Origin of the sequence: Bradyrhizobium dasycarpum (assembly GCF_042019905.1) — a bacterium.
Classification (GTDB): Bacteria; Pseudomonadota; Alphaproteobacteria; order Rhizobiales; family Xanthobacteraceae; genus Bradyrhizobium; species Bradyrhizobium japonicum_B.
This window is the reverse complement of the sequence record NZ_CP169574.1, coordinates 6,863,887-6,918,253: the sequence shown is the minus strand read 5'-3', so window position 1 is coordinate 6,918,253 and position 54,367 is coordinate 6,863,887. Positions and strand designations below refer to the sequence as shown.

The following is a 54,367-nucleotide window of genomic DNA, read 5'->3' as shown; positions in this document are numbered from 1 at the left end:
CGATCGACAGCAGCGTGCCGCCCAGACAATAGCCGAGCGCATGCGTCTTCCGCCCCGGCACGATCAGGCCGATCATGTCCAGCGCCGCCATGACGCCCAGCTTGCGATAATCGTCAAAGGCAAGATCCCTATCCCTCGCATCCGGATTGCGCCAAGAGATCGCGAACACGGTGAACCCTTGGCCGGTCAAATATTTGACCAGCGAGTTCTGCGGCGAGAGATCGAGAATGTAGTACTTCATGATCCAGGCCGGCACGATCAGGATCGGCTCGGGCCTCACCTGCGCGGTGGTCGGGTGGTACTGAATGAGCTCGATCAGCTCGTTGCGGTACACGACCTTGCCGGGCGAAGCCGCCACGGTCTTGCCGACCACGAACTGATCCCCACCCGCCAACTTCGAGTTGGAGAGCAGGCGCATCAGATCGCTGCACCAGTTCTGCCAGCCAAAGACGAAATTCTCCCCGCCGCTCTGGAACGCCTTCTCCAGCACCTTCGGATTGGTCGCCGCGAAATTCGACGGGGCCAGCATGTCGAGCATCTGGCGCATCGAAAACTCGACGATGGCCTCATTGGCGTGCGACACGCCACGCACGCCCGTGGCGGCATCGCGCCACCAGCGTTCTGCGAGCAAGAACCCCTGCGCCAGCAGATTGAAGGGCGCAGTCTCCCATTGCGGTCCACTGAAACGGCGGTCCCGCCCCTGCGGCTGGATCACGGACCACGGCTTCTGCTCCGGCGACGCCGCGTGCGCGGCGGCTTCCGCCAGCCGGCCGATGTCGCGCAGGATAGTGCGGGAAATCTCCATCTGGCGCTGCGGCGCCGCAGCGAGATGCGAGCTCCAATCGAGCCAGGCCAGCGACAAGGCCAGCGGCGAAATTCCGCCGGTGAACCGTGCCAGCATGGCGTGAAAGGCGCGGTCGAGTGGATATGGCTCGGATTCAGGCAGAGGATCGGTGGCGACCGTCTTTTCGGCGGGCTTTTCGACGCTCGCCGTCGAAGCTCCGGGAGCAGCGGCGGGACTGAGCGGGAGGGCCTGCACCGCCGGCTCCTCGGCCCGTGGAAATATCTGCACGACGCTCATGGCTCAATGATCCCAAGGACTGCGGTTTAGGGCTGCGGTTTGACGTCGGCGGAAGGATATGGTCGGCGTCCGCATAGGCGTTGAGCTGCATCAAACCGGAGGGCGGATCACAATTGCTCCATCGACGGGGACGGGTTCTCCCCATTGACCTGGGTCAAGCCGCAAGCCGCGGTCCGGGCTAGTTTTCGCGCATCGAAATTTGACAAGCCAGCGGAGTTGTCCATGCGCGCCCACCAGATCATGACCCGGTCGGTCATCTCGGTTACCCCCGACACCAGCATCGTCGAGGCGGCGAATATCATGCTGAAGCGGCATGTCAGCGGCCTCACGGTGGTCGACGAGACCGGCAAGCTGGTCGGCGTCGTCTCCGAAGGCGATTTCATCCGCCGCAGCGAAATCGGCACCGGGCGCAAGCGCGGACGCTGGCTGCGGTTTATCCTGGGTCCGGGCAAATCCGCCAGCGATTTCGTCCACGAGCACGGCCGCAAGGTCTCGGAAGTGATGACCGACACGCCCATCACCATCACGGAGGATACGGCGCTCGCCGAGATCGTCGACCTCATGGAGCGCAACAACGTGAAGCGGCTGCCCGTGGTGCGCGGCGACAAGGTCGTCGGGATCGTATCGCGAGCCAACCTGCTGCAGGCGGTGGCGGGGCTCGCCCGCGAGGTGCCGGATCCGACGGCAGACGACGATCACATTCGCAGCCGTATCATCGAGACCATGGAGAAGAACGACTGGTGCCCGTTCGGGCTCAATGTCATCGTCCGTGACGGCATCGTTCACCTCAGCGGCGTCATCACCGAAGAGCGCACACGGCAGGCGGCGATCGTCGCCACCGAGAACGTCGAAGGCGTGAAGAAGGTGCATGACCATCTGTGCTGGGTCGACACCATGTCGGGCATCTATCTGAACTCGCCGGAGGACGACGAACTCGCCAAGGCGAGCTGACGAGGTAGGCTGACAAGGCGAGCCTGAGTCTGGGCGATCAGCGCGGAATGACGGCGGTGGCCTCGATCTCGACGCGAGCCGCCTTCTCCACCAAGCGGACCACCTGCACCAGCGCCATCGCGGGGTAATGTGTGCCGAAGATGGCACGGTAGACCTTGCCGAGCGCCTTCAGGTTGGACAGGTACTCGTCCATGTCGACGACGTACCAGGTCAACCGCACGAGGTGCTCGGGCCGCGCGCCCGCCTCGGCCAGGATCGCCGCGATGTTGCTTAGGGTCTGGCGCACCTGCGCAACAAAGCCGTCGGCGAGACGCTCCTCGGCGTCCCAGCCGATCACGCCGCCGGTGACCACGATGCGCCCTTCGGCGGCCATGCCGTTGGCATAGCCCTTCGGCATCGGCCAGCCCGACGGCTGGAGCACCTGCACCCGCGAACGGGTGCCATCCTCGGCGGCTGTCGGCAGCACCGCGAGCTGCGGGCCCTTCGGCGTCGTCACGGACAATTCGTCATCCTTTTCTCATTCCGCCGCGACGCCCGAGGACGTCACGGCGGCCTGCGCCAGTTGCCGCAGGGCAAAGCGCTTCAGTTTGCCGGTCTCGGTCTTCGGCAGCTGCGTCACGAACGCGATGGCCCGCGGATATTTGTATGGCGCGATCTCGCGTTTGACATGCTCCTGCAGCTCGGCCACGAGCTGAGCATCCGGCGTCACACCGGGTGCCGCGACGACATAGGCCTTCACGATCATGCCGCGTGCCTCGTCGGGGGCGCCGACCACACCGCACTCGGCGACCGCCGGATGGGTGAGCAGGGCCGCTTCGACGTCCGTGCCTGCGATGTTGTAGCCGGAGGACACGATCATGTCGTCGGAGCGGGACTGGTACCAGAAATAGCCGTCGCTATCCATCAGATAGGTGTCGCCGGTGATGTTCCAGCCGTTCTGGACGTACTTGCGCTGGCGCTCGTCGGCGAGATAGCGGCAACCGGTCGGCCCGCGCACCGCGAGCTTACCCATCGTGCCCGGCGGCACGTCATGGCCGTCATCATCGACGATCTTGGCCTCGTAGCCCGGCACGGGCTTTCCGGTGGCGCCGGGACGGATCTCATCCTCGGTCGCGCTGATGAAGATGTGCAGCAGCTCGGTGGAGCCGATGCCATCCATCAACTTGATGCCGGTGGCCTTGAGCCAGGCGTCGAAGGTCGGCTTGGGCAGAGTCTCGCCGGCGGAGACGCATTTGCGCAGCGAGGAAATGTCGCGCCCGGCGAGCTTGCCGATCATGGCGCGATACGCCGTGGGCGCGGTGAAACAGACCGTGATCCTGTACTGCTCGATCGCCGTCAGGATGTCGTCGGGCGTCGTCTTCTCCAGCACCACGAAGGAGGCGCCGATGTGCATCGGAAACAGCACCCCGCCGAAGCCGAAAGTGAACGCGAGCGGCGCCGAGCCGACGAATCGATCCGTCTGCTCGGCCCGCAAGATGTTGCGCGCATAGCCGTCGCAGACCGCGAGCATGTCGCGGTGGAAATGCATGGTGCCCTTGGGATCGCCTGTCGTGCCGGACGTAAAGGCGATCAGGCAGACGTCGGCGGCGGCGGTATCGACGGCCTCGAACTCCGGACTTGCGTCGGCGATGAGCGCTTCGAGCGAGTCCGGCGCGCCGTTGCCCCAATAGACGATACACTTCAGATGGGGTGCGGCAGCCCTCGCCTTTTCCATTTCCTCGGCGAGCTTGCCATCGCACAGCGCCAGCGCAATCTCCGCCTTCTGGATCGGATAGGACAACTCCTTGGCGCGCAGCAGAGGCATCGTGGCCACGACTATGCCGCCGGCCTTGATCACCGCGAGATAGGTCGCAACCATCATCGGGTTGTTGGCGGAGCGCAGCAGCACCCGCCCGCCGGGGACGAGACCGAGCTTGCCGACCAGCACATTGGCGATCCGGTTCACGAGCGCCTGCAGCTCGCGATAGGTGTAGCTGACGGCGGGGCTGATGACGCAGGGCGCATCCCCATGGCCCAGCCCGACCCAGCGGTCGAGGAAGTAGCTGACACAGTTCAATCGTGGCGGATAGGTCAGCTCCGGTCGCGTGAAGATGAAGTCGGGCCAGAGCTCGCGCGGCGGCAGATGCTGCTGCGCAAACGTGTCGACATGGGCCGTGGCGGCGTTGCCGTCATGCGAGCCCGTCACTTGAACCTTGGCGGCGTTGGCCATCGCACGCTCCTTTCAGCATGGATTGCACCCGGCAGCACGATCTGAAAACATTTTAGGCTTAAAACAATTCGACGCAATAGTGGATTTTGGGCATCCCGTGCTTTTTCATGCGGCAAAAGGGATGGGCGGCCCGCCGGCCCTGCGCTTACGGCCGGCGGCGCGCGGCCGATTTCTGCGCCGACGCCTTGGTCTTGGCGAGCAGCCGCATCAATTCGCGGACGTCCTTCGGCGAGAGATCGGCGAACAGATCGGCGATCCAGGTCTCGTGTTCCGCAGCCATCCGGCGGAACTCGGCGCGACCGAGCTTCGTGAGACGGATCACCTGGACACGGCGATCCGTTTCCGACGTGCGGCGGTCGAGATGACCGGACTCCACAAGGCGCTCGACCAGCCCGGTGACGTTCCCGTTCGACACCATCATGCGCTTGGAGACATCGGACAGCGTCATGCCGTCGGGCGCCTTGTCGAGCTGCGCCATCAGATCGAACCGGGGCAGCGTGACGTCGAACCGCTGCCGCAGCCGGCCACGGACCTCGCCCTCGATCAGCGTCGTGCAGGTCAAAAGGCGCAACCACAGCCGCAGCTCGTCGGCGTGGTCTTCCGGCGTTTCGGCGGCCTTGGTCTCGGAATCGAGCATCTCGATGCAGTCACTCTCGGCGGGCATTGGCGCCGGCACGGATTCCCCAACATTTTGAGCTTCAAGTAAATCGGAGCCGGCCGCAAGTCCAAAGCTGCAACAATCGACCGCAGCGGAATTTCTTTAGGCTTCAAATAATTGGCGCGCCGCTTGCATGCGCACTGCCCGCAAGATGGCGATCGTCTGCGCGCTGCTTGCCGCGGCAGCCGTCATCGGCATAAGCTTGGATTGAAGTACGCGGCTTGCAGCGCAAGCCTTGATGTCACGGGGACAGATCATGAAGACGCAATTGACCTTGGCCGCAGCCTTGCTGGTCGGCACCGCCCTCAATCCAGCCGTGGCGCAGGAGAAGATCAAGCTGGGCGTGGTGGTGACCCTGTCGGGACCCGCCGCGGCGCTGGGTCAGCAAGTCCGCGACGGCTTTGCACTCGCGGTGAAGGATCTCGGCGGCAAGATGGGCGGCCGCGATGTCGAGGTGATCGTTGCGGATGACGAACTCAAGCCGGATGCGGCGGTGACCAAGGTCAAGGGTCTGCTGGAGCGCGACAAGGTCGACTTCGTGGTTGGCCCGATCTTCTCCAACATCCTGCAGGCGATCCACCGGCCTATCACGGAATCGAAAACCTTCCTGATCAGCCCCAATGCCGGTCCGTCGACCTTCGCCGGCAAGGACTGCAATCCGTTCTTCTACGTGACCTCGTACCAGAACGACCAGGTGCACGCGATCCTCGGCAAGGTCGCGCAGGATCGCGGCTACAAGCGCATGTACCTGATGGTGCCGAACTATCAGGCCGGCAAGGATTCGGTGGCGGGCTTCAAGCTCGACTACAAGGGCGAGATCGTCGAGGAATCCTATATGCCGCTGAACACACTGGATTTCCAGCCGGAGCTTTCCAAGATCGCCTCGCAAAAGCCGGACGCTCTCTTCACGTTCATGCCGGGCGGTCTCGGCGTCAATCTCGTCAAGCAGTACCGGCAGGCCGGCCTCGCCGACAGCATTCCGGTGCTCTCGGCGTTCACGGTGGATGAATCGACCTTGCCGGCCCAGCAGGACGCAGCTGTCGGCATGTTTGGCGGTGCGAACTGGGCACCCAATCTCGACAATCCCCAGAACAAGAAGTTCGTGGCGTCCTACGAGGCCGCCTACAACGTCGTGCCCGGCACCTACGCCTTCCAGGCCTATGACGCCGCGATGCTGATCGACAGCGCGGTCAAGGCCATGAAGGGCGATTTGTCGAACAAGGCAGCGGTCCAGGCGGCGCTGAAGAAGGCCGATTTCACCTCGCTGCGCGGCGCCTTCAAGTTCAATACCAACGGCTATCCGATCCAGGACTTCTATCTGACCAAGGTCGCCAAGCGTCCCGACGGCAAGTTCCAGACCGAGATCGTGCAGAAGGTCTTCGAGAATTACGGCGACCGTTATGCCAAGGACTGCAAGGCGGCGAACTAAGCGGCGTACTGCGTTAAGGGAGGACTGCTGCAATGAAGAGCGAAATCACCGGCATCACGCGGGCCAATGAGGGCATCCAGGGCATCTCCTGGAATATTCTTGGCCAGACCTATGTGCCGAAGAGCTACGCCGAGAACAGTTTCTCCTGGCATGCGACGCTGCCGCCGGGCACGTTCGTTCCGCCGCACATCCATCCCGATCAGGATGAATATCTCTACATGCTTGAGGGCAAGCTCGATTTCGTGCTCGGCAATTCCGAGGCGCAGGCCACCGCCGGCGATCTGATCCGGCTCGGCATGGGCGTGCCGCACGGCATCTTCAACAAGTCGGAGCAGACCGCCAAGGTGCTGTTCTGGGTCTCCCCGAGCCGCAAGCTGTTCGACTTGTTCTGGGGCCTTCACAACATGAAGGAGCAGAAGCCGGAGGACGTGGTGGCGATGGCGGCCGAGTTCAACATCCACTTCCTGCCGCCGCCCGGCGGCTAGCGGCGCGGTTCAGGCGCGCACCGCCGCGAGTCCCGGCACGGCGGCGAAACCGGCCTTTGCGGCATAGCCGCGCACGATGGCCTCGCGCTGGGAATAGCTCAGCACGTTGTCGACATTGTCGAATCCATCAGGGGCGAGCTGCTCGACGGCGTCGATGACGCCCTCGGGGCCGCCGCGCCGGTTGGAGCGAACGATATCGGCCGTCATCGGCAGCCGCTTCTTCTCATATTCGAGCAACGCCTGGCGCGGATGCTCGGCGCGCACCAGCGTGTCCGCGAGGCAGCGCGCATCAAGGATCGCCTGCGAGGCGCCGTTGGAGCCGACGGGATACATGGGATGCGCGGCATCGCCGAGCAGCGTGACGCGTCCGGACGACCAGTAAGGCAGGGGATCGCGGTCGCAGGTCGGATATTCGTAGAACTCGGGTGTCGCCGCGATCAGGCTCTTCACGTCGATATAGGGCACCGAGAAGCGCGCGACGTGCGGCATCAGCTCCTCGCGGCGGCCCGGCCGCGACCAGTCCTCCTTGCGCGGCGGCGGAACGTTGCCTTCCCCGACCTTCACCAGCACGGCCCAATTGGTCAGGCGGCTCGCCGGACTTGATCCTTCCGCGATCGGATAGATCACCACCTTGGCATTGAGACCGCCGGCCACGATCATCGATTTGCCGGTCAGGAACAGCGGCCAGTCGCGCGCGCCGCGCCACAGCATCAAGCCGTTCCAGCACGGCGGTCCCTCGTTCGGGAACAACGTCTCGCGGACGCGGGAATGAATGCCGTCGGCGCCGATCAAGATGTCGCCGCGCGCGGTGTGGACATGCGCGCCGGCGCGATCGAAGAAATAGGCGGTGACGCCGCCCTCATCCTGCGTGAACGCGCCCAGCCGGCAGCCGGTGTGGATGGCATCAGCGCCAAGCCGTTCCTCGACGGCGCGGTGGATCACGCCCTGGAGGCGGCCGCGGTGGATCGAGAATTGCGGCACGTCGTGGCCGGCGTCAATGCCGCGGGCTTCGCGCCAGACCTCCTGACCATGGCGGTTGAGATAATAGAGCTGATCGGTGCGGATCGCGACGTCGTCGAGCTTCTGGAGTAGACCAAGACCGGCGAGTTCCCGCATGGCATGCGGCAACGTGTTGATGCCGACCCCAAGCTCGCGAATGGTGTCGGCCTGCTCGAAAATCTCACAGTCGAGGCCGCGCGAGCGGAACATCAATGCCGTGGTGAGACCACCGATACCGCCACCGACGATAATCGCCTTCATCGCCCTTACTCCACTCGAAACACAGGCAATGGGTTAACGTCGCACGGGCGGTCACTCCGCCGCAAGCGGCTTTGTCGCCTCCGCCTTGAGCTCGGCCCGGGTCTTGGGCTTAGCCTTAATTCTCAGCTCCTCGAGATCCTGCCGGTCGCGCACGCTGTTGCGGAAAATCTGATCTTTTCCCGGCAGATATTGCGGCGGGCAGAATGCGTCGTCGGCCCCGTACCAGGCCGCCGCCCTCATGGTGAAGAAGGGATCGACGAGATGGGGACGGCCGAGCGCGACGAGATCCGCGCGGCCAGCGGCCAAAATGGTATTGGCCTGGTCCGCCGTGGTGATGTTGCCGACGCACATGGTGGCCACCCGCGCCTCGTTGCGAACCTGATCCGAGAACGGCGTCTGGAACATGCGTCCGTAGACCGGCTGCGCATCGCGCACGGTCTGTCCGGTCGAGACGTCGACGAGATCAACGCTGGCCTCGGCGAAGGCGCGCGCGATGGCGACGGCGTCGTCACCAGTGATGCCCCCGTCGGCCCAATCGGTCGCGGAAATGCGCACCGACATCGGCTTGTGCGACGGCCAGACAGCGCGAAGCGCCTCGAAGATCTCGAGCGGGAACCGCAGGCGGTTCTCGAGCGGGCCGCCATATTCGTCCGTGCGGGTGTTCGTCAGCGGCGAGATGAAGCTCGCGAGCAGATAGCCGTGGGCGCAATGCAGCTCGAGCATGTCGAAGCCGCAGCGCTCGCCGCGCTCGGCCGCCGCAACGAAGGCCTCCTTCACCGCGTTCATGCCGGCGCGGTCGAGCTCGCGCGGCACCTGGCTGTCGGGAAAATAGGGCAGCGGCGATGCCGAGACCACGTCCCAGCCGCCCTCCTCGAGGGGACGGTCCATCCCGTCCCACATCAGCTTGGTCGCGCCCTTGCGGCCGGCGTGGCCGAGTTGCAGGCAGATCCTTGCAGCCGAGTTGCCGTGGACGAAATCCACGATGCGCCGCCAGGCCGCTTCCTGCTCGTCGTTCCACAATCCGGCGCAGCCGGGCGTGATGCGAGCATCGCGGCTGACGCAGGTCATCTCGGTGAAGATGAGGCCAGCGCCACCAATCGCACGCGAGCCGTAGTGCACGAGGTGGAAATCGGTCGGCACGCCCTCCTTCGCCGAGTACATGCACATCGGCGACATTACGGCGCGATTGGCGATCTCCATCTCGCGCAGCCGGAACGGCTGAAACAACGGCACCGCCGGCTTTTGGGTGTCGACGTCGAAGCCGCTGTCGCGAACCTGTCTGGCAAACGACTTCTCGACCTCAGCCACGAAGTCGGGGGCGCGAAGCTTGAGATTGTCGTAGGTGATCGCCTTCGACCGCGTCATCACGCCGAAGGCAAACTGTACGGGGTCGAAATCCCAGAAGCGGTCGACGTGCTCGAACCAGACCAGCGACACGTCGGCCGCGTGTTGCGTCTTCTCGACCTCCTCGCGGCGGCCGTGCTCGTAAATGTCGAGCGCGGCCTTGATGTCCGGGGCCATCTCCATCGCTTCGGCGAGCGCGATCGCGTCTTCCATCGCGAGCTTGGTGCCGGAGCCGATCGAGAAATGCGCGCTCGCCTTGGCATCGCCAAGCAGCACCATGTTGTCCTTGACCCAGCGCTTGCTGCGGATCATCGGGAAATTGCGCCACATCGAGCGATTGGTGAGCAGCTTATGCCCATCGAGGAACCAGCCGAAGATTGCGGCCATCCGCGCGGCGGACTGCGTCTCGTCCAGCCCTGTCAGGCCGGCCCGCTCGAACGTCTCGGGATCGGTCTCGAAGATCCAGGTCGAGTGTCCGGCCTCATACTGATAGGCGTGGGCGATGAATGGCCCCCACTCGGTTTCCTGGAAGATGAAGGTGAAGGCGTCGAGCGGCCTGGTCGAGCCCATCCACGCGAACTTGTTGGTACGCAGATCGACTTCCGGCTCGAAATGATCGACATACTTCTCGCGGAAGCGGCTGTTGATGCCGTCGGCGATCAGGACGAGATCGGCATCGGCGAAGCGGGCTTCGTCCTCGATGTCCACCTCGAAGTGCAGGACGACCCCGAGCTCGCGCGCCCGCTCCTGCAGGATCAAGAGCAGCTTGCGCCGGGAGCAGCCGCAGAAACCATTGCCGCCGACCCGGTGCACGGTGCCGCGAAAATGCACCGCGATATCGTCCCAGTACGCGAACTCCTGGGTGATGCGGCGATAGCTCGGCAGATCATGCTTTTCGAAATTGTCCAGCGTGGCATCCGAGAACACCACGCCGAAGCCGAAGGTGTCGTCGGCCCGATTGCGCTCGTACACGGTGATGTCGGCGCCGGGGCGCTGCTTCTTGAGCAGGATCGCAGCATAAAGACCCGCAGGTCCGCCACCGATGATCGCGACTTTCATGGGAGCCTCGCCAATTCACCCGGCCATGAAACTATTTTAAGCCTAAAATAATTTCGCGCAAGTCCCCGTTGCTGGCCTGGTCACAGGCTGACCCGGCCCTAGTCGCCTCGGAAGACCGGCTTGACCTTGTTGGCGAACGCCTCGAAGGCGCGCTCGAAATCGGCCGTGGTCATGCACAGCGCCTGGGCAACGGCTTCCGCCTCGATTGCTTCTTCCACCGACATGGCCCATTCCATCGCCAGCATCCGCTTGGTCATGGTATTGGCAAAGGTCGGCCCTTCCGCGATCTGCTTGGCCAGGACCTGCGCCTGGGGCAGCACCTGCTCCGGCGTGACGATGCGACTGAAGAAGCCCCAGCGCTCGCCCTCCTCCGCCGTCATGAAGCGGCCGGTGTAAAGCAGCTCGGAGGCGCGGGACTGTCCGATGATCCGCGGCAGGATCGCGCAGGCGCCCATGTCGCAGCCAGCCAGCCCCACCTTGTTGAAGAGAAAGGCCACCTTGGCCCCGCTTGCCGCGAGTCGCATGTCCGAGGCCATGGCGACGATCGCACCCGCGCCGGCACAGATGCCCTCGACGGCGGCGACGATCGGCTGCGGGCAGGCCCGCATTGCCTTGACGAGGTCGCCGGTCATCCGCGTGAAGGCGGTCAGCCCCTTGGTATCCATCTTCACCAGCGGGCCGATGATCTCGAACACGTCGCCGCCCGAGGAGAAATTGCCGCCAGCCCCGGTGACGACAATTGATTTGACCTCGTCGTCGAAGGCGCAGGCGCGGAAGAAGTCGGTCAGTTCCCGGTAGCTTTCGAACGTCAGCGGATTCTTCCGTTCGGGCCGATTGAGCGTGACCGTCGCAACGCCATCGACCACGGCCAGAAGAAAATGCTGCGGCGAATAGTCAGCGAGCGGCACGGTGACGGGATTGGCTGGTCTGCTCATGCGATCTCCTTGGTATGTCTGTTCCGCGCGCTAGATTTCGCCGCCTGCGACTGCGATGGCCTGCCCGGTGATCGCGCTCGCGCCCTGCCCGCACAGCCAAAGCACGGCGTCCGCCACCTCTTCAGGCGCGATCAGGCGCCCTTGGGGATTGTGCTTGGCAAGCTCGGCGATGGCCTGCTCGCGGCTTCGTCCGGTCTTTTTCATGATGTTGTCGATGCTGCCGGCGACGAGGTCCGTGTCGGTAAAACCCGGGCAAATCGCGTTCACGGTCACGCTGCTGCCGGCGAGCTCGAGCGCAAGCGAACGAACCAGACCGATCGCAGCGTGCTTGGCTGCTGCGTATGCGCTGACATAGGCATAGCCCTTGAGGCCCGCGGTCGACGCAATCACGACGATACGGCCATAGGGGCGGTCCTTCATGCCCGGCAGCACGCCGTGGATGGAATGAACCACGCCCATGAAGTTGATGTTGATCATGCGCGCGAACAGGGCACTGTCCGATTTCGCGAATGGCGCGGATTCGGCGCTGCCCGCATTGGCGACCAGGATATCGATCGGCCTTCGCGCATGGGCGTCGGCAATGGCGGCCTTCAAGGCCGTCTCGTTCGCAACGTCGGCGACCGCGGCGAAATGCGCGGCGCCATCATTGACCGCCTCATCGAGGACATCGGCATTCCGGCCGATGATCGTCACGGTCGCGCCGGCGCCGACAAGAGCCGCCGCGATCGCTCTACCGATGCCGCGGCCTCCGCCGGTCACCAGCGCGTGCGGCGAATGCGGCAATCCGGACATGCGCTGGCTCCCTCGGATCTGTGACCGTTGCATCGATATATTTTAACCTTCAAACTTTTGCAACGAAGGCGCAGAACTCATGCGACGGAGCCCGGCCCGGAAATTGCTTTAAGTGTAAAATTATAGCTTCCCATCCTCGAAAGGCCTGTTAGCATCGATGGGGCAAGCAAGAGGATGTCGCGTGCCGCAGCCTGGGCCAATGATAACAGAGGACGGACGCTTCGCCTATGAAGCCGCGGGCGATCCGAACGCGATCCCTCTGATCTTCCTGCATGGCATCGGCGGCGCGGCGCGAGCCTGGCGACGGCAGCTTGCTACGTTTGGCGACCGCTTTCGCGCTATCGCGTGGGACATGCCGGGCTATGGCGGCTCGGCACCGCTCGCGAGCGTCAGCATCGCTGCCCTGGCGGACACGCTCCAGCAATTCATCTCGCAGCTCGGTGCCACCAGACCCATCCTGGTCGGACACTCGATCGGCGGCATGATCGTCCAGAAATGGCTCGTGCAATCCCCCAAACTGGCGCGCGCCGTCGTGCTGGCGCAGACCAGCCCTGCCTTCGGCAAGGCCGACGGCGACTGGCAAAAATCGTTCATCGCGGCGCGGCTCGGCCCGCTCGATCGCGGCGAGACGATGCAGTCGCTAGCGCCCTCTCTGGTAAAAGAGCTGGTCGGCGACGATCCGGACCAAAAGGGGATGGAGCTTGCGCGCGAATGCATGGGGAGCGTACCCGAGGCAAGCTATCGCGCCATGATGCTCGCTCTCATCGGCTTCGATCAGCGCAGCACGCTCAAGGATATCTCGGTCCCCACCCTGCTGCTATCCGGTTCCAAGGACAACAACGCGCCGGCCCCGATGATGGCAAAGACGGCGACCTACATCCCGGGGGCCGAATACGTCGAGCTTCCCGGCGTCGGCCATCTCGCCAACCTCGAGCGGCCCGATGCCTTCGACGAAGCGCTGGGCAGGTTCCTGAACTCTCTCGCGACCAAAGCGTAAGGTGACTGCGCAATGACCATGCAAGTCAGCAAGACTCTCGGCACGACTGATAAGGTCGCGCTGGATGCGCCGATCTTCGATCCCGTCGCGTTCCGCCTGAGCGACGAGCAGGCCGGCATCATCGCCCGCGCCAGGGAGATCGGACAGACCGTGTTTGCCGATCGCGCCGCCACCTACGATCGCGAGGCAATCTTCCCGACTGAGAATTATCGCGATCTGCATCGCGTCGGCCTGCTCGGCATTGCCGTTCCCAAGAAACACGGCGGGCTTGGCGCGAACTACCAGACCTACGCCTTGGCCGCCGCCGAGATCGGCCGCTATTGCGGCGCGACGGCGCTGACCTGGAACATGCATGTCTGCTCGACCCTGTGGTCGGGGCCCCTCGCCGACGATCTCGACATGGACGCGGTGACCCGCGCCGAGCACGAACGGAGACGCGCGATCCACTACAAGCGGATCGTCGAGGACGGTGCGATCTATTCGCAGCCTTTCTCCGAGGGTGGCGCGGCGGCCGCGGGCGGCGTTGCCTTCGGCACGGAAGCAAGGCCGGTCGAGGGCGGCTGGATCGTCAACGGCAAGAAGATTTTTGCGTCGCTCTCCGGCCATGCCGACTATTACGGCGTGCTCTGCACCGAGATCGAGGAAGGCGAGAAAGCGTCTCGCCGCAACACGCTTTACCTCGCCATCTCGGCCAAGTCGGAAGGCGTCTCGGTTGTCGGCGACTGGGATCCGCTCGGCATGCGCGGAACGGTGTCGCGCACGCTGCTGTTCAAGGACGTGTTCGTTCCGGAGGATTCTGCGCTGATGCCGCGCGGGGTCTATTTCCAGGCCGCGATGCGCTGGCCGCACATGTTCCTGACCTTGTCGCCGACTTATATGGGCCTGGCTCAAGCCGCCTACGACTTCACCGTGCGTTATCTGCGCGGCGAAGTTCCGGGCATGCCGCCGGTGAAGCGCCGGATGTACCCGACCAAGCAGATCGCGGTCGCGCAGATGCAGATCAAGCTGGAGCAAATCAAGGGGATCTGGTTCCAGGCTGTCACCGAAGCCTGCGCCAATCCAAGCAAGGAGCAGGTGCTGCGGGCCTATGCTGCGCAATATTCGGTCATGGAAGGCGCCAATGAGCTGGCCGCGCTCGCGATCCGCACCTGCGGCGGCCAGGCGATGCTTCGCTCGCTGCCGCTGGAGCGGATCTACCGCGACAGCCGCTGCGGCTCGCTGATGCTGCCCTGGACGGCCGAGCTCTGCCTCGATCGCATCGGACGCGAGTCGCTATACGAGGCCGGCGAGACGGACGACTGACAGTGGACCTCTGCAGCCTGATCGATCGCAACGCGGCGTTTTCGCCGAACAAGACCGCCATTGCCTTCGAAGGCGAGCGGCTGAGCTATGCCGCGTTCGCGGCGCGCATCGAACGGACCGCAACGGCCTTGAAGCAGGAACTCGGCGTCGGCCGCGGCGATCGCGTCGCCATCCTCAGTCTGAACCGGCCGGACTATCTGGTCTTGCTGTATGCCTGCGCACGCCTAGGCGCGATGCTGGTGCCGCTGAACTGGCGGCTCGCCGTTGCGGAGCAGCTCTTCATTCTGGCCGATGCAGGAGCCAAGGTCCTGGTGCTCGAACGGGCGTTCGAGGGAGTTCTCCCCGAGCTTGCGGCGGGGACGTCAGTCGTCGGCCTCGACTTCGCACCGCCTCGCGGCACCACATTCGAAAGCCTGCTGGCCCGCAGTGACGGCACCAGCCGAAACCCGCACACCGACCTCTCTTCCCCGCTCCTGATCGTCTATACGTCAGGAACGACCGGACGGCCCAAAGGTGCGGTGCTGCGCCAGGAGGCGCTGTTCTGGAACGGCGTCATGAGCCAGCACATGCATAATATGACGTCCGACGACCACGTGCTGACCGTGCTGCCATTCTTCCACGTCGGCGGCCTCAACATCCAGACCACGCCGGCCCTGCAGCTAGGCGCGACCGTCACGGTTCACGCGCGCTTTGCGCCAGATACCGCGCTTGCAGCCATCGAACGGGAACGACCGACCCTCACGGTGATGGTGCCTGCGATCATCCAGGCCCTGAGCGAGCATCCCGCCTGGACGAGCACTGATCTTTCGTCACTCAGGGCCGTCGCCACCGGCTCGACTATCGTGCCTCCGCAGCTGATCGAGCGCTTCGTCGCTCGCGACGTTCCCGTGCTCCAGGTCTACGGCTCGACCGAGACCTGCCCCATCGCCATCTACACGCGGCTTGGCGGCGATCTGTCGCGCACGGGATCGACCGGCCTTGCCGGCCTGTGCTGCGAAGCCAAGGTGGTCGATCATGCCGGCAGCGAGGTGGCGGCGGGCACGCCGGGCGAGATCGCGGTGCGCGGACCCAACGTGTTCTTTGAATATTGGGGCAATGAAGCCGCAACGCGTGAGGCGTTGCACGACGGCTGGTATCGCACCGGCGATATCGGCCTATGCGACGCCGATGGCTATTTCTGGGTCCGCGACCGCAAGAAGAACATGATCATTTCAGGCGGCGAGAACGTTTATCCCGCCGAGGTCGAGCGCGTCCTGCTCGAACATCCCGATGTCAGCGAATGCGCTGTGATCGGCAGACCCGACCCACGCTGGGACGAGGTCCCCATCGCTTACGTGATCCGGAGATCCGGCTCTCCGCTCGAAGCGGATGAACTCAGAACACATATCCAGGCGCAACTCGCACGGTACAAGGTGCCGCGCGACATCGTCTTCGTCACCGATCTGCCGCGCACGGCGCTCGGCAAGGTCCAGCATTTCCTGCTGAAGCAGCTCGATGCGCAGTCTCGCGCGCAAGGAGAAGCATCTTGAAGGTTGCAGTTCTGGGTGGGGGAAACGGCTCGTTCGCAGCCGCAGGCGATCTTGCCCTATCGGGACACGAGGTGCGGCTTTGGCGCCGCGATGCCGATCAGGTCGCGGCGCATCGCGCCGCCGGCTCGCGCATTCTAGTGAAGGACCATAACGGCCGCCACGACGTGACGCTCGCGTTGGTCACGACCGACATCGCCGAGGCCGTCGGCGGAGCGGCGCTGATCCTGTGCCCCGCCCCTGCCTTCGCGCAAGCAGATATCGCTCGCCTGCTCGCCCCGCATCTGCGAGACGGCCAGGTCGTCTTCTTGCCGCCGGCGACCTTCGGCTCCATGATCTTCGCTCAGGCCATGCGAGATGCCGGCAACCGTGCCAAGACAAGCTTTGCCGAAACCGGCACGCTGCCGTGGCTGACGCGCAAGCACGGACCGTTTGAAGTCGCCATCACCATCCGCGCCAAGCGGCTACCGGTCGGTGTGTTCCCGCTCGACCAGGCGCCACACGCCCTCGACGTGATCGGGCGGGCATTCCCCGAGGCGGTCGAACCGTGCGGAGACGCATTGTCCGGCGCGCTGATGAATGCTGGCCCGATCATCCATCCGCCGCTGATCGTGATGAACGCAGGCCCGATCGAGCATTTCGAGAAATGGGATATCCACAAGGAAGGCACACAGGCCGCGATCCGGCGGGTTACGGATGCGCTCGACGCCGAGCGGATTGCCGTGCGCGAGGCGCTCGGCTATGGCGCGCCGCATTTCCCGCTGGCGCATCACTACGCCAGGGAAGGCGAGATCTGGATGTACGGCCGCGGCTCGCACGACCGCCTGACCGATTCCGGCGACTGGCGCGAACGGATCGTGCTGACCGAGCATCGCTATATGCGCGAAGATTTGCGGCTCGGACTGTCGCTGCTTGTCTCCATCGCCGGCCTGGCTGGCGTGGCCACTCCATTGGCAAAAGCGTTCCTGTCGATCGGCGGGGCGGTCTGCGGCGAGGATTTTTCGCAGGGTGGCCGGACGCTCAAGACATTGGGCCTCGACAATCTCAGCAAGGCTGAATTGCAGACGCTGCTTCGCAATGGATTCTGATCGATGACAAATCGCGCCAATATCGCCTGTCTCGGCGCTGGCCGCATGGGGCGCGGCATTGCCGTCGCGTTCGCCTATGCTGGACACAAGGTCACGATGATCGATGTCAAGGCGCGCTCCGCGGCGGAATTCGGCAAGCTGGAGGCGGACGCTCTGGGTGAAGTCGGCAAGACCTTCGTCAGCCTGTCGAAGCTGGGAATGCTGACCGAAGCGGACGTTGGCCCTCTGATCGCGCGGGTCTCGGTAGTGCCCGTCAGCCAGAGCAGCGCAGCGCTATCCGACGCCGGCATGGTCTTCGAAGGGGTTCCCGAGGTCGTCGAGCTCAAGCGGGAGGTGCTCGGGACGGCTTCAAGGCAGGTCGGACCTGACACGATCATCGCATCGACCACCTCGACGATCCTCGTCGACGATCTCTCGAGTGCGATCGTAAATCCCCGCCGCTTTCTCAACGTGCACTGGCTCAATCCGGCCTACCTCATTCCGCTCGTCGAGGTTTCACCTGGGAAGGCCACCGACCCCGCCATCATCGACGAGGTCAAGAGCCTGCTGGAAGGCATCGGTAAGATGCCGGTGGTCTGCGCGGCGACGCCCGGCTTCATCGTGCCGCGCATCCAGGCGCTGGCGATGAACGAGGCCGCGCGCATGGTCGAGGAAGGCGTCGCCAGCGCGGAAGAGATCGACAAGGCGATCCGCTACGGCTTCGGCTTCCGCTATGCCGTGCTCGGCCTGCTCGAATTCATCGATTGGGGCGGCGGCGACATCCTCTACTACGCGAGCCGCTATCTCGAGGGCGCGCTCGGCAGCGACCGCTATCGGGCGCCGGACGTCATTTCCCGCAACATGCATGAGGGCCGCATCGGCTTGCGCACAGGCGCAGGCTTCCTCGATTATTCGGGGATGGACGTCGACGCCTATCGCGCGAAGCGGCTCCAGGCCATGGTGGATTTGCTCCGCCACTTCGATCTGGCGCGTCCGCCAGTGCTCGATCCCGACTAGCCGAAGACGTCCTGAAGCACGCCTTCCCGGACCACCGCGACGCCATCGAGCTCAATCGTCGTTCCCATCATCGGCAGGTCGAAATGACCCGCCGTGTAGCGGCCGGCGAATTCGTTCGCGCCGGTCGAGAACAGGAAATTGCCGGAGACGGCCCGGATCTCCGTGCCATTGGTGTCGCGCTGGTCGTACATCGAGAGCGCCTCATAACGCGCTCCGGGATTCATGCCAAAGCCGACATGCGAGACCGCATAGGCCTCGCGATCACCCCAGGCCGCCAGATATGCGCGCATCATCGCGGCATCCGTGCCCTCGCCTTCCAGTTCGACCACATAGTCATCCTTCAGCATCATTCTGACAGCCGACGTCAGGTAACGCTTGAAGGTGAGATTGATGTCGCCCGGCGCCATCACCAGCGTGCCGTTGATCGTTCCGCTCTTCGGGAAGCTGACGACGATGCCGCCAGGCCAATGCGCCAGCGTACCGGGCTTGTCGGTCCAGCCCCACACACCGACCGTGGACGCGCCGACCATATCGACGTCGAGCGCCGTGCCGGCCTTCGAGGTCACGCGCATCCGCTTGGTTCCCCGCAGCATCTTCGCCGCGGCCCGAACGCGCTTCTCGAGCGCGGAATCCGGCACCATCCGCTCCAGCGCTTCGGGATGCTCGTTGGAGATCACCAGGATCCGTGCTCCGGCCTTGAGGATCTCGGGCGTCTCCACCGCGTGCATCAGGCCTTCGATGGTGCAATCCACCACGAAGCCGGCCTGCTGCAGCGCGGTGATGACCGGGCCAAGCTTCTGGATCGCCTCGCTCGCGCCGGTGGAGCGAACCGGAACGATGTTCCGGTTGCGCGGCGTCGGCATCACCACGTGAAACGGCCGCGCGCCCAGGCGCAGCAGCGCGAGCTCCGCCAGATGAACGTTCAGGGCGCGAGACTGGGTCTCCGACAGGATCGCCGCGGTGTCGCCGGCCTTGACGGCGCATCGCTCGAAAATCTCGCAAAATGCGTCGATCCATTTTGCCTCGATGCGGTCAGCCAGCATGGGTCACTCCCGGTCTTGTCTATTCTTCGTTCAGATCACGCGTCTGGAAAGCCGCGCAAGAGGTACGACCGCAGAGCACCCAGCAAGGCGTTCAGGATCAGCCCCAGCAGCGAGATCGTGATCAGCGGCACGAACATGTCGACGGCCTGAAAAGTCCGCGCCGCGGTGACGAGCGCGTGCCCCAATCCGTCCGTCGACGTGATCATCTCGGCCAGAAACACCACGATGCAGGAAATGACAAGTCCGATCCGGCATCCGGTCAGGATCGACGGCATCGCCGCCGGCAGCACCACCCTGAACAGAATCTGGATGCGCGGCGTTCCCGCCGCCATGGCCGACCAGATCAGCTTCTGCTCGACGGTCGACGCACCGTAATAGGTCGAGAGCAGAATGGGAAAGAGCGCATCCGCGGCCACCAAGGTGACCTTCGATCCGTGGCCAAACCCGAGCAAGAGCAGGAGCGCCGGATAGAGCGCAACCTTGGGCAGCGGGGCCAGGACGCGGACAATCGGCCGAACCACGGCGTTGATCGCCGGACTTGCGGCAGCAGCAATACCGATGCTGACGCCGAGCACGACTGCAATGGCGAACCCGGCAAACAGCCGGATCAGGGTCGCCGCGATCTCCTGCTGAAAGCCCCACGTCGCGAGCTGCTGGAGCAGCCGGCCGAAGACGAAGCCCGGGGGCGGCAGCAAGACCGCGGGCGCAAAGCCGAATGACACCAGCCCTTGCCACAGGGCGATGATCAGCGCGATCGGGGCGATGCCAAGAAGGACATTTGCGGGAAGAAGGCGCGGCATCAGGAGAAACTCAGCGGCAGGTCGAACTGAGGCTCGGACCAACGCACGAGCCTGGCTCGGACCCTTTCAAAAATGGCGTCGAGGCAGATTCCCATGGCGCCCACGATGATGATCATCGCAAAGACGGTGTCGTACTGACCCATGTCGAGGGCATTGAACAGGATGTTGCCGGCGCCGGACTGCCGCGCGATCATCTCGCTGGTGATCATCGTGATCAGCGCCAGTACCAGACCCGTGCGGCAGCCGGTCAGGATTTCCGGCAGCGCCGCGGGCAGCACGATCCGTACCACGCGCTGCGCGGGCGAAAGTCCCATCGCGGCACCCGACCATAGCATCTTCTCTTCGACAGCTTTGGCGCCCTCGAAGCTGTGATAGATCACGGGAAGGCTGACACCGAGGAAGATCACCAACGTCTTCGTGATGTCGCCGACGCCGAGCCACAGCATGATGATCGGCATCAAGGCGGCCTTCGGCACCGGATAAATCACCATCAGGAGCGGATTGAAAAAAGCCGCAACGCTCCGGCTTCGTCCCATCAACAAGCCCAGCGGAATCGAAATCAGGACCGCCACACAGAACCCGAGCGCCATGCGGCGAAGCGACGCCAGGATGTTGAGGAGGGATTCCTTGTCGCCGAGAATATCCGGAATCGCCCGGATCGCCTCGACCGCGGTCGGAAAGCTGTCGTTCTTGAGCACAAGCGACGCAACCTGCCACACCGCGAGCAACCCGATACAGGCCAGAACCGGAGCGGCTCGTCTGATCAGGGCAGCCGGCGACATCATAACGCAGTCCCGGCTTCGTCGCTTTCATCGAACATGCGCTCGATATCGACGACATACTTCTGATAGCGCGGGTCGAGCAACAGCTCGCTGCGACGGCGCGGCCGCGGTAGATCGATGTCGATGACCTCGCGGATGCGGCCGGGCGATTTCGACATCATGACGACTTTGTCAGAGAGGAAGACGGCCTCGTCAACCGAATGAGTGACGAACAGCACCGTCTTGCGATCGCGCTCCCAGATATTGAGAAGGTCGTTCTGCAAGCGCGTCCGCGTATGGGCATCGAGCGCGCCGAACGGTTCGTCCATCAGGAGAACTTCGGGATGGTAGGCGAGCGTCCGGGCCAACGCCACGCGCTGCTTCATGCCGCCCGATAGCTCCTTGGGATAGAAATTCTCGTAACCCTTGAGGCCGACCATCTCGATCAAGGCCAGGCTCTGCGCCTCCGCCTCGGTCGCGCGCACACCTTGTTGGCGTGGGCCATACATCACGTTACCGAGCACGGTCTTCCACGGAAACAGCGCAAATTCCTGAAACACCGGCCCGCGGTCTGGACCGGGGCCTGTGATCGCCTGTCCCTTCATCTTCGCCGCACCGCTGGTCGGAGTGACAAAGCCGCCGACGATGTAAAGCAGTGTCGACTTGCCGCAGCCGGACGGACCAAGGATGGAGACGAAGGCTCTCTCCTCGATCGTCAGCGAGATGTCCGAAAGCGCCACATGATCCCTGCGCGCGGAGGTCTGAAAGACCTGCGAGACGCGATCAATCTCGATGATTGCCGAAGCCGGCTCTCGTGATGTCACCGGTCTCACCCATTCGCTCGGTCTCGCAGGCACCACCGTCATCCCGTCGCTCGCCTTGCCGTAAGGCACGGACTTAGCAAGAAGCCTGCCAGACTGACGATCGTCTTCGCACCCGTGCGATACGTCATTCGAACCACGGCCATTCTGCGGGGCCTTCATGCGTCACGGCTCCGCCCGGCGCCTGCCCAACCAGTCGCGCATACTTCGCAAGCGCCCCTGCACGATGGCGCGGCGGACGTTGCTTCCAATCGCGTCGTCGCGCGCCGAGCTCACCCTCGTCGAGCAGGACGTCCATCCGCCGGTTTGCGGCATCGATCCGAATCCTGTCACCGTCGCGAACCAGCGCCAGCGGACCGCCGACAAATGCTTCCGGGGACACGTAACCGATGCACATGCCGCGGGTGGCGCCGGAGAACCGGCCGTCAGTGATCAGCGCCACCTTTTCGCCCATGCCCTGCCCATAGATCAGCGCGGTGACGCCGAGCATCTCGCGCATGCCGGGGCCGCCGACCGGCCCCTCATTGCGGATGACGAGAACCTCGCCCGCCGCGTAGGTGCGATCCCGAACCGCCTTGACGCAGGCTTCTTCATCCTCGAACACGCGCGCCACGCCTTCGAAGAACTGGCTCTTCAGTCCGGCAACCTTGATCACCGCGCCATCGGGACAGAGATTTCCCTTCAGCACCGCCACGCCGCCGTCAGGCATGATCGGCGCGCGAGCCGCATAAACCACCTCGCCATCCGGTGCGTTGGCCGCGCCGTATTCTTCAGCGAGCGTGCGGCCGGTGATGGTGATGCAGCTGCCATCGATGTGACCGCTCTGGATCAGCTCGCGGATCACCACGGCGGCGCCGCCGATGTCATAGACATCCTTTGCCGTGTATTTGCCGCCCGGCCGCAGGTTCCCAATCAGCGGCGTCCTGGCAAAGACCTCGCCGACGTCATCGATCGTGAATGCAATGCCGGCCTCGTTCGCAATCGCCGGCAGATGCAGCGCAGCGTTCGTCGAACCTCCCGTCGCCGCAACGATCGCCGCGCCGTTCTCCAGGGCTTTCCGCGTCACGATGTCGCGTGGCAGCGGCCCGCCGCGTTCCAGCATCTGCATGATCAGGCGTCCCGCCCGTCGCGAGATCTGCGCGCGTTCGGCATAGACGCCGGGCACCATCGAGACGTTGGGAATAGTCAGTCCCATCGCCTCCGAGACCATGCCCATGGTGTTCGCGGTGAATTGGCCGGCGCACGCGCCGATGGTCGGCAGGCAGGCACGCTCGATCCGCTCGAGCGTGGCGCCGTCGATCTCGCCGGTCATGAAGCTGCCGACGGCCTCATAGGAATCGAGCACCGTCAGCGTACGCCCACCGACGCGGCCCGGCAGCGAGCTGCCGCCATAGATGAAGATGGACGGCACGTTGCAGCGAACCATGCCCATCATGACGCCCGGGAGCGTCTTGTCGCATCCGCCGTATCCGATCAGCGCGTCGTAGGCCAGACCATGGACGACAGCTTCGATCGAGTCGGCGATCAGCTCGCGCGAGAACAGCGAGAACTTCATGCCCTCGTGGTTCATGCTGATGCCGTCGGATACCGACACGGTCGAGAACTCGCGCGGCGTGCCGCCGGCTTCCTCGATGCCAGTCTTGGCCGCAGCCACCTGGAAGTCGTGGGTCATGTTGCAGGGCGTCTGCTCGCCCTTCATGCTGACGACGCCCACCATCGGCTTCGCGATCGCTGCGTCGTCGAGCCCCATGGCGCGCATGAATGCGCGATGCGGGGCCCGGTCGAGGCCGTCTGTCGTTACTCGTGATCGCAGCTTCTTCATGCGTGCATCTTCATTGTGCGGCGTCCCGGATCCGGGACGCGGCTGGATCCCTGCCCGGATCGCTGGCCCGGCTATTCCAGCGGAGCGACGATGGTCGGATGCTTGAACTGCGTGACATCCAGCTTCGGCAGCATTCCGGTCTCGGCGTAGATATCCAGCATCTTCTGGATCGCGGGGAAGTTCGGTGCCGCGCCTGGATCACGGCCGAAATCATTGTCCTTGAGCAGGTAGGTCTCGAGCACCGGAACAGGCGCCTTCAGCACTTCATTGACGACCTTGAGAGTCTCCTCGCGGTTCGCCAGCGCCTTCTTCATGCCCGAGGTGATGTCGCGGACATAGGTCTTGACCAGTTCGGGGTTCTTGTCGACGAAATCCGCGCGGCAGGCTTCCAGGATATGCACGATGTTCGGCATGGCCTCCGACAGAGAGAACAGCTTCCTCGTGCCGCCCTTTGCCTCCGCGCGCGCGGCAAACGGCTGGTTCATGTTGACCGCATCGACACGGCCTTGGCGCAGCGCGTCCTCGGAGACCGCGAAACCGACCTCGACCAGCTTGATATCCTTGGCTGGATCGACGCCATTCTGCTTCAGGAGCAGATTGAACGGACCCTGGGTCCCGCCGCCGATCACGGAAATGCCGACCGTCTTGCCCTTGAGATCGGCGATGGTCTTGATCGGGGAGTCGTCCTTGACAGCCCAGTAGACCGAGAAACCGCCGGGCTTCTCGAACACGTGCTGCGCCACGATGTAGGCTTTGAGATTGCCGCCGACCACGCCATTGGCAAGCGACAGCGGTGCCTGCGTCGCGCAGTCCAGCGCGCCGGCTGCCAGGGCCTGCGTCATCGGCGCGGTGCCCTGGAATTGGGTCCATTCGATGTTGTAGGCCTTGCCGAGGTTGGGAAATTCAGCCGGGCGGCGCATCATCCAGTACTTGGATTCCTCGGCCGGGATCGTCCAGCCGACGCGGATCGTCTGTTGCGCCCATGACGGGCTTGCTCCCGCGCTCACGGCAGCTGCCGCCCCTAAAGCCAGGATCCACTTCGAAACGGTTCGCATCGTGCCCACTCCGCTGCTCCGGCGCCGACGGGCGCCACCCAACCCGACCGCCTCAAATGTTTCATGGTTCAAACATTCAGGCAAGCCATGCGGGCCGGAGGGTTCTGCCGTCCGACGCGAAATGTATGATAGGTCGGCGTCGCACTGCGACAGAAAGAGGCAACCTATGGCTGATGCGAGCAAGGCAAACCCGCACGGCGCCGAGAGGCTTGGCTATCTCGGCCTCGGGCTGATGGGAACGCCGATGACCCGGCGCTTGCTCAAGGCCGGTTATCAGGTCACGGTCTGGAACCGCTCGGAGGGCAAGGCGGCTCCGCTCATCGAGGCCGGTGCCAAGCGCGCAGTCACGCCTCGCGATCTCCTGGCGAACTCGGATATCGCCTTCATGTGCGTGACGGATGCAACGGCCGTCGAGGAGGTGATCTTCGGACCGGAGGGGCTCGCCGCGGCGCCTGGTGCCGGCAAGCTCGTCGTCGATTTCTCATCGATACATCCCGATGCCGCGCGCCACCTTGCGAAGCGATTGAAAGACGCCAATGGCGCCGGCTGGATCGATGCACCGGTGTCCGGCGGGACGAAGGGCGCCGAGGAAGGCACGCTTGCGATCATGGCCGGCGGGGAAGCAGACGATATCGAACGGGTCCGGCCCTACGTGCTGGCCATGGCGCGCCGGCTCACCCATATGGGCCCGACCGGCGCCGGCCAGACCACCAAGCTCTGCAATCAGGTGATCGTCGGGTGCGCGATGGCCGTGCTGGCAGAAGCCACGCGCCTTGCCGTCAACGCCGGGATTGATGCCAATCGCCTGCCCGAAGCGCTCGCCGGCGGTTTCGCGGATTCCATTCCGCTTCAGCTGTTCGTGCCGAGGATGGTGCAAGGCATTCACTCGCCGCCGCTTGGTCACATCGCCACGATGCTCAAGGATCTCGATACGGTAGCCGATGTCGCGCAGACGACGTCGACGCCGGTGCCGATGGCCTCGCTTGCCGGACAACTTTTTCGGCTGGCCAAGGCCGCGCACGGCGCGGAAGCGGACGCGCTGGAGATCTACAAGCTTTCAGCAACAAAGCGCCAAGCTGTCGAGCCCGACCCGTAGCCCACTAGGGTCACTTCTTGCGCTCGTCGTCGGCAAGGAATCGGCCGAATGCCCCCCGCGCGAAGAGCAGCGGCTCGGTCGTGTTGTAGGTATAGGCCTCGACCGCGCCGAGAAAGATCACGTGGTCGCCGCCATAATAGCGATTTACGGATCGGCATTGAAAGTTGGCGACGCTCTCGGCAAGCACCGGCGCCCCGCCGAGGCCCGGCGTCCAGTCCACGCCGGTGAACTTGTCGTCCGAGGATTTTGCGAATTTATTCGCAAGAGCCTGCTGCGAAGCGCCGAGCACGTTGACGGTGAAATGGCTGGCGTTCTGGAAGATAGTCAGGCTCGAGGAATAGACGACGAGGCTCCACAGCACCAGCGGGGGATTCAGCGAGACCGAGGCGAACGAGTTGCACGTAAGGCCGTAAGGTTTGCCATCGGGCGCCGCGGCCGTGATGATCGTTACGCCCGTTGCATAGGTTCCGAGCGCGTTGCGAAAGTCGCGAGGATCGATTGACGAGCTGTCGCTCGCGAACTCGTTGGCGGGATCGGGCACACGGGGCTGCTGCGGCTGATCATTCATCGGCCGGCCTCACAGCGTGAGATTTTCGGACGGCAGCCCTAGCGCCACACGTCCATAATTGGTTCCGGCCGCATCGAAGTTGAACGCGAGATGCGAGTTGATCGCGTGCGCATCGCGGAACTGGCGCTGCAACACGCCGCTCGTGAACAGGCCGCGCGCCCCGCTCGCGGCGAACAGCATCGAGACCGCGTCCGTGCACAAGTTCACGGAAAAGGATCCATCGCGCCGATATCGGGTCTTGGTCGCCATATCGGCGATGTGACCGCGCCGTGCGTCCTCCATGGCTTCGAGGCATGCCGACCGCATGATCAGGCGTGCGGCGTCGATCTTCGCCGAGGCCTCCGCGATCTTGATCTGGGTGCTCTGAAAATCGCTCAGCTTGGCGCGGTTGTAGGTCGAAATGCGGTGACGTGCGACCTCGACGTAATCGTCGAGGCACGCCTGCGCGTTCCCAAGCGCAACACCCGAGAGGACGTAGGGGAACAACGAGAACACAGGCAGCGCATACAGCGGATTCGGGTTGACCCTGCTCCCCGGCGTCGGGCCGCCGGCGAGATCGCCGACAGCGACGGTCATATAGTCGGCCACGAAGGCGTCCCTGACCTCCACGTCGCAAGACCCCGTCCCGCGCAACCCCGCGACATTCCAGGTGTCCAGCACGTTGTAGTCGCCCTTGGGCAGCAGAAAGATGCGATACTCGATGCCATCCGCCTCGTCGTCGGAGTACACCACGCTTGCCAGCATGTTCCATTCACACGAGGCAACGCCGGAGGAGAACGGCCAGCTGCCGCGAAGCTGGTATCCGCCCTGCACCCGCGTGGCGCGTCCGGCAGGAAAGATGAACGAGGATGCGATCAGCACGTCCGGATCACGGCTCCAGACCAGATCCTGCGCCTTCTGCTCGAACATGCCGAGCATCCAGTGATGGCTCGCCAGATTGGCGAGATTCCAGGCGACCGACGCATCCGCTTGTCCGAGCAGCTCGGCGCAATCGACGAGGGCGACATAGTCAAGCTCTCCGCCGCCAATCCGTGCCGGTTGAAGCATTCGGAACAGGCCGGCATCGTGGAGATCCCTTTCGGTTTCCGGCGGGAGATGCCGCAGCTCCTCTGTTCGCGCCGCCCGCTCGCGTAGTCGCGGCACGAGCGCCCCAGCCTTCGCGATCATTTCCGCGTGGGCGCGTCCGCCGGCTTCCGGGCCGGCGGGCTGATCCATGCTCGGCTTTCGACCAGGCGCCATTTGTGTCCCTCGCTTTCACACATTTATGCGGCCGCCCCATCGCCAAATCAAGCCATGCAGCCGGCACCGGCCCGCAAGCCGGAGCCCAGTGCCATGGGGACCGATCGCGCGGGGCTAGCCCGTCGAAGGTTTGCTCGTGCCAAAGATTCCCTTCTGGGCAAATTCGGTGATCCGACGCTCGTCGTAACCGAGAATATTGCGCATGACGTCCTCGGTATGCTCGCCCAACAGCGGGGCGGCAACGGGATCGACTGTGCCGGTCAGGCTCATGGTAATCGGCGGCTCGATGTTGGGCACCCATTCCGCCGTCGGGTGCCGAATCCGGTTCAAGCGCTGGCGCTCGCGTGCCTCGGGCGCATTGAACCCCTCCTCGACCGTCCGGAGATAGCCGACCGGGATATTGGCCTGCTTCATCTTCGCCATCCAGCTTTCGAGCGTATCGCTGGCAAAGACCTCGGCAATGGCTGCGCGCAAGAGCTCCTTGTTCTCGGAACGGGCCTTGCGCGTGGCAAACTTGGGATCGGTGATGAGATCCGGCCGGTTCAGGACCTCGACCACGAGCCGGCGATAGAGCCGGTCGTTGGCGCAGGCCATGTAAAGTGGCCCATCTGAGGCCTCATAGACACCGACGGTTGGCGACCCGCTGGGCGAATTGCCGAAGCGGCCGGGATTTTCGCCGTTGATGAGATAAGCCATACCGTAGAAGCCGGTCATTCCCATCGCGACGTCGAACAGAGCGACTTCGACACGTTGCCCTCGGCCGAGCCTGTCGCGAGCGAGCAGCGCCAGCAGGATGGCGTTACAGGCAGACATCCCCGTCGCCATGTCCACGATGGGCGGGCCGGTACGAACCGCGGGGCCGTCGGCAAACCCGTTGAGCGACATGAAGCCGCTCTCCGCCTGCGTGATGGGATCGAAACCGGGCCGCGAGGCGAACGGTCCGGAGCGGCCGTAGGCGGAGATCGAGCAATAGACCAGCCGTGGATTGAGCGGCGCGACCGACTCATAGTCGAGTCCGAACTTCTTCATGACCCCGCTCGAGGAAGTTTTCCACGACGACGTCCGCCTTGCGGATCAGATCCAGCGCGATCTCGCGGGCTTCCGGCACGGAAAGGTCGAGCGCAATGCCGCGCTTGTTGCGGTTCAGGCTGAGATAGGCGGCGCTCTCGCCGCCGATTTCGGCGTGCTCATAGGCGCGCGTGTCGTCGCCGCCGTCGGGATTCTCGATCTTGATGACGTGCGCGCCAAAATCGGCGAGCGTCTGCGTGCAGGCCGGTCCGGCGACGACACGCGTGAAATCGATGACCAGCAGACCATCGAGCGCAGTCAGCCCTCCCGTCGCCCGCGACGGCCGTTCCGGCAATTGAGGCTTGTTGGGCATGGATGGCGCTCCCTTACATCGGCTTGTGGCCGCCGAATTTCCTGCAATAGCAAACTTAAAGCCCGGCACCGCCAGCTTCGCAAGTGCCTCGCTTGCTTTACCCCGAAACGCAGAAACGGCCCGGCAGCCATCGAGCTGCCGGGCCGTTGGACATTTCCGGGCGTATGAAGGCCACGCGCGTTGCGCAGCCGTTCTGGTTCAGAACGACACGTTCCGCATCACGGGAAACCCGCTCCGATCGATCAGCGCAGCCATTTTCGCCAATAGAGCGTATGCGACCAGGCCCAGGGCGCCTCGGGCTCGTAGAGCCGATAACCCGCACTAATAAAATTGTTGGCCGAGACCGGATTGTCCGTCGTATCGGAGACGATGCTGTCCCATCCGAGGCGCCGCGCTCGCACTTCGACAGCCCGCATCAGCCTGAGTTGAAGTCCCCGTCCCCAGTGCCGCTGCAAGACCCCGACCCGGCAGAAATATCCGCTGTTCCGCGCATGCGTCGACGGCACGACGCCGGCGAAGGCAACTGCGTCGTCATCGTGGTAGGCGATCCACCATGCCCCCGACTCGAATTGCGGCACGGCGGCCCCATCGAAGAATGTCAGCCGGTGCAACTCGCCGAGAGTCTCGGCGGTCTCGTCATCGTCCGCATCGACGATCCGAATTCTGTACATAGGATAGCCCTATTGGCAGGGATCGTCGCAACTGCGTGACCTGCGCCGCCTTGGTGGCCGAGGCTCACTTGCCCAGCGCGACCTTGACGCCGAGCCAGACCGCCCCCATCAAGCCGGTTGCGACCACCGTGATCACAGCCTTGAAGGTATAGCTCTGCGCCTGTTCCACGCTCTTTCGCCAGCGCCGCAGATGCTGGAAGTCGGCTCGGATCTCGCTGCCGACCCACTGCACGATCCACATCGTGAAAGCATCCGCTGCAGCACCGGCGCCGCCGATGTCGATGAAGGCGCGGAGCGGCAGCAGGGGATCGGCAGCCACTTTTCCGATCCGCCCCTTGGCACGCGCTTCCGACAGCAGCGGAGGCGAAATAGGCGCCCTCGAAGGCGCGGGCATACTCGCCCTCCCAGATGTGATCGTAGCGCTCCGGGTAGAGCTTCTGATCCAAGAGCCGCTCCTCCCCGAGCACATCAGGAAACCAGGGATTGTCTCGCCAGTTCGCCTTGACCACCACGGCGCCGTCGGGCCTGCGCCCGCGCAGAAAATCGTCGATCGCATCGCTCTTGCGCCGCGGATTCCAGCTCGCCCAGAGCTCGGAATCCTTGACCCGGATCGTCGGCCGCAGCAGCGCGAGGCTGCGCGCGCTCAAGCTCTGTGCCTCGTCGATCCAGGCGATGCGAAACCCCTCCAATGATTTGATCGAGTCCGCCGTGTGATCCTGAAGGCCGCGAAAGATGATGAGCCCGTCGCCCGGTGTCTGGATCTTGTCGCTGAACACCCTGAAGCCGTGACCGAGGCGGAGGCTGGCGATCTTGCCTTCGATCAGACGCTTCGACGATTGCGCCAGCGTGCGCTGCGCCTCGCGAATGCAGACCGCGAGCGTGCCGCGCTCGGCTTGGCAGGTCTCGACCAGGAGCTCGCCGAAGAAATGCGATTTCCCCGAGCCCCGCCCGCCATACACGCCCTTGTAGCGCGCAGGTTTCAGCAGCGGCTCGAAGATCTTCGCCGTCGGAATTTTGAGGATCGACAATGGATGCGCTCGCTTGCCCTAGGGCAGGCCGATGCGCCTGCGCCACGTCGCGGACCAATCTTCGTGGTCAGGGGTTTCCAGATTGTCCTTGCCGATGCGGAGTCGATGAGCCGGGTGGCCTGTTGGCCGTCTCTCCGTATCCACTCCTGACATGGGGCGGCACGCTGCCGATGGGTTGGAGGATCCTTCGCATCATATCTTCCCACGACATGTCTAACTCCATCCCAAAGAGGCAAGCCAGCACACCCGCGCCGCGGCGAAGATGGTGCTGCCTCGGCTGGCTTGCTCAACCAATGACTAACTAGGTTGCTCGCGAGAGACGCAGAGGGCGACTCTCGATCTGATAGACAGGGGAGACTCGCGTGAGAAAGCTGCCGGTCTTCAGAATTCGGCATCACGCGATGCTGGTGCTGATGCTGACCACATTCGTTTCCGATGCGATCGCACAAGAGCGGCCTGCACCGGCATTCGACAGATGGCGCCCGAAGACCGGCGCCTACGCCGAACCCGGCAAGAATTTCGAGTCGAACTGCGATGAAGGCAACGACGTGACGATCGGCGAAAGGTCGATCAGCGGTTCCGAATGGGGCTGCGATTTCAAGAAAATCACCGATTTAGGCCCAGGCTCGCTGAGGGTTGAAATGGTCTGCGACGATTACAATCTGGCGCAGAACCTCAACCCTCGCGATCCCAACTGGGCGAGCAGGCAATTCAACGAGATCATGTTCGTCAAGCGCATCGATGACGCGACAATCTCGGTCCAGAAAAGCCTGAACGGGAAGTTCAAGGACCCTCCCTGGCGTGCAGCCTATTGCCCTCTGAAAACGCAGCGCGCGCTCGCCGAGGCCACGCTGAGAGCCAAGGTGGAAGCAAAGCAGAAGGCCGAGGAAGCCAAGCGGAAGGCCGAAGTGGAACTCACTCTCAAGAGCGCTCATCCGCAGGATGGCGTCTACGCCGCGGTAGGTGCTGATTTTGACGAACGTTGCGCAAAATTCAGTGACACGGTCGTTGCATTCGCCAGGAAGTCGATCACGACGGCCTCGAATATCTGCCAGATCAGGAATACGCAGGTTCAGCTTCCCGACACGGTCAGGATCGACTCCGACTGCACGTTGCAATCCCCTCCAGGCCCTGACGCCGTCAGCGTGCAGGACCCGGACACCATTCAGGACCGCAAGAACCTGATGTTCAAGAAGATCGACGACAAGACCGTCATCCTCTGGATCATCAAGGACGGACACTTCACCGGCGATGGCCGAAAGCTGTCCTATTGCAGCGACCAGGTGCAGCGTGCCTATGCCGGACAGCGGCGGGCCGGCAAGCCGAGCAAGAACTAGGGATCATCGGAACGAAAAACCCGCGGCCAATTGCTCGGCGCGGGCTGAACCAACTCGAATTCGATGATGCCATTCTGCCAGTGTTTTGCCCGACGTGTCGAGCCGAATTTCAAAGTTTGAGTTGTCCGGCGGCTCAAGCCTTAGGGCCAGCGCCGCCGCCGCCGGCGTCGTCCGGGCGCACGATGATGCGCTCGACCCGGTGGACCGTTTCCACGACCTCTTCGCCGCTCTCGATCGGCTGCGCCGACTTGCCCCAGCCGCGATCGAGGATGGCGTTGGCCGCGGAGAGGCGCACCGCCGGCGTCGCCTCGTCATTACGCATGAGGCCGACCAGCACCTTCAGGGCGGCTTTGGTGTGGCCACGCGCGAGCAAGCGGACCTCGGTCGGCGTGCGCGCCCTGGACTTTGCCTTCACCGCCGGCGGCGGTGAAGGCTCGCCTGCGAGCTCGATGTCTTCGCTCACGACACCATCTCCCACAGCGCGATTGCGACGAGGCCCGCGAGCGCGAGCGAAATCAGATAAGCGGTCATCATCATCCTCCATGCGAAGAAAATGCGCGGCAGATCGGCCAGGCGAAGCACGATCGTTTCGGGCGCGAACCCTATCTCCGTGTCTTCCGGAGACCGCAGCGGCGCGGGCCATCGGCCCCGGCGCCGCAGGCCGGCACGTTCGCGCGTGCACGGCCAGCAATGGTTCGGACGGCGGCGCGCCGATCGGCGCTCCAGGTTTGTCGAGTGCGTGGCCGGATGCGCGGCCACCGTCCGATTCTGCAACCGAGACGAAAAAACCCGCGGCGGATGATGTCCGCGCGGGTCAACCAAACTCGTCTCGATGATGTCATTCTGCCGGTGTTTTGCCCGACATGTCAAACGAACCAATACGCCGCGCCGAAGTTGGTCAGTCGGGAGGACCGTCATGACACCCAGGACAGATCGCAAGCCGCGCTGCGAGGCCAATCCACGCGGCGAAACCAAGCCGCGCAGCGAAGTCGAGCCGCGTCGCGACAAGGAGCGCGCACCGGACCGGCCCGTCATCGGAGAGTCCGGCGAGAGCGCCGACGGCGGCCGCGACCTCGCGCGCGGCGAAGGCGGCGCGATCGATCTTCCGGCGAGGCCGGGCGATTTGTCGAAGGACGACTAGGCGGGCCGGAACTTACGCGACGAGAGGCGCGTTGACGTCTTGGTTGGAGGGAACGTTGATGAGTCACACTGTCCTGGTTGTTGACGACGATCCCCCCGTCCTCGAGACCATCGTGGCCATGCTCGAGGATCTCGGCTGCGAGGTGATCAGCGCCAGGAGCGGCCCGGATGCACTGGAGCGGCTCAGGGAGAACCGCGATATTTCGGTCCTCATCACCGACATCAACATGCCCGGCATGGACGGTCATGAACTGGCCGAGCTGGCGCGGCGCCTCCGCCCCGAGCTGAAGATGCTGCAATTGTCCGGGCGGGAGCCTCCGGCGCGGCGGCCTGCCGATGATCAGGAAGCCGTTCTCGTTCGATGAGCTCGCCGACGTCCTGCAGCGAACCGCGGGCATTCACTGACCGCAAGTCCAACAAAAAAGTCCAATAAAAAACCCGCAGCGGACGGCTTCCGCGCGGGCTGAACTCAATTCTTTCGATGATGCCACTATGCCGGTGTTTTGCCCGACGTGACAACGCGGCGAACGCGGAAGAGAAAGCCCCTCCTCCCAGCTCAATATGTGGTGCGCAACGGGCTTGCTTCAAGTCCCCGTCTCTGCCGTAGAACCCCCGACCCAACGAACATCCAAAGCCACCAGCCGAGGGGGTCAACATGCCTGTCCTGCTTCCGACGTCCCGTTCACGCCGCAGCGCCCAGGGCGCCGACGCTGCAATGGCACCGCCGAAAGACCATGCCGTCGTGATCGCCGGCGGCGGACCGACCGGCTTGATGCTGGCCGTCGAGCTCGCGCTCGCCGGTGTCGACGTCGCCGTGGTCGAGCGGCGTCCCGACCAGACGATCGTCGAGACGCGCGCCGGCGGCCTGCACGCCCGCACCATCGAGATGCTCGATCAGCGCGGCATTGCCGACCGCTTCCTGCGCGAAGGTGAGATTCTCCAGCTCGCCGGCTTTGCCTGGACCCGGCTCGACATCAGCGATCTCCCCACACGGCACCCTTACGGGCTCAAGCTGCGGCAGGAGCGCATCGAGGCCATCCTGGCCGATTGGGCCGCGGAGCTCGCGGTCACGTTCTATCGCAATCGCGAGGTGACGGGCTTTGCGCAGGACGAAACCGGCGTCGAGGTCACGCTGTCCGACGGCCGGAGCCTGCGTGCAGACTATCTGGTCGGCTGCGACGGCGGCCGCAGCCTGGTGCGCAAGGCAGCCAGCATCGCATTCCCCGGCACCTCACCGACGCTTGTCAACCTCATGGCCGAGGTCGAGCTGAGCGAAGAGCCGCAATTCGGCCTGCGTCACGATGCGCTCGGCTTTCACGGCCTCAGCAAGACCGAGAGCGGCCGCGTGCTGGCCGTGTTGACCGAAGCAACATGTGCTGCGACCGGCGAGCCGAGCTTGCGCGATCTCAGCGAGGCCCTTAGCGCCGTCTACGGCACCGACTTCGGGGTGCACAGCCCGGCGTGGATCTCCCGCTTCACCGATGCGGCGCGGCAGGCCGCCTGCTATCGCAAGGACCGCGTGCTGCTCGCCGGCGATGCCGCCCATATCCATCATTCCGTCGGCGGACAGGGCCTCAATTTGGGTGTCCAGGACGCGGTCAATCTCGGCTGGAAGCTGGCGCAGGTGGTCAAGGGCCTTGCGCCGGACAGCCTGCTCGACAGCTACCACGCCGAGCGCCATCCGGTGGCCGCGCGCGTGTTGAAGAACACGAGGGCGCAGATCGCCCTGCTCCGCCGCGGCGATGACGGCCGCAAGGCCGCGCGCGAGGCAATGGCCGAGCTGCTCGCGATGGACGAGCCGCGCCGGCGCTTCGGCGCGATGATGAGCGGGCTCGACATCGCCTACGATCTCGGCGAAGGCCACGCGCTGCTCGGCCGGCGCATGCCCGATCTCGAGCTGAGCATCGCGGGGCGGAAGCTGCGACTGTTCACGCTGCTGCATCGCGCGCGCGGCGTGCTGCTCAATTTCGGCGAGGAAGGCGGCATTGACGTGGCGCCCTGGAAGAATCGGATCGATGTCGTCGACGCCGGCCATGACGGGCCGTGGGAGCTTCCGGTGATCGGTCGGGTTACCGCGCCGGGCGCCGTGCTGGTGCGGCCCGACGGGCACGTGGCCTGGGTGGGAGACGGGAGCCAGCGCGGGCTTGCGGAGGCGTTGACGAGGTGGTTTGGACCGGGTGGCGCGTAGAGCACAACGTGGCAGCTGCTCGAAATAAAGAAAGCCCGCGGCATCCCGCGGGCTCGATCCGAACTCTTCCGATGATGCTATTCTGCCGGTGTTTTGCCCGACGTGTCAAACGATCGATCTGATCGGCGTCGACCGCCCCGTACGGTCCTCACCGCGGTGGGAGCAACGGCCGTATCCAGCGCGAGAACCACTCCTCGGCCTCCTTCTGCGGGCCGCTTCGTCCCTCCACTCCGAAGATGGGAGGTGGAATGAGGTAGCTCGGCTCGTCGGCGAAGGTAGCGATGGGCCTGCTCGGCTCCGGTTGCCCGCTGTTTGCAGATGACACGGCCCAATTGCCAAATCGCGCGTCGAATTGCGTGGAAGGCAGATGCGGGACCGGCGCACTGCCCGACGTGAATACGCTGCCCGCGTTGGACTCGTTGACCCGAGCGAGATGCCGAACGCCTTCAGACGCGACTGATGCGGTTGAACGCGAGGCCCCTGCTTGAAGCGCTTGCGGCTGCTGAGTTGGTCCCTCAGAGATCTCGTCCTGATTTTCGCGGTGGTCCACTATTGAGGGCGTTGCGATCGCCTCGGCATCTTCATTCCCCCGAGGACCCGCACTTAAGCCGCCAGTGTAGCTGCTCGTCTGGTCGCGATTGAATGGATCATATGGAGGCGCCCCGGTGGAGAACACTCCTCCGCCGTCAGTCCCGGCAGTTGCCAGCGTCGGTGCGCCAGCAGCTAGCCCAGCGACTCCAATCCGAGCCCAGACAGGCGAAAATTGCGGCGCCAACACCGCAGCTGCGGCAAGTCCCGCTCCCATGTAGAGGCCAGCCGGCGGCGTGGCATGAGACGGAGCGGCCGGGTCCAATATCGGGGAGCGTTCGGAGAATGGAAGTGGCCAACCAGTTGCTGGATCAAACTTGAGTACCAAAGGATCCTCAGCCACCACGGTGGTGGGAGGTAGTTGTCCGATCCTTGAGGATTGATCGCCGGAAATCCCGGCAACCCATACGTGAGAAGCGGATTGCCAGGCGTAAATCCTTCCGGTTCGTTCAATCCCTCAAGCGAAGGAGGAATAAAGCCTGGCAGACGAGCATTGACGAAGGGCGGCACGAGGCCCGGAAGATCGGGGACAGGTCCGACGTTGGTAAACTGCAGCGAGATTGGAGAACCGTTCGGCAAACGCTTCAGGATCTCGATCCTCTCTGCCATGCTGAGACCGCTGGTCGGAGACAGAAGCGGAAAATCCAAGGCCGCGTCCGCGCGACCAGCAGCGAGGAATTGGTCGACTGTCTCCTGCATCTGCTGGATCTGCGTTTGATTATCGGCAGCATATTTTCGCCAGTTGTCGAACCATTGCTTGCTCACCGCATTTGCATTTTCTGGCGTCATCCCCGTCGGGGTATTGGCAAAAAGATGACCGTTCGCCAGCGCGTACTTGGCAGCCGCCACAAGTGCGTTCACGTCCGAAACCAGCTCATCGAGCTCACGCGCGTCACCCGCGAGAGCCGCTGCGTACCTCGGAGATTTTTCCACCTGCTTTATGTATTCGCCGAACCCACCATGATACTCCCCGAGATGACCGCCAGTATGAGGGCTCGCATTCAGATCGGTGGCCACCCCTGGGTGGAGGGTAAATTCATACGATTTCTGATTGCGTCAACTTCGAACCGCCCACGTAAGAAGCGGATGGCCGGGTGGCCGGCGAAATGCTGAAGTAAAATGTGGTGATTATGAAACATGAAATTGCGGCTCCTGCCGTGCGCAAGCATCCGAGCTGCTGCCTGAATTGCAGCCGGCGTTTCTGGTTTGAATGCTGTTTTGTTGGCCAGCGGGACTACCGGCTGGATTTGCGCGTCGTATCGGTACAGTCGCGCCGGAAAAAACGTTGTGGCGAAGCTGCTGCCGACATCGGCGTCTATCGGAAGAGTTCCGGATGGCGGAGGTTTGGCTACATCACGAAGATCGGCAGAAGACTCCGCGCCGATAACGCGCAAGGACCTCGAACGCGGACGATTTCACGTGCGTTGATAGATTATTGATAGATTATTGAGTCTCAGGAGACTTTCGCAAGAAAGCGACGGCCAGGGTCAACCCCAATTGATGTAAGGATTTCCAAATCTTAGGCCTTTCAGGCCGGCAGCCTTGCAGGCGTCTTTCATTGCTTGATCACATATAACCTGGTTCAAAAAGCGGGCTCGGAAGACATGAGCCGCACCGATGACCTCTTCACGAAAAACGTAGCTGGAATCCATCGCCATCCTGTTGTACCGCCTGAAGTCAGTTCCATCGTCCAGGACTTTGAAGTTCGACTTGTCCTCATCGATGACGTCGAGCTCACGGACGATGTCGCAGAGCCAATATACCGGTGCTTCTCCCCTCAGCGACCGCGTCTCGCATCTCAGAAAAGCAACCCCCTCTCTATCCACCGTCTCGAGAACGTGCTTCATCCGATCCGACACGAGCCAAAAGTCGTCAAATGGCTCCCAGTCGGCCGGCGGCCGTCCGAGAGATCTAGAGATCAGCAGCCGCGGCGTTTCCAAGAGCGGAGGAAAGCTTCGTTTGCCACGTGGTGAATACATCACGGGGCCAACGCCCAAGGCGTCGAAATTTTCCATGTTCCAACCGGGCGCCGTGCTAATTCTATTCCGTTCGAACTTATAGAGCTTCAACGCCTTTTTCTTTCGTTCTCCAAGTCCTGACACGGGCATCTTTTGTCGGCTCCCATCACCTATCGCGCGGCTCACGGCGCTTTCTCAGAGCTTGAAAACCCTCAAACGAACTTCTTTTGGCGCATGAGCTTCAGTTGGGAAAAAGACTTCGGCGCAAAAATCAAGCCCGCGGCTTCCCGCGAGCTTGATCGGGCTGTCTCGATGATGCCATTCTGCCGGTGTTTTGCCCGACGTGTCAAACGATCGAACTCGAGCAATGACTCTGGCGGCAAGTACCGATCCTAAGTCGCTCTCGACGTCACTGCACGAACTCATCCACACAGTAAAACACCGGCATCCCGCCAAACGCCTCGGAGTTCTGGTGACGCACCAGGATTCGCTCGCTCGCGCTGGCCCCGATCGTGTCGCCGTCCTTCACGACGCTGCCGTGCTCGATGAGATACGCGGCAAGGCCGGCCACCTTGTCGAACAACGCGGGCAGCGTGAGCTTGGCCGTGACGAACTCGATCTCGCGGCCGACGAAGGCGGACAATCCCACCGTGACCGCACCGATCCTGGCGCCGGACCGGAACGGAAGAATGTCGACCCAGAGCGTGAAGGGATAGTCGGGGAACGGTGCGAAAGCATCGCGGGACGTCTCGAGCCAGAGCTCGGCGGGCCGCGCGACCCGGCCGGCCCACACGACGCCGCAGGCTTCCGGCATCATCGCGATCAAAGCCCCGATCACCGCGGTCGTGATGCGTGCGGAGACCAGCGGCTGCTCGCTCTTTCCGAGCGTCGATACGATCAGATGACCGCGATGCCGCCCCGCCACGGCCTTGCTCTCCGGCCAATTCGTGGCGGCCCGCGCCCACAGCCCCTGGTCGTGCGGGATGGGCGCCGGCATCGGCATGACGGCGACGAGCTCGTTGCCGCAGCGGATGAGCGGCGAATTGGCCTGGGTCTGCTGCGGAGGTCCGTCCCCGATCGCCTCGGTTGCCAAATCCGGATGCCGGGCGTGAAGGACCCTGGCGACCGCCGACATGTCCGGCGTCACCGGATCGTCCAACAAAACAAAAGCGAGAAGCGAGCTACTCATCGACTGCCCCGCAGAAAAATTCAGAGCCAAATTCAGAGCCAAGACCGATTCAACGGTGTTCGCCCAGAGGTTGAAGCATTTTAGTTTATTAGAACAAAGAGAGAACGATGTCAATCGACGTTTGATGGGAGCGCAAATGGGATCTCGGCCACGCAGGAAACGGCCCGTGGTGCGCGCTGACCAGCGCGGGCGTTGCCGCGCATGGTTCAGCGTTTCGCCTCCGACTCGTCCTTGTTGTCCTTGTTTGCATCGCGAAAAAAGTTTGGCGGCGGCTGCTGCAGTGGCTCGCGGCATTCGCGCACGCGCTGGCAGAGATGAGCGCACGTATCGATGCGCACTCAAATTGAGTAAGTCGCTCAACAGGCTCAGCCTTTCCGTCGAAATTTAATCTGCGCACGTATCAAAAGATACAGACTCCCCGCTGCGGCAGGCGTAGCCTTCAGGCATACCGGAAGACCCGTGGCACGAGATCGGTGATGAGAACACCGGTTCGCGCTCCCGCCTCCCCTCGAACAAGGGACATGCGCCATGCTGACGCGTCGCCGTTTCAAACAAACGAGAACACTGACCGAACGCCTCGCGGACGAAGCCGCGCGATGCCGCGACGAAGCGCGCGCTCGCGCCGGGACGCCGCCGCGAGATGCTGCTGCGCCGGGCCCGGCAGGACGAGACCGCCATGCAGATCGAGGCCTGGCTGCGCTCGCCCGGCCTGAGGGCGCCGACATGAGTCATCAATATCGCGCTTATCTCGTCGGCGAGAACGGCGTCTTCCGCTCGGCCGAAGCCTTCGAAGCGGCGTCCGACGATTCCGCCCTCGCCTTCGCGCGGCAATTCACGCGGCACGGCAAGGTCGAGGTGTGGCAGCTGGGCCGCAAGATCGCCGTGCTCGAGTCCGAGCAATCCTGGCCGCCACCGCCGCAGCAATCGCGACCGACACTGACGCGTCAATGATGGTGTGACTGCGGTCGCGCGTCGAACGTCTCAATCGCGACGCTACATGTCACCTGCATGACAGGCCCGCTGGCGTCGCGAACCTCGATTGCCATCCTCCGCCTGACGCCGGTTGCCGGCGCGGAAATAATGGCGTCGCGGGCCATGTCGCCGACCGACTTGGCGGCCTCGCCCTGAACCGCGCGCATGCTGGACAGTTCCAGCCCCTCCTCGTCGATCGCCGTGCCGAGCTCGTCATGTAAGTCGAAGTAATATCGCGGCATGTGTGTATTCCCTTTGCCCTAACAGGTCGAGAAGCAGGCAAAGGTTGCAAACGAGGAGAAACATTCCGTTCGACCCGATGGGTCCGGGGACTCCTGCCGCATCGACCGGCCGAGAGAAAGCCGGCCCGCTGACGCCAGTCTCCTACTCTTCCGCGAGCTTGCGCTCGATATAGGCGTCCACCGTCTCGGCGAACGAGCGCTGCACGCCGACCGCGACATCATGCTGGTCGAGTGCGTCGCGCTGGAGCACGCGCAGGCCGCGCCCGCGGGCGCTGATAGGCGCCGTGTTCAGATACTGATCGATGGCGCCCTTGGCGAGCAGGATGGCCTTGGGATCGCCCCTGGCGATCAGGAGCCGGAGCAGGCTCTGGCATTCGGCCAAACCGGGCATGGGTTTGCTTCTCACCTCTGCTGCGATTTCGGCTTCGGCCGCCGCACCGGCTGGGTGTGGGTGCCGAACAGCGCCAGCAGGAACGCGACTTCTTCTTTCGAACCGATCTGGATCATGATGATCTCCTTTTCGCTCCGTTGGTCGAGGTCCGGTCGCACGGAGTTCAGGACAATCGGGTTTCAGCATTGTTTCAGGCGTGTTTCGTCAGATCCTGACGCTGATGCCCCGCCTGCTTGTGTTCACAAATGAACCTGGGCAACGCCCTCAGGGAGCCCCTGCCCCGCGCTTCGCTGTTCCTTAACGGGTGCGCCATAACGTCCGCGCAGGTGAAGGGCTGCAGGAGACTTGCAAGATGGGCGTGACGTGCGCCGGATGCGCTGACGGGGCGGAGTTGCCATTCGAGTTCAAGATGGCATACCAGCCGATCGTCGACGTCGCCGAGAACAGGATCTGGGGCTACGAGGCGCTGGTGCGTGGCCCCAGCGGCGAGAGCGCGCACAGCGTGCTCAGCCAGCTCACGGACAAGGAGCTTTACCGCTTCGACCAGGCCGCCCGCGTGATGGCGATCGAAACCGCCGGCCGGCTGTTTGCCGATCCGCGCGCGCGGCTCTCGATCAACTTCATGCCGAACGCCGTGTACGAGCCGCGCGCCTGCATCCGGAATTCGCTGGAAGCGGCGCGCCGCGAGAATTTTCCCGCCTCCAACTTGATGTTCGAGTTCACCGAGAACGAGCGGGTGATCGACCCCGCGCATATCGAGAACATCGTGCGCACCTACAAGTCGCTCGGCTTCTGGACGGCGCTGGATGATTTCGGCGCCGGCTATGCCGGCCTCGGCCTGCTCGCCCGGCTGCAGCCGAACCTGATCAAGATCGACATGGAGCTGCTGCGCGACATCCATCGCAGCCGGCCCAAGCAGGTCATCGTCGCAGGCCTGGCGCAAATCGCGCGCGAGCTTGAGATCACGGTTCTGGCCGAGGGCGTCGAGAACGAGGCCGAGCTCATCACCCTGCGCGCCGCCGGCATCGCGCTGTTTCAAGGTTATTATTTCGCCAGGCCCGCCCTGATGTCGCTGCCGGCGGTGCGGGGATTCGAACGGATCGACGTCTCGCTCGCTGGGTAACGCACTGTCCTGCCTGAGCCGCTCAATCAGTCAAACGCCCGCGCGGATCGCTCCACGCGGGCTTTCGTTTGCCGCTGGCGCGGCTCCTCGAACCGCGCGGCGCCGAGGGGCTCGGCGTCGATCGTCTCAATGCATCCTCAGTTCGAGCTGCAGACCTTGACGGTCTTCATGCCGGCCTCGGCCTCAGACCTGGTCTTGTAGACCGTGTCGCCGCTGACGACCGTCGTTTCGGTGGTGGTCGGCTTTGACTCCGTGATCGTGCACTTCTTGGTCTTGACGTCCTGCACCACGTAGAACGACTGCGCGAACGCCGGCGCGGCAAACGAGGTCAGCACGGCAGCGGCAATGATGGTCTTGATGTTCATCGTATTCTCCTCCAGTGGCCCGGTGATCGGACCTGTTTTCTTTAAACTTCAAAAATTGCCACTTGTTCCCGGTCGGGACCCGAACCAACGGCCGGGGCCTGCGTTGACGCACGACCCTGGAGGCTTCGATGCTGGATGTGAGACTTATGACGACGTCGCTGGCGATGCTGACGGCCCTGATGTCCGTGGCGCTGGCCGAGCCGACCAAGGATCAGGGGCAGGCTGAGGCTCGTCCGATCCGCGTCATCCTGCCGGCACCTTGGGAGCCCGCCCCGACGCAGGCCGAAGCTCCGCCGGCGAAGTGAGGCCGAGCTTCTCGGCACTCGCGTTCCAATCTGTTGAACCCGCGCAAGGTCGCCCCGCACGTCCGCGCTATCGAACCCCGGCGCAGCTCATCTGCCGCGCTTCGCAGTGACGGAGCGCAAGCTGATGCCGTGCTGCCAGGCACGCCCCCTCACGGCCGCCTCGCTGCGATCGAGCTCGAGCGCGATCTCGTCGGGCCGCGCGCCCGCTTCAGCCATGGCTTTCAGCCGCTCATGCTCTTCCACTGTCCACCTCTTCAACAATGGATAGCGTGATTGCATGGTCGCGCTGCCCCGCCCGCTGTGAGAGCGAAGATAATCGGTCGCCGGAAGCGAAGTTCCTCCGAATGGCGTGGCGATCGTTGCGCGCGCCCTCACCTGCGCGAACGGCACTCGCAGCTTCGCACGAAGGCAACCAATTTGAATCTGACGTGTTGTCGCCGGCACATTCACCGCCGGAGAACAAAACAATGAGACGTCTTACCGCACTCGTCACAACCTTGCTGATGCTCGCATCGGTGCCCGCGGGCGCCCAATCGCCGCCCGCCCAAAGCGGACCGGGCAACAACGCCGTCAACAGCTCGGACCAGAACAATTCCAACAAGCCGGTCGAGGGCCGCAACAGCTTCACCGAGGGGCAGGCGAAATCGCGGATCGAGGGCGCCGGCTATTCCAACGTGTCCGGATTGCACAAGGACGACCAGGGCGTCTGGCGCGGCAAGGCCGACAAGGCCGGCAGCAAGACCGACGTCAGCCTGGACTTCCAGGGCAACGTGAACCCCGCCAAGTAAGGAATCATGCACATGACCGCCACCATCTCCCGCCTTTACGACTCTTATGCCGATGCCGAGCGCGCCGTGACCCGGCTCGAAGCAGCCGGCGTGCCGCACTCCGACATCAGCATCGTCGCCAACAATTCCGACAATTGGTACGGCTCCCGCTCCGGCAAGGTCGATCGTGACCGTGATGGCGTCGACGACCGCGCCGAAGGCGCCGGCACCGGTGCCGGCATCGGCGCCGGCCTCGGCGGCGCGGCGGGCCTGCTCGCCGGTCTCGGCCTGCTCGCCATCCCCGGCCTCGGGCCGGTCGTCGCGGCAGGATGGCTCGCCTCGATGGCGGCCGGCGCAGCCGCCGGTGCGGCCACGGGCGGAATCGTCGGCGCCTTGACCGAAGCCGGCGTCTCCAAGGAAGAGGCCTCGCGCTATGCCGAGGGCGTTCGCCGCGGCGGCACGCTGGTGTCAGCGCGGGTGCCTGACCAGGACCGCGCGCGGCTCGATGCGCTCCTCAACGAGCGAGCCGTGAACCTGCAGGACCGCAGCGCGGCCTGGCAGAAGAGCGGCTGGACCGACTTCGATGCGGCAAGCCCGCCGCTGTCGCCGGAGGACATCGGCCGCGAGCGCGAGCTCTACGGCGCGGGTACGCGGCGATAAGCGCTCGGCAAGCAAGATACGGCAAAGGCCCCGCAATGCGGGGCCTTTTTCATGAGCGCGATCCATTGCCCATCGGGACAAACCGGAAATCGCGCCAAATTTAGCCAAATCCGGCGCATCGGATTTGGCGGAATGAAAGCTCCTCGCGCCATGCTGAAGCGTGCCGCTCGCTCTCTTTGCGCCGGCGCGCCGTCTGAAGAGCTTCGGAGAGATCACCCATGTACTACGTCGCCGCTGCATTGCTGGTGCTGTCGGGACTGTTCTATTCGGCGAGCCATCACGAGATCGGCTCGTTCGGCGTCACTATGTGCACCTATGGCGGTGCATTCTGCGACAACCCGCTGATCGTCTTTTCCGGCGCGGCGCTGGCGGCGGCCTGGGGCATGTTCGTCAGCATCAAGTAGCGCGGCGGCGCAGCACCTCCCGTCGCGACCGCTTCGAGACTCCGCCTGAACGCGATGGACTCGCCCAAGCGACCAGCGGTTGAGAAGGCTTGCGATGATGACAATCTACACGTGTTTTGCCCGGCGGTCAAGTTGAATTAGCATTTTCAGAAACGGCGGATCCCCTGCTCAGGATGGAACCTATGTTCCGTTCTTAGCATTTGCTCTGGAAACACCGTCCGATCGAGGTCCCCCTTCCATGAGCGACAGCGCCCTCACCCCGACGAAATCCGCGCCGACGCTTCTTCAACGGCTGGGGCCGGGCCTGGTCACCGGCGCTGCCGACGACGATCCCTCGGGCATCGCCACCTATTCGCAGGCCGGCGCGCAATTCGGCTACGGCCTGTTGTGGACGGTGTTTCTCACCACGCCGTTCATGATCGCCATCCAGCTCGTCAGCGCGCGGATCGGCCGCGTCACCGGCAAGGGGCTCGCCGCCAACGTCATGCAGATCGCGCCGCGCTGGGCGGTGCTGGGCCTCGTCGCCATGCTGGTGGCCGCCAACACCTTCAACATCGCCGCCGATATCGCCGCGATGGCCGAGGCGCTGTCGCTCGTGATCGGCGGGCTCAACCACGAGCACGCGCTGATCTTCGCGGCGGGCTCGACCCTGCTCCAGGTCTTCCTGCCCTATCGCCGCTATTCGCCGGTGCTGAAATTTCTCACCCTGGCGCTGTTCGCCTATGTCGCGACCGCCTTCACCGTGAAGATCCCCTGGAGCACGGCGCTGCTCGCCGCGGTGTGGCCCAAGGCCCATGTCAGCGCCGATTATTTCCTCATGGTCGTCGCCGTGCTCGGCACCACGATCAGCCCTTATCTGTTCTTCTGGCAGGCCTCGCAGGAGGTCGAGGAGATGAACCAGGGCACGCGCGACAAGCCGCTGCGCGAGCTCAAGCGCGGCGGCCGTCCGGAGCTTGACCGCATCAAGACCGACACCATCTCCGGCATGCTGCTGTCCAACGGCATCGCCTTCTTCATCATTCTGACCACCGCGTCGGTGCTGCACGCCAACGGCGTCACCAACATCGATTCGGCGACGCAAGCGGCCGAGGCGCTGCGACCGCTCGCCGGGGACTTCACCTTCGCATTGTTCGCGCTTGGCATCATCGGCACGGGTCTGCTCGCGATCCCGGTGCTGGCGGGCTCGGCCGCTTACGGCGTTGCGGAGATTTTCGGCTGGCGCGCCACGCTGGAGGCCAAGCCGGACGAAGCGGCCGGCTTCTACACCATCATCGCCGCGGCGACCCTCATCGGCTTCGGCCTCGGCTTCACGGGGATCGACTCCATCCACATGCTGGTGTGGAGCGCGGTGCTGAACGGCATCGTCGCGGTCCCCATCATGGCGATGATGATGCTGATCGTCTCGAGCCGCGCGATCATGGGCCGCTTCAGGGCAAGGCCGTCGCTGATCGCGCTGGGCTGGATCGGCACCGCGCTGATGGCGCTGGCCGTCCTCGCCTTGCTCGGCTCATCGGCGATCGGCTGACGCGACCGAGCGGCGCGAGGGCGAGCAGCGGTCTTTGAATTACGCTCGCAAGGACTGACGAGATTACGGCGTCACGGGATTGACGACAGGGGACGTATTGGGCCCCGGTCGGGCCGGCTCGATCGGCGATTTCGGAGTGGTCGGAAGCACCTTGGCTCCGGCGGCCCGTGCCGCTTCGCCCGTGGTCGCATACATCGCAACATGGGCCGGCTGGGTCTTGGCACGATTCCACGGGCCGTGATCGACGATCAGCATCGCCGCAATCGCCAGGCCGGCCACGACCAACGCGATCACCCCGGGATGGCGGAGGGCGGTAGAGATCGAACTGCCAAAGCGACCGCTTTTCATCATGGGATCCGCTGATTGTCCTGTGGCAGGCTAACTCAAAAGCGCCCCTCCCGGTTCCCTGGCGCCGTCAACCTGGTTCCGCTCGACATTGCGCCGCGGCGTCGCGCTGCTGCACGTTTCGAGCAATTAGGATGTTTGATGTTTCAAGTCAGCAAATCATGAGACCCAGGTAGCATGCCGGGATGCGGACCATGATGGCCCAGCGGCACCACGTGTTCGTCCGGAACGTGAGAGACCATTTCGACGATCGCCCTGAGGCCTTCCTGACCGAGCGCGGCGTGCGGGTTGTGATGGTCTTGAGGCTCGACGGACCCGACGAACGTTGCCGCAGCTGCCTCGCCATCGAAGCGGAATACTGGCTGTTGATTGGCGCCGCCAGGCTCGCTCGCAGCTTTTGCCGGCTGCGCGGGTTCTGATCCGCCTCCACCTGAATGCGCAACCTTTTGCGGTTTGCCATGGTCGTTGTTGCCGTCGGTTGCGACGCGCTCGTCTGCGTCCGCTCCTTTGGCCGGAGATGAATGGTCCGATTTGCTGCGACCGGCGCCGCCGGGTTCTGTTGCCGCCGCTACTCCTTGCGGACCATCCAAAGCCCGGGAATGGTGGTCGTCGTCCTTCCCGGCATTGCTGTGCGGGTCGGGCTTGGCCTCGGCCATCTCGGCGGCTGCCGCCTTTGAGGATTCCGCCTTCGCAGCATGCTGAGATTTTCCGTGGTCAGTGTTGCCTTGCATTGCGCCGCGCTCGCCTGCTTCCGCTGCTTTGCCGGAAGCCGAGTGGCCCGAATTGCCGTGGTCGGCGGCGCTTGGCTGTGGCGCGTTGGTCCCCCCGGGGAATTGTCCGCAACCTGGGAATGATGCTCCTTGTCCTTCCCAGGGCCATCATGGGATTTGGAGTCCGCTTCGGTCTTCTCCGCGACCCTTTCCGGTCCCGGGTCCGAAGCGTGATCGGAATTGCCACGGCTGACGCCGTCGGCCGTTTGGAGACCCGGTGGCACCATCTCGTTCTGCGTGGTCGACGGAGCGCGGGCGTTCGCCGGCTCACTCTTCGAGGTGGGATTTTCGACTGTCGGAGGCGTCCCACCATGACCAGCCACGATCGGTGATGCGGAGGCGGAGGCGCTGGACTCTCCGGCGCTGTCCTCCGTCCTATCTGTCGGGGCGCGCGTGAAGGCGCTGGACTTTGCCGGCGTCCCGGAGCCTGTCCCAACGCGTGCGAATTGGAAGCTCGAATTGTCGTCTGCCAAGGGACTCCAAACCGCGCCAAGTGCACTCCCGCTCCCATGGATGCTGTCCGTACTGGAAGCAGTCTCATCGCTTGCCGTCGCGGATATCAGCGCTTGTTCGAGCTGCTCCAGCGTGACCGCGACAACCGCGCCATCTGATTGGTGAACGACATCCAGGTCCGCGACGGATACGATTCCCTGCAGATGGATTTCCAGCAGGCCGCGATCCCCGATCTCGAGGATATGGTCGGTCGGATTGACATAGACGATCGTCTGGTTGCTTGCGGGATCGTAGATCCAGGCCAGGGTATGTGGCGGTATGAATTTGGCAGCCGCCGTCAGATGCAAGTAAGCAAGTGCCCCGAAAGCCGCCAGGTTGAGCCTGTCCGGTTCGGCTACGACATCCGCCGAGTCGGAAGAGCTGGACTTCGAATCGGACGTGCCGCGATGAACAACGTTCTCGACGTTGCCGTCCATCAGTTGATCGCGGCGATCGCCGCCGGGGCTGGCAGGGTCGCCAGGATTCAACACGCCATCAATTCTGTGGCCATTGTCTCCTTGGCCAATGTCGGCTGCGGCGCCCCGGTCCGTTTCCCCCTGAACGCCTTGGTGAGCCAGGTCACCGCTTCCGGTCACAGGGCCGGAAGGCCGGCCATCATCGTGCGGAAGGAAACGGGGGCTGAGTTCTCAGCGCGATCGGCGTCGACATGCGTGATCGCGGCGAGCTTTATGGTCGCATCGTCTCCGGTGCCGGTCAGGAAGCTGTCGATCGATGCCTGATCTAGCTCATGCGCCTGCGCGGCAAGATGGGGATCATTGAGGGCGTAGATCAACGCGCCGGCGAGAGCGGCGAAGGTGCCATAGCCTCCGGGGATCGACGTTGGATGGAAAGCCGACCGCGGAAGGTGATTTTCCGCGGCAAGGTCACCTGCGGTCGGAATGTCGTTGGCTTCTCGCTGCAAGAGCGCAGCAAGACTTGGCGCGCCGGATCCGACAGCAGCGCCATCTTTCCACGGTCGCGAACCCAGGAATTGCTCCGCCGCACGCAGCGCTTCCATCGCCGGCGCGGGATTCGTGGCTTGGCTGGCTTTGGCAAGCAAGTCCCTCGCAGTGAGCGGGGACGTCTCGCCGGATTCCGAGACGATGAGGCGCTGGAGGAGGGCCTTCTTCCAGACCTCATATCCGGCCTGCTCGGCCGTCTGGCCTGGGCCATCGTCGTTCGCCAACATGTCGTTCGCGTCCGACGCCTTGAGTTCGTCCGCAATCGCGAACGCCAGAAAGGCCAGTGCGAGCGCGCTGAAGCCGGAGGTGCGCTGCAACCATGAGATGGTCGCAAGCACCGTTCTGTTGGTGATCTCCAGCTTTTGGAAGATGTTGTGCAGGTGGACCTTGACTGTCCCCTGGGAAACGTCGAGCCGGCGCGCGATCTCCTTGTTCGACATCCCTTCAGCGACCAGTCGGACGATCTGACGTTCTCGCGGCGTCAATAGCTCCAGCATCTTTTCGAGCTTGCTGCCGCCGTCATCGTCCTTGCCGGTGGGCGCGAGATCGGTCTGCTCCAGCGACACGCCGCTCTTCGCCATCAGCCGCAACGATCGCAGCATGGTTCCGGGAGCGGCATATTTCGAGATTGCGCTGCAGGTGCCCGCGGCAATCGCCGCGGTCAGAGCGTGGTCGGCGTCGGATTCGGTAAAGAACACCAGGCGCGTCGAAAGCTTCTCGGCTTTCGCGATCGCGAGGATGTCGGACGCCGTCAGGTCCGGCAAGGTATCGGCAATGAGCGCGACGTCGGGCGACAGAGTCCGGATGGCCTCGAGGCAGCTTGCCCCGTCGCTGGCGGACGCAACAACATCGAAATCCTGCTGTGTCCCGAGGACTGACTTCAGTCCCTGCAGGACGATCGGTTGCCGATCAACGAGCACAAGCCGGATGGGTTTGAGGATTCCCTGCTTGGCGGACGCGTCCAACATCGACTTTGCCTCGGCCCGGTCCTCTATGTCCTTCGGCATATGGCCGTGGCCGGGTGGGATAATAAAATACAATAAACGATTTGGTTCCCTTGCCTCGATAAGGTTGGACGGCAGTCAGTGACAAACATCTCCTTTGACCCCATGGCCGTTGCGGTCGACTGGCTTGACGCCTATCGCGCCGGCGACATCGAAGCGATCCTGGACCTTCATGCCGACGATGCCGTGGTGCACTGCGGCTGCAACGGCGTCCAGACCGTCACCGGCCGCGAAGCACTTCGTGCCTATTGGATCGAGCACCTCCGAAAATATCCGGCGGGCACGTTGGACGATCTCAATCCTTCGGACCGCGGAACCGTGATCTCCTACCTCACCAGCACGGGCGTCATGAGCGCGGCACTGGCGTTTGACACCTCCGGCAGGATCAAGGTCCTGGACTGCAGTCCCCTGCCCTAGACCCTAGAGTGCGATCCGGGCCGGCATTGCGGGGGTCTCCGCAACTAACCGCCGAAGACGATGCGCAAGGCGATTACGATGACCGCCGAGATGAGAAACGAAATCGCCAGCAGGGTCCAACTCGGCCTTGTGCTTCCGCGGGCTACGCGCACGACGAGCATTTTCATGCTCGTCAACATTCGTCGCTGGGAAGCCGGTCCAGGTAGGCTATCCCGAAGCTGACGAGCTCTTCGGCATCGCGCTCGCGCTCTTCCCTTCTCCTGAGCAAATGGCGTTCCAGCAGGCATCGCCGACTGTCGCATGCGTCGACGTCGGAATGCCGCGCCCGGTACACCGTCCATGCCGTTTCGGCGGCGTTCTTCAAGACGTCGTCCACGATGCTTGCTCTCCACGACACCGGATCCATCGCTGCCAACTCAAGGCCCTGCTGATGTTTCCACTTTTGCCCGATCATCTTTAGTCGAACCGATGGAGATCGCTTGGGACGGTTGCAGCTCGTTCGCCTGCTGCAACGCTGAACTCGCGCAAGGAGCATCCGGTCAGCTGGCAACTATTGCCTATTTTTCCCGTTATCTTCGGGGCGGAAAGCAATGCGATGTGAAAGGGTATCTCGATGAACAAAATCGCAATGTCGGCTCTGATGGCCGGCGCTCTTGGTTTGAGCTCGATCGCTGCGACGTCTCCAGCTGAAGCCCATTGGCGTGGCTGGGGACCGGGACTGCCGGCGGCCTTGTCGCAGGTGCCGTGATCGGCGGGCTTGCCTCCTCGGCGTATGGATGGGGCCCCGGCTATGGCTATTACGGCTACGGTCCAGGCTATTACGGCGCCAGCTATTATGGCGGCCCATACGCCTACGACTACGGATACGATGCGCCATATCGCTGGGGCGGCGGGTACACCACGACCACCTACTACACGCAGCCCGTTTCCTACGGCTATCGCTATCGCCGCGTCGTGCGTCCCGCCTACGCCTATTACCGTGGATCATATCCCGTGGTGCGGCACCATTGGCATCATCACCACCGCTAAGCGCTGCGCGTCATTCCGAATGCGGCCGCGCTCCCCAAGAGCGCGGCTTTTTCTTTCGATGAGGCGCGCGCGTCTCGCTAGGGTCGCGGCGCCGGCTGCGGCGGCGCAGCAGGTTGCTGTGAAGGTGGGGCGGGCGGCTTGGGCGACTCCGCCGGCGTAACAGACTCTCCCCCGCCATGGGGCACACAGGTCCCGACGTTGCCGAGCAGTCTTTTCGCCTCGAGTTCGCGGGCCTTCCTGTAATCGCTACGCCGGTCGATTCTTGCCGCGGCGACTCGGTCCCAGGCATCGAACGCGTCAGAGTAATGCTGTCGCATTTGCGCCTCGGCGGACAGGCAGTCGCTGAACTTGTCGAATATGAGATCGGTATTGACCGGCGCGACGCCACCGACGAGGACCACAAGCATCCATTTCATGGCGTCCGCCTACGTTCGCGCCTGCGCACCGGGAACGGTGATGCCTCGGCAGAGTTCCGGCCGCGCCCGCGGCCCGGTCTCGATAAAAAAAGGGCCCCAGCTCGCGGGGATAGTGGGGGGCATTGGAGCTGGGGCCACCGGGGTCACCCTTGGGGAAGGGCATCGGGAAAACTTGGCAATTGCGGGAATGTTCCTGTGCCGGCGCAATTCCAGACGAAATGCTTGACCACTCCACCCTTGGAATTCAGTTGATGCGTTCCGCCGGGGAACAAACGGCGCTGTGTACACTTTGTAACACACGGGGGAGATGGCAGGGGACTGGTGCCATGACAGAACGTCCACTCATTCTTGTTATCGAAGACGACGATATGATCCAGGCTATCGTTGAAGATGCCTTGACCGAAGGAGGCTTCGAAATCGCAACCGTGAAGACGGGCGAGGAAGCCAGTACGCTGCTGAAGGGCCGTCTCAGGCCCTACCGGGCTCTTGTCACGGACGTCAATCTCCTCGGACGCCTCGATGGCTGGGAGGTCGCAAGAGCGGCCCGGGAGCTCGATCCGCATTTTCCGGTGGTTTACATGACGGGCGGCGCTGCCGACAAATGGCCCGTACTAGGGGTGCCGAACAGCGTCCTGTTGCAGAAGCCATTTGCGCCTGCGCAAGTGGTTGCCGCTGTATCCCAGCTCTTGAACGCGGGCTCGCAGCAAGCCGGTCCCGACTGAGGTTTCCGCAATCCCTGACTGCTTCAGTTCTCCTCGTCGACGAGGAAGCCCTGATACCGCCAAGCGACAAGCTGGGACTTATCTGGCAGATTGAACCTCATCGTCATCGTTGCCGTCGCCTCACTCGCCCGGAGCGATCGCGTTGCTCGGCGTCGGTCGGTCGGTGATCTGCTGGCCGAACAGGCTGCCGATCAGTTCGACGGCCGTGCGCGCCGTGCGGCCGCGTTCATCCAGGAAGGGATTGAGCTCGACGATGTCGACCGATCCGACCGCGCCGGAATCGTGCAGCAGCTCCATGATCAGGTGTGCCTCGCGATAGGTCGCGCCACCCGGCACCGTGGTGCCGACGCCCGGCGCTACGCACGGATCGAGGAAATCGACGTCGAAGCTGACATGCAGCACCCCGTTGCTCGCCTTGACCCGCTCGATGACGCGCCGGATCAGCACGGCAACGCCGAACTCGTCGATCTGGCGCATGTCGACGACCCTGATCCGGCGCGCGCGCATCAGCTCCTTCTCCAGCCTGTCGATCGAACGCGCGCCGAACAGGTCGAGCCGGTCCGGATGGATTGACGCGCGGGGGTCGTCGCCGAGCAGGCCGTCGAGGCCGGGTTCGCCGCACAAGAACGCGGCCGACATGCCGTGCATGTTCGCGGTGATCGTCGTCTCCGGCGTGTTGTAATCGGCATGGGCATCGAGCCAGAGCACGAACAGCTCCCGGCCACGCTCCTGCCAATGCCGCGCCATCGCATTGACCGATCCCATCGACAGCGTGTGATCGCCGCCCAGGAAGATCGGCAGCGCACCGGTCCTCGCGATCTCATGGCCTTTGCGGCTCAGAGCGCGTGTCCAGCGCTGGATCTCGCGGTAGTGATTGGCTCTTTCCGGCGGCCTGTCGGTGAGGTCCGGGACTTCGCCAGCGGAAAGATCGCCGTAGTCGACGACCTCGAAATCCAGGCTTTCGAGCAGTGTCGCAAGGCCCGCGGTGCGCAGCGCCGCAGGACCCATCAATGTGCCGCGCTGCGATGCGCCCATATCGATGGGCGCGCCGAGCAAAGCGATGCGCCGGGCTCGATCCGTCACGGTCCGATCGGTCACGGCCGCCTCCTGATCCAACAAGGTCGAGCCAGCCTAACAGAGATTCGCATCCGTCGTTTCACGGGGCACTTGCGATCCGACTGGAACAAAAGCCCCTGCGCTGCATTGCCCATCCAAGGCCGGCACCCGCCGTTAATGACGGCGCCTGTCGCGGATAGCCAAAGGTCGTCAGACCCGCTGTTCAAAACAAGCGCTCGCGCGGATAGCCAAAGGTGCCGGCCTCCGCCATCAGGCCAGGAGGTCGCGCACTTGAGCACGGAGATACCGCAATCCACGTCCCAACCCGGCATGGCCGAGCGCGCCATCGACACGGCAGCGGATGTCTCCCGCACGATCGGTGAAGTCGCGGGCGGCCTGCACGCGGCCGTCGACCGTTTCACCTCGACCATCGAGGAATCGCGCAAGCCCGGCGGAGCCCTCGCGACGGTCGCGGCGATCACGCGCGAAGCACCGCTTGCCAGCCTGTTCGTCGCCTTCCTTTTTGGCGTCGCAGTCGCGCGGCGGCGGTAGCTTTCTGCGACCGCCCCTTCGGTGAGACTGTCCTCCATCAGGATGAGCTCGGCGCTGCGGTTCGGCCCAGCCGATGTGCTGAAGGCGCTATTCGTCGCATTGCTGAGGTGCGCCACCTGCAAACGGCAGTGTCGACGCCGAAGGGTCGAATGCTGAGCCCGGGCGCGCAAGCCTTGCCAAGTGCGTTCGCGACGTCGCCAAGCCACATGCTCAAGGCAAGGCGGGCACGGCCACACTAGCAGCTTACCTAGCGAACAGCTTAACGTCTGCCAAGTCATCACCAGTGGTCAGATGAGCACGGTTCGCGTCCGGTCTACCACCAATTGCGGTCATCGGTTGACTCGCCGTCAATCTGAATGGTTAGGTCATGCCGTCACAGTTCAATGGCTGAGTCGAACCGGTGGTCACTGCACGAAAGAAGAGACGCGCCGACATTCCGGCTCGCGACCGAATCCTTGAAGCTGCAACCAGACTGTTTACCCGACACCCGTTCGACGAGATCTCAGCGGAAGATATTGCCCGCGAAGCGGGCGTGGCCCATGGACTCACGTTCCACTACTTCGGATCGAAGGCCAAACTTTACGAGGAAATTTCACAAGCTGCCGCCGACCGGCTGGACCGTATTCATCTGCAGGCGACACTCACGGGGTCGGCTCCCGAAAAGCTCCGCAGCTTCTTGGTCGCGCATATGGAGGAGGTCTATCGACGCCGGGTCGATTACGTTTTCCATTCGCGCGGCGGTGGGACTGCGGCAATCCAGGACATTTGGGAACGTTCGCGCAGCCACGGAATTCGGCTGGTCCTTGGCTTCTATGGCGTGACTGCGCCCTCGCTTGAACTTGCTGTCGCGACGCGGGCCTGGCTTGGCTACTTCGATGAGCTCGTTCTGGCCTGGGTTCAGGGACAGATAAAGAACAAGGCGGCCATCGTCGAGATGGCGTTTCGGCTTTTCCCGCTTGCGGTCGCCAACGCCGAGCTTCTTGGCGAAAAGAATATTCCATCGGTTTGATAGAGGGTTGATGGGCACGTCCCGCACGGCGTCATTGACTGT

Annotated in this window: 60 protein-coding genes and 3 pseudogenes (1 of these 63 cut by a window edge); 27 read left to right on the top strand and 36 right to left on the bottom strand. The window is 63.7% G+C overall.

Features of this window, described 5'->3' with window-relative positions:
• On the bottom strand, window positions 1-1,081 hold the 5' portion of the coding sequence (locus ACETMP_RS33045) for a PHA/PHB synthase family protein (RefSeq protein ID WP_375159412.1). Its footprint begins 773 nt before the window's first position; 1,081 of the gene's 1,854 nt are visible here — the first part of the coding sequence; its start codon is at window positions 1,079-1,081; its stop codon lies off the left edge, out of view.
• Between the two features lie 222 nt (window positions 1,082-1,303).
• Here ACETMP_RS33045 and ACETMP_RS33040 point away from each other — a divergent pair, with 222 nt between their 5' ends.
• Window positions 1,304-2,032, top strand: a complete 729-nt coding sequence (locus ACETMP_RS33040) for a CBS domain-containing protein (RefSeq protein WP_028137655.1) — start codon at window positions 1,304-1,306, stop codon at window positions 2,030-2,032.
• 37 nt (window positions 2,033-2,069) lie between these two features.
• Here ACETMP_RS33040 and ACETMP_RS33035 read toward each other — a convergent pair whose 3' ends face one another.
• The 3 genes from ACETMP_RS33035 to ACETMP_RS33025 all read right to left on the bottom strand — a co-directional run bounded on the left by ACETMP_RS33035 (window position 2,070) and on the right by ACETMP_RS33025 (window position 4,905).
• A complete protein-coding gene (locus tag ACETMP_RS33035) occupies window positions 2,070-2,528 on the bottom strand; it encodes a RidA family protein (protein ID WP_375159411.1) in 459 nt (152 codons plus the stop codon).
• Between the two features lie 21 nt (window positions 2,529-2,549).
• Window positions 2,550-4,241, bottom strand: a complete 1,692-nt coding sequence (locus ACETMP_RS33030; protein WP_375159410.1) for a benzoate-CoA ligase family protein — start codon at window positions 4,239-4,241, stop codon at window positions 2,550-2,552.
• Window positions 4,242-4,386: 145 nt separating this feature from the next.
• Window positions 4,387-4,905: a MarR family winged helix-turn-helix transcriptional regulator gene (locus ACETMP_RS33025; protein ID WP_375159409.1), complete on the bottom strand. Its 519-nt coding sequence runs from the start codon at window positions 4,903-4,905 to the stop codon at window positions 4,387-4,389.
• 250 nt (window positions 4,906-5,155) lie between these two features.
• Here ACETMP_RS33025 and ACETMP_RS33020 point away from each other — a divergent pair, with 250 nt between their 5' ends.
• Both ACETMP_RS33020 and ACETMP_RS33015 read left to right on the top strand, forming a co-directional pair.
• The gene (locus tag ACETMP_RS33020) at window positions 5,156-6,328 is read left to right on the top strand and encodes an ABC transporter substrate-binding protein (protein ID WP_028137659.1); all 1,173 of its coding nucleotides are present in this window, start codon (window positions 5,156-5,158) and stop codon (window positions 6,326-6,328) included.
• A gap of 32 nt (window positions 6,329-6,360) precedes the next feature.
• A complete protein-coding gene (locus ACETMP_RS33015; RefSeq protein WP_212375261.1) occupies window positions 6,361-6,813 on the top strand; it encodes a cupin domain-containing protein in 453 nt (150 codons plus the stop codon).
• Window positions 6,814-6,822: 9 nt separating this feature from the next.
• Here ACETMP_RS33015 and ACETMP_RS33010 read toward each other — a convergent pair whose 3' ends face one another.
• The 4 genes from ACETMP_RS33010 to ACETMP_RS32995 form a co-directional block, all read right to left on the bottom strand.
• A complete protein-coding gene (locus ACETMP_RS33010; RefSeq protein ID WP_375159408.1) occupies window positions 6,823-8,073 on the bottom strand; it encodes a flavin-dependent oxidoreductase in 1,251 nt (416 codons plus the stop codon).
• A 51-nt stretch (window positions 8,074-8,124) separates the two neighbouring features.
• Window positions 8,125-10,476 (bottom strand): bifunctional salicylyl-CoA 5-hydroxylase/oxidoreductase, encoded by a 2,352-nt coding sequence (locus tag ACETMP_RS33005; protein WP_375159407.1) that lies wholly within the window; start codon window positions 10,474-10,476, stop codon window positions 8,125-8,127.
• A 98-nt stretch (window positions 10,477-10,574) separates the two neighbouring features.
• Entirely contained in the window at window positions 10,575-11,411 is an 837-nt protein-coding gene (locus ACETMP_RS33000) for an enoyl-CoA hydratase family protein (protein ID WP_375159406.1), read from the bottom strand.
• 30 nt (window positions 11,412-11,441) lie between these two features.
• Entirely contained in the window at window positions 11,442-12,203 is a 762-nt protein-coding gene (locus ACETMP_RS32995) for an SDR family NAD(P)-dependent oxidoreductase (protein ID WP_375159405.1), read from the bottom strand.
• 199 nt (window positions 12,204-12,402) lie between these two features.
• Between ACETMP_RS32995 and ACETMP_RS32990 the strand changes: the two genes are divergently transcribed.
• Genes ACETMP_RS32990 through ACETMP_RS32970 form a run of 5 tightly spaced genes read left to right on the top strand, consistent with a single transcriptional unit; the run spans window position 12,403 to window position 18,112 of the window.
• Window positions 12,403-13,200 carry an alpha/beta fold hydrolase gene (locus ACETMP_RS32990; RefSeq protein ID WP_375159404.1) on the top strand — a complete coding sequence of 266 codons (798 nt, stop codon included), beginning with the start codon at window positions 12,403-12,405 and terminating at the stop codon, window positions 13,198-13,200.
• 12 nt (window positions 13,201-13,212) lie between these two features.
• Window positions 13,213-14,502 (top strand): acyl-CoA dehydrogenase family protein, encoded by a 1,290-nt coding sequence (locus ACETMP_RS32985; protein ID WP_375159403.1) that lies wholly within the window; start codon window positions 13,213-13,215, stop codon window positions 14,500-14,502.
• Between the two features lie 2 nt (window positions 14,503-14,504).
• The gene (locus tag ACETMP_RS32980; protein WP_375159402.1) at window positions 14,505-16,031 is read left to right on the top strand and encodes a class I adenylate-forming enzyme family protein; all 1,527 of its coding nucleotides are present in this window, start codon (window positions 14,505-14,507) and stop codon (window positions 16,029-16,031) included.
• Window positions 16,028-17,116, top strand: a complete 1,089-nt coding sequence (locus ACETMP_RS32975; protein WP_375159401.1) for an NAD/NADP octopine/nopaline dehydrogenase family protein — start codon at window positions 16,028-16,030, stop codon at window positions 17,114-17,116. The genes ACETMP_RS32980 and ACETMP_RS32975 overlap by 4 nt, the downstream gene beginning before the upstream one ends.
• A 3-nt stretch (window positions 17,117-17,119) precedes the next feature.
• On the top strand, window positions 17,120-18,112 hold the full coding sequence (locus ACETMP_RS32970; protein ID WP_375159400.1) for a 3-hydroxybutyryl-CoA dehydrogenase: 993 nt from the start codon (window positions 17,120-17,122) through the stop codon (window positions 18,110-18,112).
• On the opposite strand, the gene ACETMP_RS32965 is transcribed toward ACETMP_RS32970, so the two are convergent.
• From ACETMP_RS32965 to ACETMP_RS32940, 6 genes are all read right to left on the bottom strand, one after another.
• Window positions 18,109-19,155, bottom strand: coding sequence for a peptidase M29 (locus tag ACETMP_RS32965; protein ID WP_375159399.1), 1,047 nt, complete (start codon window positions 19,153-19,155; stop codon window positions 18,109-18,111). The two genes, ACETMP_RS32970 and ACETMP_RS32965, sit on opposite strands and share 4 nt — an antisense overlap.
• 35 nt (window positions 19,156-19,190) lie before the next feature.
• Complete coding sequence (locus tag ACETMP_RS32960; protein WP_375159398.1) at window positions 19,191-19,955, bottom strand: ABC transporter permease; 765 nt, start codon at window positions 19,953-19,955, stop codon at window positions 19,191-19,193.
• On the bottom strand, window positions 19,955-20,740 hold the full coding sequence (locus ACETMP_RS32955; RefSeq protein WP_375159397.1) for an ABC transporter permease: 786 nt from the start codon (window positions 20,738-20,740) through the stop codon (window positions 19,955-19,957). Before ACETMP_RS32955 ends, ACETMP_RS32960 begins: the two co-directional genes overlap by 1 nt.
• Window positions 20,737-21,582, bottom strand: coding sequence for an ABC transporter ATP-binding protein (locus tag ACETMP_RS32950; protein WP_375162049.1), 846 nt, complete (start codon window positions 21,580-21,582; stop codon window positions 20,737-20,739). The genes ACETMP_RS32955 and ACETMP_RS32950 overlap by 4 nt, the downstream gene beginning before the upstream one ends.
• An 82-nt stretch (window positions 21,583-21,664) precedes the next feature.
• Window positions 21,665-23,359 carry a dihydroxy-acid dehydratase gene (gene ilvD / locus ACETMP_RS32945; protein ID WP_375159396.1) on the bottom strand — a complete coding sequence of 565 codons (1,695 nt, stop codon included), beginning with the start codon at window positions 23,357-23,359 and terminating at the stop codon, window positions 21,665-21,667.
• A gap of 71 nt (window positions 23,360-23,430) precedes the next feature.
• Window positions 23,431-24,414, bottom strand: a complete 984-nt coding sequence (locus tag ACETMP_RS32940) for an ABC transporter substrate-binding protein (protein WP_375159395.1) — start codon at window positions 24,412-24,414, stop codon at window positions 23,431-23,433.
• Between the two features lie 166 nt (window positions 24,415-24,580).
• Between ACETMP_RS32940 and ACETMP_RS32935 the strand changes: the two genes are divergently transcribed.
• Window positions 24,581-25,510 carry an NAD(P)-dependent oxidoreductase gene (locus ACETMP_RS32935; RefSeq protein ID WP_375162048.1) on the top strand — a complete coding sequence of 310 codons (930 nt, stop codon included), beginning with the start codon at window positions 24,581-24,583 and terminating at the stop codon, window positions 25,508-25,510.
• Between the two features lie 10 nt (window positions 25,511-25,520).
• Here ACETMP_RS32935 and ACETMP_RS32930 read toward each other — a convergent pair whose 3' ends face one another.
• The 6 genes and pseudogenes from ACETMP_RS32930 to ACETMP_RS32905 all read right to left on the bottom strand — a co-directional run.
• The gene (locus ACETMP_RS32930; protein ID WP_375159394.1) at window positions 25,521-26,078 is read right to left on the bottom strand and encodes a flavin reductase family protein; all 558 of its coding nucleotides are present in this window, start codon (window positions 26,076-26,078) and stop codon (window positions 25,521-25,523) included.
• A gap of 9 nt (window positions 26,079-26,087) precedes the next feature.
• Entirely contained in the window at window positions 26,088-27,317 is a 1,230-nt protein-coding gene (locus tag ACETMP_RS32925; protein ID WP_375159393.1) for an acyl-CoA dehydrogenase family protein, read from the bottom strand.
• A 114-nt stretch (window positions 27,318-27,431) separates the two neighbouring features.
• Window positions 27,432-28,698: pseudogene (locus ACETMP_RS32920) on the bottom strand (CaiB/BaiF CoA transferase family protein).
• Between the two features lie 242 nt (window positions 28,699-28,940).
• Window positions 28,941-29,369, bottom strand: a complete 429-nt coding sequence (locus ACETMP_RS32915; protein ID WP_375159392.1) for a GNAT family N-acetyltransferase — start codon at window positions 29,367-29,369, stop codon at window positions 28,941-28,943.
• Between the two features lie 64 nt (window positions 29,370-29,433).
• Window positions 29,434-29,763 carry a hypothetical protein gene (locus ACETMP_RS32910; protein WP_375159391.1) on the bottom strand — a complete coding sequence of 110 codons (330 nt, stop codon included), beginning with the start codon at window positions 29,761-29,763 and terminating at the stop codon, window positions 29,434-29,436.
• A 61-nt stretch (window positions 29,764-29,824) separates the two neighbouring features.
• A pseudogene (locus tag ACETMP_RS32905) lies at window positions 29,825-30,328 on the bottom strand (phage terminase large subunit); the annotation flags it as partial.
• A gap of 431 nt (window positions 30,329-30,759) precedes the next feature.
• On the opposite strand from ACETMP_RS32905, the gene ACETMP_RS32900 reads away from it, so the two are divergent.
• Window positions 30,760-31,734, top strand: coding sequence for a hypothetical protein (locus ACETMP_RS32900; protein ID WP_375159390.1), 975 nt, complete (start codon window positions 30,760-30,762; stop codon window positions 31,732-31,734).
• A 133-nt stretch (window positions 31,735-31,867) separates the two neighbouring features.
• Here ACETMP_RS32900 and ACETMP_RS32895 read toward each other — a convergent pair whose 3' ends face one another.
• Together ACETMP_RS32895 and ACETMP_RS32890 are read right to left on the bottom strand one after the other, a co-directional pair.
• Entirely contained in the window at window positions 31,868-32,197 is a 330-nt protein-coding gene (locus ACETMP_RS32895; protein WP_375159389.1) for a hypothetical protein, read from the bottom strand.
• Window positions 32,194-32,493: a hypothetical protein gene (locus ACETMP_RS32890; RefSeq protein ID WP_375159388.1), complete on the bottom strand. Its 300-nt coding sequence runs from the start codon at window positions 32,491-32,493 to the stop codon at window positions 32,194-32,196. The genes ACETMP_RS32895 and ACETMP_RS32890 overlap by 4 nt, the downstream gene beginning before the upstream one ends.
• Window positions 32,494-32,650: 157 nt before the next feature.
• On the opposite strand from ACETMP_RS32890, the gene ACETMP_RS32885 reads away from it, so the two are divergent.
• The 3 genes from ACETMP_RS32885 to ACETMP_RS32875 all read left to right on the top strand — a co-directional run bounded on the left by ACETMP_RS32885 (window position 32,651) and on the right by ACETMP_RS32875 (window position 35,062).
• A complete protein-coding gene (locus ACETMP_RS32885; RefSeq protein WP_375159387.1) occupies window positions 32,651-32,875 on the top strand; it encodes a hypothetical protein in 225 nt (74 codons plus the stop codon).
• A 58-nt stretch (window positions 32,876-32,933) separates the two neighbouring features.
• Entirely contained in the window at window positions 32,934-33,239 is a 306-nt protein-coding gene (locus tag ACETMP_RS32880) for a response regulator (RefSeq protein ID WP_375159386.1), read from the top strand.
• A 290-nt stretch (window positions 33,240-33,529) separates the two neighbouring features.
• Window positions 33,530-35,062, top strand: coding sequence for an FAD-dependent monooxygenase (locus tag ACETMP_RS32875; RefSeq protein ID WP_375159385.1), 1,533 nt, complete (start codon window positions 33,530-33,532; stop codon window positions 35,060-35,062).
• Between the two features lie 723 nt (window positions 35,063-35,785).
• On the opposite strand, the gene ACETMP_RS32870 is transcribed toward ACETMP_RS32875, so the two are convergent.
• The 4 genes from ACETMP_RS32870 to ACETMP_RS32855 form a co-directional block, all read right to left on the bottom strand.
• Window positions 35,786-36,667, bottom strand: a complete 882-nt coding sequence (locus tag ACETMP_RS32870; RefSeq protein ID WP_375159384.1) for a hypothetical protein — start codon at window positions 36,665-36,667, stop codon at window positions 35,786-35,788.
• The gene (locus tag ACETMP_RS32865) at window positions 36,652-37,044 is read right to left on the bottom strand and encodes a hypothetical protein (protein WP_375159383.1); all 393 of its coding nucleotides are present in this window, start codon (window positions 37,042-37,044) and stop codon (window positions 36,652-36,654) included. The genes ACETMP_RS32870 and ACETMP_RS32865 overlap by 16 nt, the downstream gene beginning before the upstream one ends.
• Before the next feature lie 93 nt (window positions 37,045-37,137).
• A complete protein-coding gene (locus ACETMP_RS32860; protein WP_375159382.1) occupies window positions 37,138-37,719 on the bottom strand; it encodes an imm11 family protein in 582 nt (193 codons plus the stop codon).
• A 298-nt stretch (window positions 37,720-38,017) separates the two neighbouring features.
• Window positions 38,018-38,797, bottom strand: a complete 780-nt coding sequence (locus tag ACETMP_RS32855; protein WP_375159381.1) for a DUF4261 domain-containing protein — start codon at window positions 38,795-38,797, stop codon at window positions 38,018-38,020.
• A 528-nt stretch (window positions 38,798-39,325) separates the two neighbouring features.
• Here ACETMP_RS32855 and ACETMP_RS32850 point away from each other — a divergent pair.
• Window positions 39,326-39,524 (top strand): annotated as a pseudogene (locus ACETMP_RS32850) (hypothetical protein).
• On the top strand, window positions 39,521-39,748 hold the full coding sequence (locus ACETMP_RS32845) for a hypothetical protein (protein ID WP_375159380.1): 228 nt from the start codon (window positions 39,521-39,523) through the stop codon (window positions 39,746-39,748). The pseudogene ACETMP_RS32850 and the gene ACETMP_RS32845 overlap by 4 nt, the downstream one beginning before the upstream one ends.
• Here the strand turns inward: ACETMP_RS32845 and ACETMP_RS32840 are convergent.
• Entirely contained in the window at window positions 39,742-40,011 is a 270-nt protein-coding gene (locus tag ACETMP_RS32840) for a hypothetical protein (protein ID WP_375159379.1), read from the bottom strand. The genes ACETMP_RS32845 and ACETMP_RS32840 overlap by 7 nt on opposite strands.
• 142 nt (window positions 40,012-40,153) lie before the next feature.
• A complete protein-coding gene (locus tag ACETMP_RS32835) occupies window positions 40,154-40,402 on the bottom strand; it encodes a hypothetical protein (RefSeq protein ID WP_375159378.1) in 249 nt (82 codons plus the stop codon).
• Window positions 40,403-40,754: 352 nt separating this feature from the next.
• Here ACETMP_RS32835 and ACETMP_RS32830 point away from each other — a divergent pair, with 352 nt between their 5' ends.
• Entirely contained in the window at window positions 40,755-41,525 is a 771-nt protein-coding gene (locus tag ACETMP_RS32830; RefSeq protein WP_375159377.1) for an EAL domain-containing protein, read from the top strand.
• Between the two features lie 137 nt (window positions 41,526-41,662).
• On the opposite strand, the gene ACETMP_RS32825 is transcribed toward ACETMP_RS32830, so the two are convergent.
• Window positions 41,663-41,890 (bottom strand): hypothetical protein, encoded by a 228-nt coding sequence (locus ACETMP_RS32825; RefSeq protein WP_375159376.1) that lies wholly within the window; start codon window positions 41,888-41,890, stop codon window positions 41,663-41,665.
• A 128-nt stretch (window positions 41,891-42,018) separates the two neighbouring features.
• Here ACETMP_RS32825 and ACETMP_RS32820 point away from each other — a divergent pair, with 128 nt between their 5' ends.
• A complete protein-coding gene (locus ACETMP_RS32820; protein WP_375159375.1) occupies window positions 42,019-42,195 on the top strand; it encodes a hypothetical protein in 177 nt (58 codons plus the stop codon).
• 87 nt (window positions 42,196-42,282) lie between these two features.
• On the opposite strand, the gene ACETMP_RS32815 is transcribed toward ACETMP_RS32820, so the two are convergent.
• Window positions 42,283-42,411, bottom strand: coding sequence for a hypothetical protein (locus ACETMP_RS32815; protein WP_375159374.1), 129 nt, complete (start codon window positions 42,409-42,411; stop codon window positions 42,283-42,285).
• Window positions 42,412-42,662: 251 nt separating this feature from the next.
• On the opposite strand from ACETMP_RS32815, the gene ACETMP_RS32810 reads away from it, so the two are divergent.
• From ACETMP_RS32810 to ACETMP_RS32795, 4 genes are all read left to right on the top strand, one after another.
• Complete coding sequence (locus ACETMP_RS32810) at window positions 42,663-42,983, top strand: hypothetical protein (protein WP_375159373.1); 321 nt, start codon at window positions 42,663-42,665, stop codon at window positions 42,981-42,983.
• Between the two features lie 12 nt (window positions 42,984-42,995).
• Window positions 42,996-43,622 (top strand): hypothetical protein, encoded by a 627-nt coding sequence (locus tag ACETMP_RS32805; RefSeq protein ID WP_375159372.1) that lies wholly within the window; start codon window positions 42,996-42,998, stop codon window positions 43,620-43,622.
• 218 nt (window positions 43,623-43,840) lie between these two features.
• Window positions 43,841-44,026 carry a hypothetical protein gene (locus tag ACETMP_RS32800; protein ID WP_028137711.1) on the top strand — a complete coding sequence of 62 codons (186 nt, stop codon included), beginning with the start codon at window positions 43,841-43,843 and terminating at the stop codon, window positions 44,024-44,026.
• 238 nt (window positions 44,027-44,264) lie between these two features.
• The gene (locus ACETMP_RS32795) at window positions 44,265-45,551 is read left to right on the top strand and encodes an NRAMP family divalent metal transporter (RefSeq protein ID WP_375159371.1); all 1,287 of its coding nucleotides are present in this window, start codon (window positions 44,265-44,267) and stop codon (window positions 45,549-45,551) included.
• Between the two features lie 63 nt (window positions 45,552-45,614).
• Here the strand turns inward: ACETMP_RS32795 and ACETMP_RS32790 are convergent, their stop codons facing one another.
• Window positions 45,615-45,899 carry a hypothetical protein gene (locus ACETMP_RS32790; RefSeq protein ID WP_375159370.1) on the bottom strand — a complete coding sequence of 95 codons (285 nt, stop codon included), beginning with the start codon at window positions 45,897-45,899 and terminating at the stop codon, window positions 45,615-45,617.
• Window positions 45,900-46,090: 191 nt separating this feature from the next.
• Here ACETMP_RS32790 and ACETMP_RS32785 point away from each other — a divergent pair, with 191 nt between their 5' ends.
• Window positions 46,091-46,315 (top strand): hypothetical protein, encoded by a 225-nt coding sequence (locus tag ACETMP_RS32785; protein ID WP_375159369.1) that lies wholly within the window; start codon window positions 46,091-46,093, stop codon window positions 46,313-46,315.
• 149 nt (window positions 46,316-46,464) lie between these two features.
• Here the strand turns inward: ACETMP_RS32785 and ACETMP_RS32780 are convergent, their stop codons facing one another.
• The gene (locus tag ACETMP_RS32780) at window positions 46,465-47,595 is read right to left on the bottom strand and encodes a hypothetical protein (RefSeq protein ID WP_375159368.1); all 1,131 of its coding nucleotides are present in this window, start codon (window positions 47,593-47,595) and stop codon (window positions 46,465-46,467) included.
• A gap of 155 nt (window positions 47,596-47,750) precedes the next feature.
• Complete coding sequence (locus ACETMP_RS32775; RefSeq protein ID WP_375159367.1) at window positions 47,751-49,088, bottom strand: LuxR C-terminal-related transcriptional regulator; 1,338 nt, start codon at window positions 49,086-49,088, stop codon at window positions 47,751-47,753.
• 117 nt (window positions 49,089-49,205) lie between these two features.
• Between ACETMP_RS32775 and ACETMP_RS32770 the strand changes: the two genes are divergently transcribed.
• Entirely contained in the window at window positions 49,206-49,541 is a 336-nt protein-coding gene (locus tag ACETMP_RS32770; protein ID WP_375159366.1) for a YybH family protein, read from the top strand.
• A gap of 172 nt (window positions 49,542-49,713) precedes the next feature.
• On the opposite strand, the gene ACETMP_RS32765 is transcribed toward ACETMP_RS32770, so the two are convergent.
• Entirely contained in the window at window positions 49,714-49,995 is a 282-nt protein-coding gene (locus ACETMP_RS32765; RefSeq protein WP_375159365.1) for a hypothetical protein, read from the bottom strand.
• 242 nt (window positions 49,996-50,237) lie between these two features.
• Here ACETMP_RS32765 and ACETMP_RS32760 point away from each other — a divergent pair, with 242 nt between their 5' ends.
• The gene (locus tag ACETMP_RS32760; RefSeq protein ID WP_375159364.1) at window positions 50,238-50,570 is read left to right on the top strand and encodes a hypothetical protein; all 333 of its coding nucleotides are present in this window, start codon (window positions 50,238-50,240) and stop codon (window positions 50,568-50,570) included.
• A 77-nt stretch (window positions 50,571-50,647) separates the two neighbouring features.
• On the opposite strand, the gene ACETMP_RS32755 is transcribed toward ACETMP_RS32760, so the two are convergent.
• On the bottom strand, window positions 50,648-50,986 hold the full coding sequence (locus ACETMP_RS32755; RefSeq protein ID WP_375159363.1) for a hypothetical protein: 339 nt from the start codon (window positions 50,984-50,986) through the stop codon (window positions 50,648-50,650).
• A gap of 326 nt (window positions 50,987-51,312) precedes the next feature.
• Between ACETMP_RS32755 and ACETMP_RS32750 the strand changes: the two genes are divergently transcribed.
• Window positions 51,313-51,708, top strand: coding sequence for a response regulator (locus tag ACETMP_RS32750; RefSeq protein ID WP_375159362.1), 396 nt, complete (start codon window positions 51,313-51,315; stop codon window positions 51,706-51,708).
• A gap of 120 nt (window positions 51,709-51,828) precedes the next feature.
• Here ACETMP_RS32750 and rocF read toward each other — a convergent pair whose 3' ends face one another.
• Window positions 51,829-52,806, bottom strand: coding sequence for an arginase (gene rocF / locus ACETMP_RS32745; RefSeq protein ID WP_375159361.1), 978 nt, complete (start codon window positions 52,804-52,806; stop codon window positions 51,829-51,831).
• 249 nt (window positions 52,807-53,055) lie between these two features.
• Between rocF and ACETMP_RS32740 the strand changes: the two genes are divergently transcribed.
• On the top strand, window positions 53,056-53,316 hold the full coding sequence (locus ACETMP_RS32740) for a hypothetical protein (RefSeq protein ID WP_375159360.1): 261 nt from the start codon (window positions 53,056-53,058) through the stop codon (window positions 53,314-53,316).
• 400 nt (window positions 53,317-53,716) lie between these two features.
• A complete protein-coding gene (locus ACETMP_RS32735) occupies window positions 53,717-54,325 on the top strand; it encodes a TetR/AcrR family transcriptional regulator (protein WP_375159359.1) in 609 nt (202 codons plus the stop codon).
• Window positions 54,326-54,367: the final 42 nt, after the last annotated feature.

Excerpts from the sequence above, each read along its gene's own strand:
- ACETMP_RS33040 (WP_028137655.1), top strand. The coding sequence starts at position 1,304 with ATGCGCGCCCACCAGATCATGACCCGGTCGGTCATCTCGGTTACCCCC.
- ACETMP_RS33030 (WP_375159410.1), bottom strand. The coding sequence starts at position 4,241 with ATGGCCAACGCCGCCAAGGTTCAAGTGACGGGCTCGCATGACGGCAAC.
- ACETMP_RS33025 (WP_375159409.1), bottom strand. The coding sequence starts at position 4,905 with ATGCCCGCCGAGAGTGACTGCATCGAGATGCTCGATTCCGAGACCAAG.
- ACETMP_RS33020 (WP_028137659.1), top strand. The coding sequence starts at position 5,156 with ATGAAGACGCAATTGACCTTGGCCGCAGCCTTGCTGGTCGGCACCGCC.
- ACETMP_RS33015 (WP_212375261.1), top strand. The coding sequence starts at position 6,361 with ATGAAGAGCGAAATCACCGGCATCACGCGGGCCAATGAGGGCATCCAG.
- ACETMP_RS33010 (WP_375159408.1), bottom strand. The coding sequence starts at position 8,073 with ATGAAGGCGATTATCGTCGGTGGCGGTATCGGTGGTCTCACCACGGCA.
- ACETMP_RS33005 (WP_375159407.1), bottom strand. The coding sequence starts at position 10,476 with ATGAAAGTCGCGATCATCGGTGGCGGACCTGCGGGTCTTTATGCTGCG.
- ACETMP_RS33000 (WP_375159406.1), bottom strand. The coding sequence starts at position 11,411 with ATGAGCAGACCAGCCAATCCCGTCACCGTGCCGCTCGCTGACTATTCG.
- ACETMP_RS32995 (WP_375159405.1), bottom strand. The coding sequence starts at position 12,203 with ATGTCCGGATTGCCGCATTCGCCGCACGCGCTGGTGACCGGCGGAGGC.
- ACETMP_RS32990 (WP_375159404.1), top strand. The coding sequence starts at position 12,403 with ATGATAACAGAGGACGGACGCTTCGCCTATGAAGCCGCGGGCGATCCG.
- ACETMP_RS32985 (WP_375159403.1), top strand. The coding sequence starts at position 13,213 with ATGACCATGCAAGTCAGCAAGACTCTCGGCACGACTGATAAGGTCGCG.
- ACETMP_RS32970 (WP_375159400.1), top strand. The coding sequence starts at position 17,120 with ATGACAAATCGCGCCAATATCGCCTGTCTCGGCGCTGGCCGCATGGGG.
- ACETMP_RS32965 (WP_375159399.1), bottom strand. The coding sequence starts at position 19,155 with ATGCTGGCTGACCGCATCGAGGCAAAATGGATCGACGCATTTTGCGAG.
- ACETMP_RS32960 (WP_375159398.1), bottom strand. The coding sequence starts at position 19,955 with ATGCCGCGCCTTCTTCCCGCAAATGTCCTTCTTGGCATCGCCCCGATC.
- ACETMP_RS32955 (WP_375159397.1), bottom strand. The coding sequence starts at position 20,740 with ATGATGTCGCCGGCTGCCCTGATCAGACGAGCCGCTCCGGTTCTGGCC.
- ACETMP_RS32950 (WP_375162049.1), bottom strand. The coding sequence starts at position 21,582 with ATGACGGTGGTGCCTGCGAGACCGAGCGAATGGGTGAGACCGGTGACA.
- ilvD (WP_375159396.1), bottom strand. The coding sequence starts at position 23,359 with ATGAAGAAGCTGCGATCACGAGTAACGACAGACGGCCTCGACCGGGCC.
- ACETMP_RS32940 (WP_375159395.1), bottom strand. The coding sequence starts at position 24,414 with ATGCGAACCGTTTCGAAGTGGATCCTGGCTTTAGGGGCGGCAGCTGCC.
- ACETMP_RS32935 (WP_375162048.1), top strand. The coding sequence starts at position 24,581 with ATGGCTGATGCGAGCAAGGCAAACCCGCACGGCGCCGAGAGGCTTGGC.
- ACETMP_RS32930 (WP_375159394.1), bottom strand. The coding sequence starts at position 26,078 with ATGAATGATCAGCCGCAGCAGCCCCGTGTGCCCGATCCCGCCAACGAG.
- ACETMP_RS32925 (WP_375159393.1), bottom strand. The coding sequence starts at position 27,317 with ATGGCGCCTGGTCGAAAGCCGAGCATGGATCAGCCCGCCGGCCCGGAA.
- ACETMP_RS32915 (WP_375159392.1), bottom strand. The coding sequence starts at position 29,369 with ATGTACAGAATTCGGATCGTCGATGCGGACGATGACGAGACCGCCGAG.
- ACETMP_RS32910 (WP_375159391.1), bottom strand. The coding sequence starts at position 29,763 with ATGCCCGCGCCTTCGAGGGCGCCTATTTCGCCTCCGCTGCTGTCGGAA.
- ACETMP_RS32885 (WP_375159387.1), top strand. The coding sequence starts at position 32,651 with ATGACACCCAGGACAGATCGCAAGCCGCGCTGCGAGGCCAATCCACGC.
- ACETMP_RS32880 (WP_375159386.1), top strand. The coding sequence starts at position 32,934 with ATGAGTCACACTGTCCTGGTTGTTGACGACGATCCCCCCGTCCTCGAG.
- ACETMP_RS32875 (WP_375159385.1), top strand. The coding sequence starts at position 33,530 with ATGCCTGTCCTGCTTCCGACGTCCCGTTCACGCCGCAGCGCCCAGGGC.
- ACETMP_RS32855 (WP_375159381.1), bottom strand. The coding sequence starts at position 38,797 with ATGAGTAGCTCGCTTCTCGCTTTTGTTTTGTTGGACGATCCGGTGACG.
- ACETMP_RS32845 (WP_375159380.1), top strand. The coding sequence starts at position 39,521 with ATGAGTCATCAATATCGCGCTTATCTCGTCGGCGAGAACGGCGTCTTC.
- ACETMP_RS32840 (WP_375159379.1), bottom strand. The coding sequence starts at position 40,011 with ATGCCGCGATATTACTTCGACTTACATGACGAGCTCGGCACGGCGATC.
- ACETMP_RS32835 (WP_375159378.1), bottom strand. The coding sequence starts at position 40,402 with ATGCCCGGTTTGGCCGAATGCCAGAGCCTGCTCCGGCTCCTGATCGCC.
- ACETMP_RS32830 (WP_375159377.1), top strand. The coding sequence starts at position 40,755 with ATGGGCGTGACGTGCGCCGGATGCGCTGACGGGGCGGAGTTGCCATTC.
- ACETMP_RS32825 (WP_375159376.1), bottom strand. The coding sequence starts at position 41,890 with ATGAACATCAAGACCATCATTGCCGCTGCCGTGCTGACCTCGTTTGCC.
- ACETMP_RS32820 (WP_375159375.1), top strand. The coding sequence starts at position 42,019 with ATGCTGGATGTGAGACTTATGACGACGTCGCTGGCGATGCTGACGGCC.
- ACETMP_RS32815 (WP_375159374.1), bottom strand. The coding sequence starts at position 42,411 with ATGGCTGAAGCGGGCGCGCGGCCCGACGAGATCGCGCTCGAGCTCGAT.
- ACETMP_RS32810 (WP_375159373.1), top strand. The coding sequence starts at position 42,663 with ATGAGACGTCTTACCGCACTCGTCACAACCTTGCTGATGCTCGCATCG.
- ACETMP_RS32805 (WP_375159372.1), top strand. The coding sequence starts at position 42,996 with ATGACCGCCACCATCTCCCGCCTTTACGACTCTTATGCCGATGCCGAG.
- ACETMP_RS32800 (WP_028137711.1), top strand. The coding sequence starts at position 43,841 with ATGTACTACGTCGCCGCTGCATTGCTGGTGCTGTCGGGACTGTTCTAT.
- ACETMP_RS32795 (WP_375159371.1), top strand. The coding sequence starts at position 44,265 with ATGAGCGACAGCGCCCTCACCCCGACGAAATCCGCGCCGACGCTTCTT.
- ACETMP_RS32790 (WP_375159370.1), bottom strand. The coding sequence starts at position 45,899 with ATGAAAAGCGGTCGCTTTGGCAGTTCGATCTCTACCGCCCTCCGCCAT.
- ACETMP_RS32785 (WP_375159369.1), top strand. The coding sequence starts at position 46,091 with ATGATGGCCCAGCGGCACCACGTGTTCGTCCGGAACGTGAGAGACCAT.
- ACETMP_RS32780 (WP_375159368.1), bottom strand. The coding sequence starts at position 47,595 with ATGGACGGCAACGTCGAGAACGTTGTTCATCGCGGCACGTCCGATTCG.
- ACETMP_RS32775 (WP_375159367.1), bottom strand. The coding sequence starts at position 49,088 with ATGTTGGACGCGTCCGCCAAGCAGGGAATCCTCAAACCCATCCGGCTT.
- ACETMP_RS32765 (WP_375159365.1), bottom strand. The coding sequence starts at position 49,995 with ATGATCGGGCAAAAGTGGAAACATCAGCAGGGCCTTGAGTTGGCAGCG.
- ACETMP_RS32755 (WP_375159363.1), bottom strand. The coding sequence starts at position 50,986 with ATGAAATGGATGCTTGTGGTCCTCGTCGGTGGCGTCGCGCCGGTCAAT.
- ACETMP_RS32750 (WP_375159362.1), top strand. The coding sequence starts at position 51,313 with ATGACAGAACGTCCACTCATTCTTGTTATCGAAGACGACGATATGATC.